The sequence below is a fragment of the Roseovarius indicus genome, assembly GCF_008728195.1.
Lineage (GTDB): Bacteria > Pseudomonadota > Alphaproteobacteria > Rhodobacterales > Rhodobacteraceae > Roseovarius > Roseovarius indicus.
Genome location: NZ_CP031599.1, coordinates 397,579 through 450,820, shown reverse-complemented (window position 1 = coordinate 450,820; position 53,242 = coordinate 397,579). Strand labels below are relative to the sequence as shown.

The 53,242-nt window shown below is 59.6% G+C and carries 66 protein-coding genes (1 of these 66 cut by a window edge); 41 read left to right on the top strand and 25 right to left on the bottom strand.

Annotation, left to right across the window (positions count from 1 at the left end):
- Window positions 1-177: 177 nt before the first annotated feature.
- Window positions 178-1,194: a plasmid partitioning protein RepB gene (repB, locus tag RIdsm_RS28520; RefSeq protein WP_057821967.1), complete on the bottom strand. Its 1,017-nt coding sequence runs from the start codon at window positions 1,192-1,194 to the stop codon at window positions 178-180.
- Window positions 1,191-2,378 carry a plasmid partitioning protein RepA gene (gene repA / locus RIdsm_RS28515; RefSeq protein ID WP_027263652.1) on the bottom strand — a complete coding sequence of 396 codons (1,188 nt, stop codon included), beginning with the start codon at window positions 2,376-2,378 and terminating at the stop codon, window positions 1,191-1,193. Before repA ends, repB begins: the two co-directional genes overlap by 4 nt.
- Before the next feature lie 313 nt (window positions 2,379-2,691).
- On the opposite strand from repA, the gene RIdsm_RS28510 reads away from it, so the two are divergent.
- A complete protein-coding gene (locus RIdsm_RS28510; RefSeq protein WP_009815510.1) occupies window positions 2,692-2,919 on the top strand; it encodes an AbrB/MazE/SpoVT family DNA-binding domain-containing protein in 228 nt (75 codons plus the stop codon).
- Complete coding sequence (locus RIdsm_RS28505) at window positions 2,909-3,304, top strand: PIN domain-containing protein (RefSeq protein WP_057821969.1); 396 nt, start codon at window positions 2,909-2,911, stop codon at window positions 3,302-3,304. The genes RIdsm_RS28510 and RIdsm_RS28505 overlap by 11 nt, the downstream gene beginning before the upstream one ends.
- Here RIdsm_RS28505 and RIdsm_RS28500 read toward each other — a convergent pair.
- Entirely contained in the window at window positions 3,288-4,184 is an 897-nt protein-coding gene (locus RIdsm_RS28500) for a recombinase family protein (protein ID WP_057821971.1), read from the bottom strand. The genes RIdsm_RS28505 and RIdsm_RS28500 overlap by 17 nt on opposite strands.
- A 226-nt stretch (window positions 4,185-4,410) precedes the next feature.
- Between RIdsm_RS28500 and RIdsm_RS30835 the strand changes: the two genes are divergently transcribed.
- Window positions 4,411-4,533, top strand: coding sequence for a hypothetical protein (locus RIdsm_RS30835; RefSeq protein ID WP_276509281.1), 123 nt, complete (start codon window positions 4,411-4,413; stop codon window positions 4,531-4,533).
- Between the two features lie 71 nt (window positions 4,534-4,604).
- Here RIdsm_RS30835 and RIdsm_RS28495 read toward each other — a convergent pair whose 3' ends face one another.
- Window positions 4,605-5,744 (bottom strand): tyrosine-type recombinase/integrase, encoded by a 1,140-nt coding sequence (locus RIdsm_RS28495; RefSeq protein WP_231582182.1) that lies wholly within the window; start codon window positions 5,742-5,744, stop codon window positions 4,605-4,607.
- Between the two features lie 126 nt (window positions 5,745-5,870).
- Between RIdsm_RS28495 and RIdsm_RS28490 the strand changes: the two genes are divergently transcribed.
- Together RIdsm_RS28490 and scpB are read left to right on the top strand one after the other, a co-directional pair.
- Window positions 5,871-6,755 (top strand): DUF1403 family protein, encoded by an 885-nt coding sequence (locus RIdsm_RS28490; RefSeq protein WP_037239259.1) that lies wholly within the window; start codon window positions 5,871-5,873, stop codon window positions 6,753-6,755.
- A 47-nt stretch (window positions 6,756-6,802) separates the two neighbouring features.
- Window positions 6,803-7,414: an SMC-Scp complex subunit ScpB gene (gene scpB, locus RIdsm_RS28485; RefSeq protein WP_037240140.1), complete on the top strand. Its 612-nt coding sequence runs from the start codon at window positions 6,803-6,805 to the stop codon at window positions 7,412-7,414.
- A 16-nt stretch (window positions 7,415-7,430) separates the two neighbouring features.
- On the opposite strand, the gene RIdsm_RS28480 is transcribed toward scpB, so the two are convergent.
- From RIdsm_RS28480 to RIdsm_RS28470, 3 genes are all read right to left on the bottom strand, one after another.
- Window positions 7,431-8,357 carry a TniQ family protein gene (locus RIdsm_RS28480; RefSeq protein ID WP_074940673.1) on the bottom strand — a complete coding sequence of 309 codons (927 nt, stop codon included), beginning with the start codon at window positions 8,355-8,357 and terminating at the stop codon, window positions 7,431-7,433.
- Between the two features lie 80 nt (window positions 8,358-8,437).
- Window positions 8,438-9,304 carry a TniB family NTP-binding protein gene (locus RIdsm_RS28475; RefSeq protein ID WP_051922089.1) on the bottom strand — a complete coding sequence of 289 codons (867 nt, stop codon included), beginning with the start codon at window positions 9,302-9,304 and terminating at the stop codon, window positions 8,438-8,440.
- A gap of 16 nt (window positions 9,305-9,320) precedes the next feature.
- On the bottom strand, window positions 9,321-10,955 hold the full coding sequence (locus RIdsm_RS28470) for a Mu transposase C-terminal domain-containing protein (RefSeq protein ID WP_057822062.1): 1,635 nt from the start codon (window positions 10,953-10,955) through the stop codon (window positions 9,321-9,323).
- Window positions 10,956-11,103: 148 nt separating this feature from the next.
- On the opposite strand from RIdsm_RS28470, the gene RIdsm_RS28465 reads away from it, so the two are divergent.
- Entirely contained in the window at window positions 11,104-12,102 is a 999-nt protein-coding gene (locus tag RIdsm_RS28465; protein WP_074940676.1) for a hypothetical protein, read from the top strand.
- 328 nt (window positions 12,103-12,430) lie between these two features.
- Here the strand turns inward: RIdsm_RS28465 and RIdsm_RS28460 are convergent, their stop codons facing one another.
- Window positions 12,431-12,832, bottom strand: a complete 402-nt coding sequence (locus RIdsm_RS28460) for a MerR family transcriptional regulator (RefSeq protein ID WP_057821674.1) — start codon at window positions 12,830-12,832, stop codon at window positions 12,431-12,433.
- 96 nt (window positions 12,833-12,928) lie between these two features.
- Between RIdsm_RS28460 and RIdsm_RS28455 the strand changes: the two genes are divergently transcribed.
- From RIdsm_RS28455 to RIdsm_RS28425, 7 genes are all read left to right on the top strand, one after another.
- Window positions 12,929-13,336: a mercuric transporter MerT family protein gene (locus RIdsm_RS28455; protein ID WP_177228456.1), complete on the top strand. Its 408-nt coding sequence runs from the start codon at window positions 12,929-12,931 to the stop codon at window positions 13,334-13,336.
- Between the two features lie 12 nt (window positions 13,337-13,348).
- Window positions 13,349-13,654 (top strand): heavy-metal-associated domain-containing protein, encoded by a 306-nt coding sequence (locus RIdsm_RS28450; protein ID WP_057821678.1) that lies wholly within the window; start codon window positions 13,349-13,351, stop codon window positions 13,652-13,654.
- Between the two features lie 22 nt (window positions 13,655-13,676).
- Window positions 13,677-13,973: a hypothetical protein gene (locus RIdsm_RS28445; protein WP_057821679.1), complete on the top strand. Its 297-nt coding sequence runs from the start codon at window positions 13,677-13,679 to the stop codon at window positions 13,971-13,973.
- A 97-nt stretch (window positions 13,974-14,070) separates the two neighbouring features.
- Window positions 14,071-14,301: a mercury resistance system transport protein MerF gene (merF, locus tag RIdsm_RS28440; protein ID WP_057821731.1), complete on the top strand. Its 231-nt coding sequence runs from the start codon at window positions 14,071-14,073 to the stop codon at window positions 14,299-14,301.
- A 63-nt stretch (window positions 14,302-14,364) separates the two neighbouring features.
- On the top strand, window positions 14,365-15,714 hold the full coding sequence (locus RIdsm_RS28435) for a dihydrolipoyl dehydrogenase family protein (RefSeq protein ID WP_057821681.1): 1,350 nt from the start codon (window positions 14,365-14,367) through the stop codon (window positions 15,712-15,714).
- A gap of 58 nt (window positions 15,715-15,772) precedes the next feature.
- Window positions 15,773-17,224, top strand: coding sequence for a mercury(II) reductase (merA, locus tag RIdsm_RS28430; protein WP_057821683.1), 1,452 nt, complete (start codon window positions 15,773-15,775; stop codon window positions 17,222-17,224).
- Window positions 17,225-17,228: 4 nt separating this feature from the next.
- Window positions 17,229-17,588 (top strand): hypothetical protein, encoded by a 360-nt coding sequence (locus RIdsm_RS28425; RefSeq protein WP_057821685.1) that lies wholly within the window; start codon window positions 17,229-17,231, stop codon window positions 17,586-17,588.
- A 132-nt stretch (window positions 17,589-17,720) separates the two neighbouring features.
- On the opposite strand, the gene RIdsm_RS28420 is transcribed toward RIdsm_RS28425, so the two are convergent.
- Window positions 17,721-20,036, bottom strand: coding sequence for a heavy metal translocating P-type ATPase (locus RIdsm_RS28420; protein ID WP_074940679.1), 2,316 nt, complete (start codon window positions 20,034-20,036; stop codon window positions 17,721-17,723).
- A gap of 562 nt (window positions 20,037-20,598) precedes the next feature.
- On the opposite strand from RIdsm_RS28420, the gene cueR (RIdsm_RS28415) reads away from it, so the two are divergent.
- The 22 genes from cueR (RIdsm_RS28415) (at window position 20,599) to RIdsm_RS28310 (ending at window position 35,786) form a co-directional block, all read left to right on the top strand.
- Window positions 20,599-21,027 carry a Cu(I)-responsive transcriptional regulator gene (gene cueR, locus RIdsm_RS28415; RefSeq protein WP_057821735.1) on the top strand — a complete coding sequence of 143 codons (429 nt, stop codon included), beginning with the start codon at window positions 20,599-20,601 and terminating at the stop codon, window positions 21,025-21,027.
- Window positions 21,028-21,046: 19 nt separating this feature from the next.
- Window positions 21,047-21,385, top strand: coding sequence for a hypothetical protein (locus RIdsm_RS28410; RefSeq protein WP_074940682.1), 339 nt, complete (start codon window positions 21,047-21,049; stop codon window positions 21,383-21,385).
- A gap of 140 nt (window positions 21,386-21,525) precedes the next feature.
- On the top strand, window positions 21,526-22,977 hold the full coding sequence (locus RIdsm_RS28405) for a multicopper oxidase family protein (RefSeq protein ID WP_057821687.1): 1,452 nt from the start codon (window positions 21,526-21,528) through the stop codon (window positions 22,975-22,977).
- Between the two features lie 20 nt (window positions 22,978-22,997).
- Window positions 22,998-23,930: a beta propeller repeat protein gene (locus RIdsm_RS28400; RefSeq protein WP_236553415.1), complete on the top strand. Its 933-nt coding sequence runs from the start codon at window positions 22,998-23,000 to the stop codon at window positions 23,928-23,930.
- 11 nt (window positions 23,931-23,941) lie between these two features.
- Complete coding sequence (locus RIdsm_RS28395) at window positions 23,942-24,439, top strand: DUF411 domain-containing protein (RefSeq protein ID WP_143100548.1); 498 nt, start codon at window positions 23,942-23,944, stop codon at window positions 24,437-24,439.
- A gap of 4 nt (window positions 24,440-24,443) precedes the next feature.
- The gene (locus RIdsm_RS30830) at window positions 24,444-24,572 is read left to right on the top strand and encodes a hypothetical protein (RefSeq protein ID WP_268874619.1); all 129 of its coding nucleotides are present in this window, start codon (window positions 24,444-24,446) and stop codon (window positions 24,570-24,572) included.
- Entirely contained in the window at window positions 24,569-25,054 is a 486-nt protein-coding gene (locus tag RIdsm_RS28390; protein WP_057821691.1) for a c-type cytochrome, read from the top strand. Before RIdsm_RS30830 ends, RIdsm_RS28390 begins: the two co-directional genes overlap by 4 nt.
- Window positions 25,051-25,623 (top strand): DsbE family thiol:disulfide interchange protein, encoded by a 573-nt coding sequence (locus tag RIdsm_RS28385; protein WP_057821693.1) that lies wholly within the window; start codon window positions 25,051-25,053, stop codon window positions 25,621-25,623. Before RIdsm_RS28390 ends, RIdsm_RS28385 begins: the two co-directional genes overlap by 4 nt.
- A complete protein-coding gene (locus RIdsm_RS28380; protein WP_057821695.1) occupies window positions 25,620-26,144 on the top strand; it encodes a TlpA family protein disulfide reductase in 525 nt (174 codons plus the stop codon). Before RIdsm_RS28385 ends, RIdsm_RS28380 begins: the two co-directional genes overlap by 4 nt.
- Before the next feature lie 3 nt (window positions 26,145-26,147).
- Window positions 26,148-26,420 carry a hypothetical protein gene (locus RIdsm_RS28375; protein ID WP_057821696.1) on the top strand — a complete coding sequence of 91 codons (273 nt, stop codon included), beginning with the start codon at window positions 26,148-26,150 and terminating at the stop codon, window positions 26,418-26,420.
- 35 nt (window positions 26,421-26,455) lie between these two features.
- Window positions 26,456-26,737 carry a hypothetical protein gene (locus tag RIdsm_RS28370; protein WP_057821698.1) on the top strand — a complete coding sequence of 94 codons (282 nt, stop codon included), beginning with the start codon at window positions 26,456-26,458 and terminating at the stop codon, window positions 26,735-26,737.
- A 51-nt stretch (window positions 26,738-26,788) separates the two neighbouring features.
- Window positions 26,789-27,544, top strand: coding sequence for a DsbA family protein (locus RIdsm_RS28365; protein ID WP_057821700.1), 756 nt, complete (start codon window positions 26,789-26,791; stop codon window positions 27,542-27,544).
- A complete protein-coding gene (locus tag RIdsm_RS28360) occupies window positions 27,534-28,175 on the top strand; it encodes an SCO family protein (protein WP_057821739.1) in 642 nt (213 codons plus the stop codon). Before RIdsm_RS28365 ends, RIdsm_RS28360 begins: the two co-directional genes overlap by 11 nt.
- 17 nt (window positions 28,176-28,192) lie before the next feature.
- The gene (locus tag RIdsm_RS28355) at window positions 28,193-28,636 is read left to right on the top strand and encodes a copper chaperone PCu(A)C (protein ID WP_057821702.1); all 444 of its coding nucleotides are present in this window, start codon (window positions 28,193-28,195) and stop codon (window positions 28,634-28,636) included.
- Window positions 28,633-29,193: a hypothetical protein gene (locus RIdsm_RS28350; RefSeq protein ID WP_057821704.1), complete on the top strand. Its 561-nt coding sequence runs from the start codon at window positions 28,633-28,635 to the stop codon at window positions 29,191-29,193. Before RIdsm_RS28355 ends, RIdsm_RS28350 begins: the two co-directional genes overlap by 4 nt.
- A 20-nt stretch (window positions 29,194-29,213) precedes the next feature.
- Window positions 29,214-29,714 (top strand): hypothetical protein, encoded by a 501-nt coding sequence (locus RIdsm_RS28345; protein ID WP_057821707.1) that lies wholly within the window; start codon window positions 29,214-29,216, stop codon window positions 29,712-29,714.
- Complete coding sequence (locus tag RIdsm_RS28340) at window positions 29,708-30,442, top strand: cytochrome c biogenesis CcdA family protein (RefSeq protein WP_057821709.1); 735 nt, start codon at window positions 29,708-29,710, stop codon at window positions 30,440-30,442. Before RIdsm_RS28345 ends, RIdsm_RS28340 begins: the two co-directional genes overlap by 7 nt.
- 21 nt (window positions 30,443-30,463) lie before the next feature.
- Complete coding sequence (locus tag RIdsm_RS28335) at window positions 30,464-31,252, top strand: DsbA family protein (RefSeq protein WP_082647570.1); 789 nt, start codon at window positions 30,464-30,466, stop codon at window positions 31,250-31,252.
- A gap of 664 nt (window positions 31,253-31,916) precedes the next feature.
- Complete coding sequence (locus RIdsm_RS28325; RefSeq protein WP_057821713.1) at window positions 31,917-32,192, top strand: hypothetical protein; 276 nt, start codon at window positions 31,917-31,919, stop codon at window positions 32,190-32,192.
- Window positions 32,192-33,652: a TolC family protein gene (locus tag RIdsm_RS28320; protein WP_057821715.1), complete on the top strand. Its 1,461-nt coding sequence runs from the start codon at window positions 32,192-32,194 to the stop codon at window positions 33,650-33,652. Before RIdsm_RS28325 ends, RIdsm_RS28320 begins: the two co-directional genes overlap by 1 nt.
- Window positions 33,653-33,664: 12 nt before the next feature.
- On the top strand, window positions 33,665-35,023 hold the full coding sequence (locus RIdsm_RS28315; protein WP_143100549.1) for a multicopper oxidase family protein: 1,359 nt from the start codon (window positions 33,665-33,667) through the stop codon (window positions 35,021-35,023).
- A 46-nt stretch (window positions 35,024-35,069) separates the two neighbouring features.
- Window positions 35,070-35,786 carry a copper-binding protein gene (locus tag RIdsm_RS28310; protein WP_057821718.1) on the top strand — a complete coding sequence of 239 codons (717 nt, stop codon included), beginning with the start codon at window positions 35,070-35,072 and terminating at the stop codon, window positions 35,784-35,786.
- Between the two features lie 42 nt (window positions 35,787-35,828).
- On the opposite strand, the gene RIdsm_RS28305 is transcribed toward RIdsm_RS28310, so the two are convergent.
- The 5 genes from RIdsm_RS28305 to RIdsm_RS28285 form a co-directional block, all read right to left on the bottom strand.
- The gene (locus tag RIdsm_RS28305) at window positions 35,829-36,593 is read right to left on the bottom strand and encodes a MauE/DoxX family redox-associated membrane protein (RefSeq protein ID WP_057821720.1); all 765 of its coding nucleotides are present in this window, start codon (window positions 36,591-36,593) and stop codon (window positions 35,829-35,831) included.
- Between the two features lies 1 nt (window position 36,594).
- The gene (locus RIdsm_RS28300) at window positions 36,595-37,464 is read right to left on the bottom strand and encodes a DUF305 domain-containing protein (protein ID WP_057821722.1); all 870 of its coding nucleotides are present in this window, start codon (window positions 37,462-37,464) and stop codon (window positions 36,595-36,597) included.
- A gap of 106 nt (window positions 37,465-37,570) precedes the next feature.
- Complete coding sequence (locus tag RIdsm_RS28295; RefSeq protein ID WP_057821724.1) at window positions 37,571-37,987, bottom strand: ion channel; 417 nt, start codon at window positions 37,985-37,987, stop codon at window positions 37,571-37,573.
- A 14-nt stretch (window positions 37,988-38,001) separates the two neighbouring features.
- Window positions 38,002-38,421: a Cu(I)-responsive transcriptional regulator gene (gene cueR, locus RIdsm_RS28290; protein ID WP_057821725.1), complete on the bottom strand. Its 420-nt coding sequence runs from the start codon at window positions 38,419-38,421 to the stop codon at window positions 38,002-38,004.
- 13 nt (window positions 38,422-38,434) lie between these two features.
- Complete coding sequence (locus tag RIdsm_RS28285) at window positions 38,435-40,951, bottom strand: heavy metal translocating P-type ATPase (RefSeq protein WP_057821741.1); 2,517 nt, start codon at window positions 40,949-40,951, stop codon at window positions 38,435-38,437.
- A 137-nt stretch (window positions 40,952-41,088) separates the two neighbouring features.
- Between RIdsm_RS28285 and RIdsm_RS28280 the strand changes: the two genes are divergently transcribed.
- Complete coding sequence (locus RIdsm_RS28280; protein ID WP_074940687.1) at window positions 41,089-41,295, top strand: heavy-metal-associated domain-containing protein; 207 nt, start codon at window positions 41,089-41,091, stop codon at window positions 41,293-41,295.
- A 53-nt stretch (window positions 41,296-41,348) separates the two neighbouring features.
- Here the strand turns inward: RIdsm_RS28280 and RIdsm_RS28275 are convergent, their stop codons facing one another.
- The 5 genes from RIdsm_RS28275 to RIdsm_RS28255 all read right to left on the bottom strand — a co-directional run bounded on the left by RIdsm_RS28275 (window position 41,349) and on the right by RIdsm_RS28255 (window position 45,106).
- Complete coding sequence (locus tag RIdsm_RS28275; RefSeq protein ID WP_420854144.1) at window positions 41,349-42,053, bottom strand: DsbA family protein; 705 nt, start codon at window positions 42,051-42,053, stop codon at window positions 41,349-41,351.
- 23 nt (window positions 42,054-42,076) lie between these two features.
- The gene (locus tag RIdsm_RS28270) at window positions 42,077-42,562 is read right to left on the bottom strand and encodes a c-type cytochrome (RefSeq protein WP_420854139.1); all 486 of its coding nucleotides are present in this window, start codon (window positions 42,560-42,562) and stop codon (window positions 42,077-42,079) included.
- Entirely contained in the window at window positions 42,562-43,935 is a 1,374-nt protein-coding gene (locus tag RIdsm_RS28265) for a multicopper oxidase family protein (protein WP_074940835.1), read from the bottom strand. The genes RIdsm_RS28270 and RIdsm_RS28265 overlap by 1 nt, the downstream gene beginning before the upstream one ends.
- 108 nt (window positions 43,936-44,043) lie before the next feature.
- Window positions 44,044-44,466: a c-type cytochrome gene (locus RIdsm_RS28260; protein WP_057821840.1), complete on the bottom strand. Its 423-nt coding sequence runs from the start codon at window positions 44,464-44,466 to the stop codon at window positions 44,044-44,046.
- A gap of 64 nt (window positions 44,467-44,530) precedes the next feature.
- On the bottom strand, window positions 44,531-45,106 hold the full coding sequence (locus RIdsm_RS28255) for a L,D-transpeptidase (protein WP_057821842.1): 576 nt from the start codon (window positions 45,104-45,106) through the stop codon (window positions 44,531-44,533).
- A gap of 172 nt (window positions 45,107-45,278) precedes the next feature.
- Between RIdsm_RS28255 and RIdsm_RS28250 the strand changes: the two genes are divergently transcribed.
- Entirely contained in the window at window positions 45,279-45,575 is a 297-nt protein-coding gene (locus tag RIdsm_RS28250; RefSeq protein WP_057821844.1) for a DUF2933 domain-containing protein, read from the top strand.
- Window positions 45,576-46,210: 635 nt separating this feature from the next.
- Here RIdsm_RS28250 and RIdsm_RS28245 read toward each other — a convergent pair.
- The 3 genes from RIdsm_RS28245 to RIdsm_RS28235 are packed head-to-tail and all read right to left on the bottom strand — an operon-like array spanning window position 46,211 to window position 48,659.
- Complete coding sequence (locus RIdsm_RS28245; RefSeq protein ID WP_236553424.1) at window positions 46,211-46,531, bottom strand: SHOCT domain-containing protein; 321 nt, start codon at window positions 46,529-46,531, stop codon at window positions 46,211-46,213.
- Window positions 46,528-47,940 carry an ATP-binding protein gene (locus tag RIdsm_RS28240; RefSeq protein WP_201455616.1) on the bottom strand — a complete coding sequence of 471 codons (1,413 nt, stop codon included), beginning with the start codon at window positions 47,938-47,940 and terminating at the stop codon, window positions 46,528-46,530. Before RIdsm_RS28240 ends, RIdsm_RS28245 begins: the two co-directional genes overlap by 4 nt.
- A complete protein-coding gene (locus tag RIdsm_RS28235; RefSeq protein WP_057821846.1) occupies window positions 47,937-48,659 on the bottom strand; it encodes a response regulator in 723 nt (240 codons plus the stop codon). Before RIdsm_RS28235 ends, RIdsm_RS28240 begins: the two co-directional genes overlap by 4 nt.
- Window positions 48,660-48,817: 158 nt before the next feature.
- On the opposite strand from RIdsm_RS28235, the gene RIdsm_RS28230 reads away from it, so the two are divergent.
- Window positions 48,818-49,093: a hypothetical protein gene (locus RIdsm_RS28230; protein ID WP_057821849.1), complete on the top strand. Its 276-nt coding sequence runs from the start codon at window positions 48,818-48,820 to the stop codon at window positions 49,091-49,093.
- Between the two features lie 117 nt (window positions 49,094-49,210).
- Entirely contained in the window at window positions 49,211-50,290 is a 1,080-nt protein-coding gene (locus tag RIdsm_RS28225) for a DMT family transporter (protein WP_217625299.1), read from the top strand.
- A 97-nt stretch (window positions 50,291-50,387) separates the two neighbouring features.
- Here the strand turns inward: RIdsm_RS28225 and RIdsm_RS30440 are convergent, their stop codons facing one another.
- From RIdsm_RS30440 to RIdsm_RS28215, 3 genes are all read right to left on the bottom strand, one after another.
- Window positions 50,388-50,525: a hypothetical protein gene (locus tag RIdsm_RS30440; protein WP_177228471.1), complete on the bottom strand. Its 138-nt coding sequence runs from the start codon at window positions 50,523-50,525 to the stop codon at window positions 50,388-50,390.
- Window positions 50,522-51,241 (bottom strand): YncE family protein, encoded by a 720-nt coding sequence (locus tag RIdsm_RS28220; protein ID WP_160325917.1) that lies wholly within the window; start codon window positions 51,239-51,241, stop codon window positions 50,522-50,524. The genes RIdsm_RS30440 and RIdsm_RS28220 overlap by 4 nt, the downstream gene beginning before the upstream one ends.
- Window positions 51,242-51,601: 360 nt before the next feature.
- Window positions 51,602-51,880 carry a hypothetical protein gene (locus RIdsm_RS28215; RefSeq protein ID WP_057821858.1) on the bottom strand — a complete coding sequence of 93 codons (279 nt, stop codon included), beginning with the start codon at window positions 51,878-51,880 and terminating at the stop codon, window positions 51,602-51,604.
- Between the two features lie 202 nt (window positions 51,881-52,082).
- On the opposite strand from RIdsm_RS28215, the gene RIdsm_RS28210 reads away from it, so the two are divergent.
- On the top strand, window positions 52,083-53,015 hold the full coding sequence (locus RIdsm_RS28210) for a DMT family transporter (protein ID WP_074940832.1): 933 nt from the start codon (window positions 52,083-52,085) through the stop codon (window positions 53,013-53,015).
- Window positions 53,012-53,242: the 5' portion of an RNA polymerase sigma factor gene (locus RIdsm_RS28205; protein ID WP_057821860.1), read on the top strand. 402 nt of this gene lie beyond the right edge of the window; 231 of the gene's 633 nt are visible here — the first part of the coding sequence; it begins with the start codon at window positions 53,012-53,014; the stop codon falls past the right edge of the window. The genes RIdsm_RS28210 and RIdsm_RS28205 overlap by 4 nt, the downstream gene beginning before the upstream one ends.

The window sequence follows — 53,242 nt, the reverse complement described above, 5'->3', positions numbered from 1 at the left end:
TTTGTCATTCACGAAGACAAAAATATCCCGGTCCGCGAATCACTTTGGACTTGCGGAAAATAGCTCCGGACACTACCTTGAAGGTGCTAGAAACAAGTTAGGGTCTCGTGGAGTGGTCGCTTTGCGGGACCTTTTCTTTTGCCTTTTCGTGCCTCCTTCTTTGATTTCTGCTCTTCCTCAGTCTTCCGACCGCTGCTTCCAGCGTTCGTGAAGGTCTTCAATCATGTCATGCACTTGCGTCTCGACCCAATCGGCGAAGTCTCCACCCGCCAACTCGATCGATAGGCCCTTGGCAGTGCGTTTGACCGTGCCGCCGCGTTTGCCGCCGATCTTCAGCGGGACACTGGAAGGTGGGGCAGGGGAGGGCGACTTGGCCGGTTTAATCGCCTTGGTCACAGCCTTTTCTACGGCCAGGAACGCTTGGATGGACGGGTCATTGGTAGAGGCAACGTCATCCACCACCATGGAGGTCTCGGCATTTTCACGTGCCTCTTTCGCGATCCCGATAAGGTCCTCGCGGTCCAGACCATTCTCGTCGATGGCCCGACCAAGGGATTCCCATCGGGGTCGGCCAATGCCATGGGCGGCGCCAATGGCGCGTACCAGATCCGGCCCGACCATGTCCGCGATCGCGATCGCCATAGATATGGACGACTTCGTGACGGTAAGAATTTCTGCAACCTGAGATTGATTTCCGAAGCCGGACGACACAAGGTCCTTTGCGAACAGGGCCTTTTCAATAAAAGACAAATCGCGCCGCCCCATGTTCTCCGAAATCTGAGCACGCAGAGCGCTGTCGTCATCCAGGTTGGTGACTAACGCGCGAACCTTGGTAACCTTATCGGACTGACGGATCGCCTCCAGCCTGCGTCGCCCATAGACCAAAAGGTAGCGATCATCTTCACCCGGCGCACGTCGCACGAGGATCGGAACAGTCTGACCGTTCGCCTCAATCGCATCGCGCAAATCCAGTACATCGGCCGGGTCAAGCCGGTCCGCCATACGCCCGTCTTCGATGCTCGCCGGGTCCAGTTCCCAAACATGATGGGAATCGACCGCGTCGCGGGCGGACCGAAGGGCGCGATTCGAGGTCATCATCGGTGTCACAGCACCTGTCTGAGGGGCAGGGGAGGGGGCCCCAGCTGCCGCGAGACTGTCCAGCATTGACATGCGCTTCTTCTTGCCACTGGTCATGTGCGCCCCCAGGTTTTCTGGATTAGGTCGGCGATCTCGTCATTCAGCGTATTCAGGCTCTCAATCGCGCGATCATAGGTGGAACGCGTGAACGCGCTGCGTTCCACTTCATAAAGTGTCTGCTTGGTCAGGCCCGCATCTGAGATGGCTGTGGACTTCAACATGGGCGAATTCAGCACGGCTTCGCCGTACATTGTTCGCAGGAAAGCCACGATGCGGTTCTGCGGCGCATCCTGCGGCTCGTAGCGGGTCAAAACATAGCGCATCCAGTCATGAGACATGTCAGCGCCGCTCTCGGCGATCACGTCCATGAGGTCGGCTGTCATGCGGAGGAATTGCGACATGGACATCACATCGAGCATCTCTGGATGGATGGTCACCAGAACGCCCGTGGCCGCGGACAGGGCGGACATGGTCAGAAAGCCAAGCTGCGGAGGGCAATCTATGACGACCACGTCGTAGTCCTCATCGACCTGGGCCAGCGCCTCCTTCACGCGGAAGAAGAAAAGTCCGGCATTGCCCTGCGCCAGCGCGCGCGGGGTGTCGTGCTCGAACTCCATCAGTTCGAGGTTGCCGGGGATCAAGTCCAAATTGGGGATATAGGTCTTGCGGATGACCGACCGGATCGGCTCCGGGTCCTCATAGCGGATCGCATCGTAGAGAGTGCCGCCATCTTCGAGGTCCAATTCCGGCTGAACGCCGTGCAGCGCGGTGAAGGAAGCTTGTGGGTCAAGATCAATGCCCAGCACACGATATCCGCGCAGGGCAAGCCGTTGGGCGAGATGGGCAGAGGTTGTTGTTTTTCCGGACCCGCCCTTGAAATTCATCACGCCGATGACCTGAAGATGATCACCTTCTCGTCGTCCGGGAACGTAATCGCCCGGCTTGCGAGCGGTTTTTTCAAGGAGCACACGCAGCGCCTGGATATCCTGCGCCGAGTAAAGACGACGGTTGCCGGCGGTAAGCTCGGGAGAAGGCCCTTTGCCATCCAAGTTGAGTTTGCGAAGATAGGAATCGTTTACGCCGAGCAGCGCCGCAGCCTCACCAGAGGTGAATTTGCGCATGGTCTTCTCGGCATCGGGTGGAAACAGGCTCTCACGTTGCGAATGCAACTGGTTCGCCAGCCATTCCGAATGCTGGCGGATCACCGCGTTGAGATCCTCATGCACAAAGGTATTATCCATCTGCCCTCTCGCTTCCGAGACATCGCGTCTTTGGCGTGTTCACGGAAATTGACGTTTTTTGCCTCGTTTCCGTGACTATTGGCGCAAGAGTCGGATTCGCGCAAGGTTTTTCCACATCTAGTGGGCGAGTCGTCACCGAACACAAGGCTGTTAGGCTTCCTGCTGCATGGTGTAACGCACCGCATCTCACGAAAAGGGACAGGGGAGAACTCTTGTCGGAGGGCTCCAGCATGGCTTTGAGCGCACCAAAGCTTGCCTTTTGGCAGTTCTGGATATACATTATTGGATGTTTATCCATGCCTGAGAGGACAAGATGCAAGTTGCCAAATGGGGAAACTCCCTTGCCGTCCGGCTACCCGCGGATCTTGTGAGGGAACTCGGCTTAAAGGAAGGCGATCAGGTCGATCTGGTAAAGGACGATGGAACCATTCTTGTGAGACGCCAACCTCGCGCCGATGAAGTTCTACAAGGGCTAAGGCGGTTTCGCGGAAAACTGCCCAAGGACGCGCGTCTAAGCCGCGACGCCGCGCATGAGCGCTGAATTCGCAGACACGAATGTTGTGCTCTACCTGCTCGACGATGGTCCAAAGGCTGAGAGGGCGGAGGAAATTCTGGGGCAGGGACCCCGGATCAGCGTTCAGGTCCTGAACGAAGCGATGGTCAATTGCCGACGGAAAGCTGGGCTCAGTTGGGAAGATACCGGAGCGTTTCTTGAGGGTATTAAGTCCTTATGCCCTGTCGAGGGCCTAACGGTTCAAACCCATCAAGTCGGTCGCGCGTTGGCAGAGAAGTACCAGTTATCGGTCTATGACGCGATGATCGTGTCTGCCGCGCTGATCGCTGGGTGCACGACGTTGTGGACTGAGGACATGCACGACGGATTGCTGGTCGAGGATCGGCTGCGCATCGTCAATCCATTTGCCTGACCAGCAACCCAAGTCGCTCCGCCCGTTCCAACAGCATCCTGACGGATGACGGTTGCCAGCTTGTACGTCCCCGTGGAGTCCGCTCACGCATGGCTTCCAACCGGTCGCAGATCGCCTGTAGCGTGATATCCGGGTCCGAACCTTTGATGGCCGCAACAATCGCAGGCAGGCGATCGTCGGTTTCGCGACGTCCAGCGCGTCCAAGCACTTCATCGGGCAGGAACCCGTCCCGCACATATGCTTTCACGGCGCGGAGCAGGCGGCTTTGCGTCCAATGGCGGCTGTGGGGTAGGGGGCCATTGATAATCCGCAGAACGTCTTCCCATGCCATATCGGGGCGCAAGCGGCGCACATGTGGCACCCAATCCTGCGCGGTTTCGTTCAGGCGCGCCATGTAGCCGTCCTGTCGTGCCAACCGCACCTTGCGCAGCGCGGCGGGGTCCTTGGTGCGAAGCCCGGGATTGCCACCAACGCGACCTTTGGCGCGTGCCGAGGCAAGGCCCGCCTTGGTACGCTCGCGGATCAGAGCGCGTTCGAACTCGGCCGCGGCGCCCAGAACCTGCAGCGTGAACTTTCCTTGAGGGGAGGCGGTGTCGATTGGATCCTGCAGCGAGCGGAAGAACGCCCCCTTGCCCTCCAGTCTTTCGATCACCTCAAGCAAGTGCGACAAAGACCGCGCAAGCCGGTCGATCCGCACGACGACCAGCGTGTCGCCCTTGCCAATCCGCTCCAGCACACGTGCAAGCACCGGTCGCGCCCGATTGCCACCTGAGGCGTGCTCTTCAAAGATCTCTATGCAACCCGCAGATTGAAGGGCCTCGGACTGGGGCAGGGGGGTCTGATCCTCTGTGGAGACGCGCGCATAGCCTATCAGGGGCATGGAAAAGAGCCGTTTGCAATTTTATATATTGCCAATAAACGACCGTTTGTAAATGAATGCAAGAGAGTGCTCTCTCGCCCGGCTGGTGCATAATCCCTTGGTTTCCTTGGCTCTGGCGCGATCTGAGGGGTTCCGCCGGCTGTCGCGCGCGCATACTATATAAAGAGCATGGGCAACGGCCAGAAAATCGCTTGGGTAATGTGCATAATATAGGTATTTTGCACATATGAAGCCGCAAGCATCTACTTTTCCTGATGATTTTGACGACCCTTTCATCGCCACCGAGGGGGATGAGGAGGCTCACGAGGACGACCTCTGGTTGTCGCGTTTAGTTCCCGATTTCAATTGAAGCAGTAAGCTGAAACTGAAGCGCTGGAATTTCACCTTAGCGCTTCACCAATGGGTCAAGAATCCTGAGCTTCACAGCCCTGCGGCTTTGGTCAGGTTCACCCGGAACCTGTCGCGCCTGCGCTGATAGCGCCGGGTCATCTCGGCCGACGCATGTCCGAGTTGCTTTTGAACATAGCGCTCATCAACCTCTGCCGACGAGGCGAGCCCGGCACGCAAGGAATGCCCCGAGAACATTGCCAACCGTTTGGCTTCCGGCAAATCGGATCTGATGCCACTCTTCATAACGGTTGCCTTGATCAGTCGCGCTATGTGCTTGTCGGAAAGGCGGGACTCGAGGGCACGCTTGCCGTCCCGCGAGGTGCGCACGAAGACCGGCCCAAAGTCGATCTTCGCAAAGTGTAGCCATTGCTCAAGCGCGTGGACGGGACAGGTCTGGCCGCTTGAGCCACGCCCGACCTCAACCTCGCGCCATCCGGTCTTGGCATTGAGGGTGAGCAGGGCGCCGCCGTCGAAGACTTCGACCCAGCCGCCGGAGTCCGGTGTATCGTCCTTATGCACATCGAGGCAGACCACCTCCGACCGGCGCAGGCCACCTGCATAGCCCAAAAGCAAGATCGCCCGGTCTCGGAGCCCGCGGAGATCGTAGGAAAGGGTGGCCACCATGGCCTGGATGTCCTCAGGCAGGATCGCTTCCTTCTGGACCGGCGGGCGCGCATGCTTGCGTTTGATCCCGGCCAGAACGGTGGCGATATGCCGGTCCTTGCGATCAAGAGTGAACCCGCGCTGTCTGTAGTTCCAGGCAAGCCCCGAGAGACGGCGCTCGATCGTGGAGACCGAAAGGGTAGGGGCCTTCCCGGTTGGTGCAGCCAGATCAGCCACATAAAGTCCAATCATCTCGGGCGCGGGGGGCAGAGGTTCCGTGCCTTTCAACCGGCACCAGCGGCTGAAGTGTTTCCAGTCGGCCGCATAGGCCTTGTTCGTGTTCCCGGCTGTCGAGGCCTCGGCGTAGCCACGGGCGGTATCGATCAGCCGGTCGAGTGCGCCGGAGCCGGCCACATTGGCGGGCAGGGCGATTGAGGCTCGGTCCCGAGAGGTTCTCTTGTCGTGTTCGTCACCGTTCAACGAGTCATAGGACGCTGAGCTCGAAATCTCTGCGCCAGACGCGTCGGAATCCTCGATTTTGGTGCTGTTATTCGTAGGACTGCTCATGTTTTCGAGCATATCATTTTTACGCCCGATAATGCAAGATTATCGGACATCATGGCAAAAGATAGAGCGAGGCGTTTTCTGTGCTATTTTCTGGAGCAAAGCGCCGCGATGGTTTAGGCTTCAGTCATGACATTTGCCCGACCGGAACACTCCATCGACACAGACACTCTACCCCGGATGCCCGCATGGGTCACCTCGGCACGTCCTGAAGCCTTTGAAGATGTGGCGTTTTTATCAGGCGCGGCGCTGAACCACCTGCATCTTGTGTTGGGACGCGAAGAGGTCCCCAAAGCCTTGTTGCGGGATCGGCTGGCGCTGCGAGCGGCCGAGGCATGTGCCGGGTTTTCTGGTCGTCCGGAAAGAGCCCCAGAGCTGCGCGACGCGATTCATCTTCTGCGCCCTGGCGATCTACCTGGTCCCGCGGGGGAAACTTACCTTGCCTGGCGTCGCGCGGTGGAGCGGCCGGTGTCGATCAAGGCTCTGGGCCGAGCCTTGCCGATCTTGGAGTTGGGCCAGATTGCTACATGGCTCGATACGGGGAAGGGAGCGCCGGTGACCCGTGCCGCGATGGCGCTGGATGCTGTCCTGACGGAGGCACCCCGTGCCGAAGTCCCGGCGTTGATCCTCGCGGACGCCGCCCTCGCCCAGGCGCTTGGTTGGGATCATGTCGTGCCGCTGCTGGCCGCGGGTTTGAAACGCACAGACCTGCGCAAGCGGGGTGACGATTTGCGCCTAGCCTGTCATCGCGCAGTGACCGCATCCGCGGTCGAGGCCGCGCGTCTGGCTGTCGATCTCGCGCGTCGGGCTTCGCTTTTGAAAGGAGTTGCACCAAAGCTTCGGGCCAAGGGGGCAGGGGCGGCGGTGAAAATATTCCTGACGCAGGACGCCGTGGCGCCCAGTGCCCTGCCTTTGCCGGACCGCGCGGCGCGGCGGCTCTGTGACCGGCTTGTCGATCTCGGCGCGGTCCGTGAGCTAACCGGGCGCGACACATTCCGGCTCTACGGGGTGTAGCCATGAGCATGGACAGCGAAAGTGGGAACCGGTTTCGCGGTTCGGACATGCGACCGGAAAGGAAGTCGAAGGATCGACCAGAAGCTGAGCTTGATCGCGAGTTGCTCGACCTGCCACCGGAGTTGCGCTGGCGGGAATGGATGCGCCGGATCGAGGCGGTGCTGTTTGCCTCTGCCTCGCCTGTACCGCGCGAGGATCTGGCGCGCATAGTGGGGCAGGGGACTTCGGTTGATCTGCTGTTGGAAGACCTTGCCGCTGATCTGGAAGGGCGGGCGTTCGAGATTGCCATGGTCGCAGGGGGGTGGATGTTCCGGACGCGGCCTGTTTACGCGCCTGCGATCCGCGCCGCAGCGGATGTCGGAGACCAGTTGCTGGACCTGAACGAGTTCGACGTCGCGATTTTGGCGGCCATCGCCTACCACCAGCCGATCACCCGCGATGGGCTCAAAGACATCTTTGGCAAAGAGATCAGCCGGGACCTGATCGGAAGGCTGCATGCGCAGGGTCTGATTGGAACTGGGCCGCGCGCGCCGCGTCGTGGTGCCCCCTATACCTTCGTGACCACAGACGCGTTCCTCGCAGCTTTCGGGCTGGAGAGCTTGCGCGACCTGCCAGATGCTGAACAGCTGAATGATGCCGGGCTGGCCGCGCGCGCCTGAAACTCACCGGGAATTTTTACAGCGCTTGCCGCTGCTGATCGAGCCGCGCGGCCGCCTGAACGAGATCCGCCAAATGCGGGCCAGCGGTGGTAGAGCAAGGCCCAGCTTTGGGCCGAGGCAGGACGGCATCGCTGAAAGATGTGACCAGTCCGCTCCAAGCTGGCGCAGCCTGAACGACGCGTTTCCAATAGATAATCGCGGAACTTCTTCTCTTTTCGAACGGCGTCGACCGCCCTTCCGCCAATTTCTGAAACAGCTGATAGCGATCCCGATGAGAGAGGCGCGCGATGGACATTGGCCGTCGACTAAATTGAAAGCAGGCTGATCCAAGAAGGTCCGGGAGTGATCGCCCCTCTGCCATTCGATGCCCTGATGCCTGCAGACGAAGCAGATCGTCGATCAGACGCTCAAGACGCCGAACCCCATTGGTGGCAGGACGGATGCGTTTGCAGAGGGCCGCGCCGCACCAGGCGCAGATCTGATGCGGCACAAGACGCTTCTGGCTGAACGGAGCCAATCCTTGTCCGCAGGATGGGCACCTGTCCCGAAGTCGGCAGCCGTGGCGAAAGCAAGAAACGCGTGTCGCGAGGCGCCAGTCTCGGCGAAAATAGGGCGTTTCGTCTTCCGTCAGACAAGCGGGACAGAACTGCAGCCAGGTAACCTGCCTCCTGGGTGCGCAACTCTGCTGAGGCGATGCCCGCAGGGGCAAACGCAGCACAGCCAAAGGGTCAGGGGCAATGGTCAGAGCCGCGATGTCTTCCACGGGTATGCCGGTATGCTCTCGCAGAAACTGCAGGATGCGATCGGGCAACGCCCGATCAAGCCGCGCCGACCAGTTCTCACCCGGCGCTCCGAGAAGCGTGCCAAAATAGTGCGGAGGTATGCCGTTCGCGTAGGCGAGGCGGTGCAGCCAACTCGACAGAAGTTCACCTGGTGCGGGCATAATGCTCACTGGCCAACGGCTTCCCGCCACACTTTCATACCGCTCTGCAGATGTGACGGATATCTCGGTCGGCCCAAACCTCATGTCATATCGTGACGCAAAGCGGAATTACGGCGCCTCGAGAGAGGCACATAGCCGAGGTCCCACAGGGTTGCGCCCGTGATCCGGCCCTCACCGCGCGAGATTGCCGCCACTGCGGCACGGGTGACGATCTCGACAACCTCGCCGATCAGCCCCTCTGACAGATCATGGATGATCTTCGCCAAGGGTTCGCGCGACAGATCGGAGGTGTCGGCGAGCGGCAGACTGGCTTCCAGGCTGTCGAGAAGCGTCGCGAATTCCTCGTCATACGGCCATCGTGGAATGGGGATCGTATCGAAACGTGAGCCCATTTCGTCGGTGTCATGCACCGCATCGTAGATCGCGATTTCGCCGACAAGGACTGGTGAGATGTCATGCACCCGTGCGATCCGCCGCAAGAACGAGAAGATGGCCTTCACATCCTGGCGCCGCCCGCGCAATGCGCTGTGGAACTCGTCGAAGATCAAAAGGCGCGGCTTCAGGCGCTCCAGAAGATGATCGACCTGATCGCCGGCGCGGGACAGGCTGCGCCAGCCCGCGGCTTGTGGCGCGCGCAATCCGGACAGGATGCTGGCATAGAAATGCGACAGGCCTGCACCTTCCCGGGTCTGGATCACCCACACCTTTTGCTGGTCGGCGGTACGCAGATGTTCGATGGCGAAGCGTTCGGCGATCATGGTCTTGCCGTTGTGGTAGGGACCGGCAAGCAGCAAACCGCGTGGGCGCAGCGATGGCGGTCGCTCGAGCAGCAGTCGCATCGCGTCATGCGCCGCGCCGGCGGCCGGATGGCTGATCCAGCGCGGCGCGCGAACATGGGCGATCCGCACTGCGTCATCGGCCTGCAAGAGCGGGATTATGGCGGGCATGAGGTGATCCGGCACCCTACCAATCCTCGACAGGGAAGACCCGCCGAGGGCGATCCGGATCGAGCTTTTCTTGGGTCGGGACGGAAGGCGCGGCGAAGTCGGCATAAGGCTTCTTTGCCTCGGTGGCATGCCGGGCGCGGGTCATCTCCTTCAACCGGCTTTTGGGGGTTTTGGCGGCGGCAGCAGTGGCTGCGATTTCGCGTCGGATGGCTGATGCCTCCTGCACAGGGCGCCGCTGGATTTCACGCCGCTGCTGTCGATCCGCCTGGTGCTGCCAAAGCGTGATCGGCTCGGCCAGTCCGTCCCGTCGCCTGACCGGCCGCCAGGCCTGCGTATCCGGATCCTTGACGTAGACATGGCTGATGTCGCGAGGATCATAGCACAGATCGAGCGGCTCCAGCCGGTCACGACGCGCAACCAGCGGGCCAAGCCAGGGCTCGAAATAGTCGATGGCGAAGAGACTGATGCCCTGAGGTGAAATTTTCCGCGTCTTGCGTGGCAGGAAATTCAGCAGCACATCGACAGGCGCATCGATAGGCCGGTCCTTCGGCTGGAACCGATCTTCCCACTCTTTCGCCGGAACGGTCAGCCTGCGCGCATTCTGGCTCAGGTTGTGGTCGATGATCGCGAGCGCGATGCAGCGTTCAAGATCCGCGAAGCTGAGCCGTGCCCGCGCTTCCGAGGCATAGTCGCCCCGATCCGCGATGGAACGCCCCGTCTTGCCGGGCAAGGCGCGTAGCGCGGTGTTCACTTTCCCAAGCAGGCGTTCCACGACTCCGCCCCGATGCACGGTGCCCTTGTTCCGCATGCGTATGGCGATGCCATAGTCCGCGCATCCTCTGCTGAAGGTGCTGCTCTGGAACTCCTTGGCGGAATCGACGACGATTTGCTTCGGGCGACCGTGCATCGGCCAGGCATGATCGATACCGCGTTCTGCCAGCCAGTCAATCTTGCAGCACATCGCGTGCGCCAGACAAAGCGCGACAGACAGTCGTGACGGCCGCTCGAGGGTCAGGCAGAAGCCGATGATCGCGCTCGTGGCCACATCTGCAGCGATGGTCAGATAGGGACGACCAACGAAGACACCGTGGTCATCAATCACCTCAACAAATTGGATGTCTGCCGGCGTGTGATCGATCTGGACAACGTCGAGCGCGTGGTTAGCCCGGATGTAGCCCGGTCGCGGCTTCAGCCGGTGCAGGTGTTTACCATCCGACAGGCGGCGGCGGGCAATTTCTTCCGGGGCGAACAGAATGGGGATCCGCCGGGCGACAGTGACATAGGCGGGTGGAGTGTGCCCTTCCTCTGCGCAGCGGGTGCGGATCTCTTCAACGATCGGTGTAAGGTCCGGCTGCTCCGGGCGCAACCACATCTCCCGCAGGGTCACCGCGATGATGTTCTCGACTGCGGGGTTGATCCTTGGTTGTCTTGTTCCACTCCTTCGCGGCAGAAGGGACGATACCCTGCGCTCTTCCCGATACCGCGCCAGATAGTTGTAGACTTGGCGTGTCGAGAGCCGCAGCTCGGATGCCGCGCGCATCACGGCCTCACGCACCGGCGCCGCTCCGTCAAGAATCCGGTCCAACTCGCGCGCGGTACGCGTCGCCTTGGCCCACGCTTCATCCGAGGCATGCGCTTCGCCGGACGTCATCGATATGAAACTTCCGAGACCGGCTGGGTCATGCGCCAACAGGGCGGCCACTTGCTGAAATACGTAGCCAAAATTGAAGCCTTAAGCTGAAAAATGATGTGTGCTTACCCCGTATCATCCAGAAATCACGTAATAATCATGTGCTGAAATGGTGAAGAAAATGCGACACTGGTTCCTGCCGGGGCCGCTCGAAGAAGAACCGGATGATTTGCCGCCCGGGCCACGGGCGGAACCGTCCGACATTGCTGTCATCGACGACTGGGCAAAGGCGGAAGCGGCTCAGGCTGCGCGGCTGGCAAAGGTGGCTGGACGCCTGGGTGCGCTGGATTACCGCTTGCTGCGTGGCCCGGATGGCTGGAGACATAGACTGGCACTGATCGAGGCGGCAGACCTCAGCTGGCTTGCGGGGGATCGGGTGAGTTCTGACCGCCTCGCTCTTTGGATATCAATGCGATTGTCTGGCGCACAGGATGACCCGAATGCCTTGGCAAGAGTTGGCTGGGCTGTTCGCCGCCTGATGGGTGGTCCGGGTCCGATGGTCGATCTGGCGGCCTTTCTGGACCGCCGCGATCCCGAGAACATCGAGGATGCCACCGAGCGGCTAGAGGAGCGCGCGGGCGGATGGCTGGAGGTGATGAAATCAGCTGTTCATCTACACCCGATCACGCGGGCTTGCATGGGGTTTCACCTCTGGGGCTTGGCGGGTCTCGGGCAACAAGGCGACCAGATCGAAGCAGCCGTTACCGCGGCAAGGATCACGGCCAGCGACGGAAAGGGAGCGAACTTTGCACCACTAGCTATGGGTGGGGCAGGGGGGCTGCGCGCGTCGGGCTTACCACCGGAGCGTCTTGCTCGCTGGCTGGATGGGATGGAGACTGCCTGCCTGACCGCGATGCGGCACTTAGACGATATCGAGACATGGTCAGCGAGAACAGAAGCAGAGATGATCTCGCTCTCAGGCAAAACTCCACCGGCTTTGCGCGCCGTGCTGACCGAATGGCCGCTCCTCTCCGCACCGATGGCCGAGACCCTGACCGGCACCAGCCGTGCGGCGGTCCAGCGGAACCTGACCTGGATGGAAGAAAGGGGATTGGTCCGTGAGGTAACAGGGCAGGGAAGGTTTCGAATGTGGCGGACAGCAAATTAGAATTTGCCTAAATGCGAAGAGGAACATGCCCAAGCGCGATTTCAGCCATTCAGTTTCCAGTAAAATACGCGACCTTCAGGAGAGGCGTGAGCACCTCGAAGCCGCGGCGCCGGATCGAGCGATGGATCTTGCGGTATCTCTCTGCCTGCACCTGTCCGAGTTGATCAGCTTGGCCAGCTACAGCCTGATTCGTGGAGGTGGTGTCAAATGGCTAGTTGCCGGTTTGAGCGGGGTTTCTTCGCTGCCCGCGATATTGGTCACGGTGTTCCTAGCGCGGAAGCCAAGGACTGTCCGGTTTGATTGCCGCGGATTTCCTCAAGCACACCTTTTAGGCCACCTCCGTCAGCGCATCGATGACGGGGCATTCGGGCACATCGTCTCCGCTGCATTGCGCCACGGTGGACGACAGGACGTGTTCGATGCGCTTGAGATCGGCGATCTTGGCGCGGACCGAGGCGAGATGCGCATTCGCAAGAACCTGCACTTCGCCGCAGGTCTGGGCCCCGCCATCGACCAATGCGAGCAGATCGCGAACTTCGTCGAGCGTGAACCCCAGCTCGCGCGCGCGCATGATGAAGCGCAGACGCGCGACATGCCTGTCATCGTAGACACGATAGTTTTTGCTGGAGCGCGGCGGCTCGGGCATCACGCCGATGTTCTCGTAGTATCGAATGGTCTCGAGGTTGCAGCCGGTCAGTTTGGCCAGATCTCCGCGCCTTAGGACCTTCACCGATCTGTGATGATTATTCACACCAAACCCCCTTGAGCCTGTACCAGCTACAGACCCTAGATTGAGATCATCACTGAGGCAAGGATGATTCGAACCATGACTGAAACCACCTCCGTAGGCCGCCAGACGGCAATGGACGAAACCCCGGCAGCCGACAAAAGGGCATGGGCGACAACCGGGCTTGGCGTGCTGGGCGCGCTGGCTATGACGTCGTGCTGCATCCTGCCGCTGGTGCTGGTGAGTTTCGGCGTCACCGGCGTGTTCATTGCCCAGTTGGGTGCGTTCTATCAATACAAGTGGATCACTTTTGCGCTGAGTGCCGCCTTCATCGGCTATGGCTTTTACATGGCGTATCGCCCGATCCCGGCTGAGGCCTGCGCCGACGGCACCTGTGCGCGTCCGATGAACCGAACACTCATGCGATCCATTCTCTGGGTTGCCACCGCGATCGTCGCCGTGGCGATGATCTTCCCTTACCTGACACCCTACATCCTGTCCTACTGAAAGGCTCGACCTATGAAAAATCTCTATCTCGCACTCGCGACCCTGGGAATTCTGGCCGCAATGCCCGCCAGTGCTGATGAACAGCGCATCAATGTCGGTGTCGGCGAACTTACCTGCCCAACCTGTTCGTTCACCGTCGCGGCGGCCATGCGCGGCGTGCCCACGGTCGAAATCATTGACTTCCAGGAAGGCGAGGAGTTTGGCACGGGCACTTACGTCGTGGCCTTCGACGATCAGGCAGCCAACCCCGACATGATCATCGAGGCGGTTCTGGCCAACGGCTATCCGGCCGAGGTGCTCCAGGCAGGGGACTCCTGAGCAGGGAAGGACGGGTAGGGCCATGGATGACAAGCACATGGGCGGGCTTCTGGCCTTCGTCATTGCCGCGCCGATCATGGTGATCTGCTGTGGCGGCGGGGGCCTCATCCTTGCCGCCATTCTCGGCGGGATTGGCGGGTGGTTGACGGGGCTCGGCGGAATTGCCGCGGTCGTCACGGCAATCGGCGCGGCGCTGGTTGTTCGCGAGATCAGGCGCAGCGGATCAGCAGGTGTCGGTGATGCGCCGGACGAGACCAGTACCAAAACCAAGGCCACCGCCCAGAATATCCACCGCCCGGCCGATGTCGCGGCCGAGTAGAGCAACGCACCGAGACAGGTCTTTTGGCTGTTCGGGACAATCCCGGCTCCGGTGGCACCACGCAAATCATCTACCCGACATAAGGAAACAAATTATGATGCCTTCAGACGACACATCTTCGAACGGCCTTTTGAAAGTGGGCATCATCGGCACCATCATTGTGGCGCTCTGCTGCTTTACACCCATTTTGGTGATCCTTTTCGGCGCGGTCGGCCTGGCCGCCGTCGTCGGATATCTGGACCTCGTGCTGTTTCCGGCACTGGGCGTCTTTATCCTGCTGACCATCTACGCGCTCTGGCGCAAGAACGCGCGCGGCTCGGCATCCTGAGGGAAACTGGGCTGACATCCATCAAAATGACGCCTGAGACGCAACATTGAAGAGAAAAACCTTATGACGAAGAGTTACGACCTTATCGTGATCGGCGGCGGAACCGGCGGCAATGGCGTCGCCCGGATGGCGGCGAATGCCGGCTGGAGCGTCGCCAGCATCGATAGCGAGCCCCATGGCGGCACCTGCGCATTGCGCGGTTGTGATCCCAAGAAGATGCTGATCGCCGTCACCGAGGGCGTCGATTGGGCGGAAAACATGAAAGGTAAGGGGCTGGAGGCGCAGCCTTCGGTCAACTGGTCCGACATGATCGCCTTCAAGCGCAGCTTCACCGACAACATGCCACCGCGCATCGAGGCCGGGCTGGAAAAGGCCGGGATCGACGTCTTGCACGGAGAGGCGCGGTTCACCGGCCCCGATACGATCGAGTTGAACGGCGAGACCCTTAGGGCGACGCATTTTCACATCGCCACTGATGCCCGGCCGATGACGCTGAACATCCCGGGCGAGGAGTATCTCGCCACCAGTACCGATTTCTTGGAACTGCCCGAACGTCCCGACCGCATCGCCTTTGTCGGCGGCGGGTTCATCGCGATGGAATTCTCCCATGTGGCAAAGCGCGCAGGCGCCAGCGAGGTGACAGTGCTGGAAATGATGGACCGCCCATTGGGCAACTTCGATCCCGATCTGGTCGCGATGCTGATCGAGGCGACCGAAGAGCTCGGCGTCGATCTCCGCACCAAGGCGAAGGTGGCAATGATCGAAAAGCAGAGCGACGAATTCGTGGTCACCGTGGAACATCCCGACGGCACCGAAACGATCACTTGCGACCTAGTGGTGCATGGCACCGGCCGCGTGCCAAACATAGACGGGCTGAACCTCGAGGCCGCTGGCGTCGAATACGCGCGCCGCGGCATCAAGGTGAGCAACGCGATGCGTACCACTAACCCGGCCATCTTCGCTGCCGGTGATTGCGCCGATAGCGGATTGAACCTGACCCCCGTCTCGGCGGCAAAGGGACGCGTCGCTGGTAAAAACCTTCTGGCCGGAGAGGACGCGCGGGAGATCAAGTATCCGCCGATCCCGTCAGTGGTCTTCACCCTGCCGATGGTGGCCACGGTAGGCTTGTCGGAAGCGGCGGCCAGAGAGCAGGGGCTGAAATTCGATGTGCATTTCGAGAAGACCGAGGGCTGGTATTCATCCATGCGCGTCGGCGCGAAACACACCGGATTCAAGGTTCTTGTCGAACAGGGCAGCGGGCAAGTTCTCGGCGCGCACCTGATCGGGCCAGGAGCCGAGGAGCAGATCAATCTTTTCGCCATGGCCATGGGTTCCGGGCAGACCGCAAATCAGATCAAGGCGATGATTTTCGCCTATCCGAGCTACGCCTCCGACATCGGGTCAATGGTGTGAAACGAGTTTTGACCAAGCCACGACGACGGCACCGGTTGCTAAAAAGAAGGAAATGACCATGGACCAGACCGTCAAGGCGCATGATTGCTGCTCGACCAACGGAACCAACAGCGGCAGCTATGACCTGATCGTGGTTGGCGCCGGCTCGGCCGGATTCTCCGCTTCGATCACCGCTGCCGAGGCTGGCAAACGGGTGGCACTTGTCGGGCATGGCACGATCGGCGGCACCTGCGTGAACGTCGGCTGTGTGCCGTCCAAGGCAATGATCCGCGCCGCCGAGGCGGTCCATGGCGGCGCGTCCGCTGCCCGGTTTCCGGGCATCTCGCCTTGTGCCCATGCCGTGGACTGGGGTGGCGTGGTGAAAGGCACCGCCGATCTGGTCGAGGAGATGCGGCAGAAGAAATACATCGACCTGCTGCCCGCCTATGAGAACGTCACCTATATCGAGGAAGGCCCGGCGCGACTGGTCGAGGGTGGCGTCGCTGTCGGAGGCCGGGTGATATCCGCGTCGCGCGTCCTGATTGCCACCGGGTCTCGCCCGCATATACCTGTAATTGACGGGATCGAGGCCGTAGAGGCGTTGGATTCCTGGGGACTGCTGACTCTACCCGACCGGCCCGAAAGCATCCTCGTTCTGGGCGGCGGCTATATCGGCTGCGAGCTGGCGCAAATGGCCTCGAGACTGGGGGTGAAGGTCACGCTAGTGACCCGCTCACGCCTTCTGCCAGGCGCCGAGCCGGAGGTGACCGAGGCGCTGACGGAGGCGCTGAAGGTCGAGGGCATCACGGTCGAGACCGGTCTTGCTTACGTCTCGGTCGCGAAAGCTGCGGGCGGCGTCAGTCTGACTGTCGAACGGGGTGGCAAGACCGAGGATCTGACCGCCGAACGGCTGGTTGTGACCACCGGCCGGATCGCCAATTCCGAGAACCTTGGATTGGAAGAGCTTGGCATCGAGACCGATGCGCGCGGCTCGGTCATGGTCGGCCCCGACATGGCGACCACGCGTGCCGGCGTCTGGGCCGCGGGCGATGTCAGTGACCGTGACCAGTTCGTCTACATGGCGGCCTATGGTGCCAAGGTGGCGATCAATAATGCCCTTGGATTGGAGCAGATGCGCTATGACAACGCGGCGATGCCGTGGGTCGTGTTTACCGACCCGCAAGTGGCCGGCGTCGGCCTTTCGGAGGCCGAGGCCAAGACGGCGGGGTACGACGTCAAGACCAGCGTGATCACGCTCGACAACGTCCCGCGCGCCGCCGCTGCACGCGATACCCGCGGCGTGATCAAGCTGGTGGCCGACGTCAAGACCGACCGTCTGCTGGGCGGCCAGATCGCGGCACCGGAGGGATCGGACACGATTCAGACACTGGCCATGGCGCTCAAGTTCGGCATGACCTCCAAGGCCCTCGGCGAGACCATCTTTCCATATCTGACCACGGTAGAGGGACTGAAACTGGCGGCCCAGACTTTTGACAAGGACGTGGCCAAACTCAGTTGCTGCGCGGGGTGACACCATGGGGCCGACCGAGAAATCCGACTTTCTCTCAACCCTTCCCGGGGTGCTGATCGGCTGGGGCTTGCCAATCGCCGCGATGCTCCTGGCGATCGGCGTACCGCATCCGGTCAAGACATGGGTCTGGGTCGGCGCGCTGATCTGGATGGGAGCAGCTTGTCTTTGGAATGCGCGCCGGTGCAAGCGGCGGCATTGTTTCTGGACCGGACCGTTTTTTCTGGTGATGGCGCTGGCCGTATTGGCATACGGGTTCGGCTTCGTGGATCTTGGCGACCAAGGCTGGAAGTGGCTGGGTGCGCTGATCGGGATTGGCGCGTGGGCTATCGCGGCCATCACGGAGCGCGAGGGCAGGTATCGTTGATGGGCCGTGCGGAACGACGACTTTTGACCGTCCCTGTTGGCGTCGCCTGCGATTTTGCAGAACACTTGGTCAATCGACAGGAGAGTGCTGTATCCGCGCGATGGATTATTGGACCACGGAGCTTGATGCAAGTCATAACCGGACCGTCCGTAGCCTGAGGGCATTTCCGATTACCGAAACCGAAGAAAGACTCATCGCAGTGGCTGCAAACATTGGAGAGATCAACAGCCCGAAGAATGGATACAGGATCCCCGCTGCGATCGGTACGCCAGCCGTGTTGTAGATCATCGCGAAGAAGAGGTTCTGCCGGATGTTCCGCATCGTCGCCAGCGAAAGACGCCGCGCGCGGACAAGTCCGTTCAAATCGCCCTTCAACAGCGTGAAGCCGGCACTCTCAATGGCCACATCTGCACCGGTTCCCATTGCGATCCCGACGTCCGCCTGTGCCAGGGCAGGCGCGTCATTCACGCCGTCGCCAGCCATCCCGACCTTGCGACCCTCGGCCTGAAGCTCGCGGATGATGCGCGCCTTGTCTTCGGGCAAGACATCGGCCCGGACATCATCGATCCCAAGCCGTGACGCGACGGCACGCGCCGTGCGTTCGTTGTCACCTGTCGCCATGACAATCCGGAAGCCCAGTTCATGCAGCGCCTTCAATGCGGCGGGCGTCGTTTCCTTGACCGGATCGGCGACACTGACAAGGCCCGCCACGGCGCCGTCGATGATGACGAACATCACCGTTTCTCCTTCGTCGCGACGTGCGTTAGCAACTTGGGTCGCGGCAGGCGCGTCGATTCCAAGCTCACCAAGCATTCGCGCGTTCCCGAGAGCGACGGACTTACCGTCCACGCTTCCCTTGACCCCCATGCCGGTGACCGCCTCGAAGTCTTGCGCGCTGGCAAGGTCTATCCCGCGCGCCTCGGCCCTGCGAACAATGGCCTCGGCCAGTGGGTGCTCCGACCCGCGTTCAAGGCTGGCGGCCAGCCGCAGGACCTCTTCCTCGTCATGGCCGTCCTCGGGAAGGACGGCGGCAAGCTCCGGCTTGCCCATGGTCAATGTGCCGGTCTTGTCGACGATCAGGGTGTCGACCTTCTCGAACGCTTCCAGGGCTTCGGCATTCTTGATGAGAACGCCCGCCTGGGCCCCACGTCCGGTTGCCGTCATGATCGACATCGGTGTCGCGAGCCCCAGCGCACAGGGACAGGCGATGATGAGCACCGCAATCGCGGAGACGAGACCATAGGCGAGGGCAGGGGTGGGCCCCCAGATCGACCAGGCAATGAACGACACGATGGCCACGGCGATCACGGCCGGGACAAAATACCCGGCCACCGCGTCGGCGAGCTTCTGGATCGGCGCACGCGATCTTTGTGCGGCTGCCACCATCTCGACGATCTGCGCAAGCATCGTGTCCTCGCCGACGCGTTTCGCTTCGATGATAATACTGCCAGTGCCGTTGATCGTGGCACCGGTAACGGCATCACCTGTCACCTTTTCGACCGGCACGGGTTCGCCGGTGAGCATCGACTCGTCGACAGAGGACCGCCCGTCGATCACCTCGCCATCCACCGGCACTTTCTCGCCCGGTCGTACCCGGATGTGTTCGCCGATCTGTACATCCTCAAGCGCCACTTCCTCCTCACTTCCATCGGCACGGATAATGCGGGCGCTCTTGGCGGCAAGGTCGAGCAGAGCCCGGATGGCGGAGCCGGTTCGCTCACGTGCGCGCAGCTCTAGTATCTGACCGAGCAGAACCAGCACGACAATCACTGCCCCTGCCTCGAAATAGATGCCAACGTTGCCCTGGTCGTCGCGGAAGCCTGCGGGGAAAAGGCCTGGTGCGATCACCGCGACGGTGCTGAAGGTCCAGGCCGCGAAGACGCCCATCGCGATCAGGCTGAACATGTTGAGGTTCATGGTGCGGAAGCTCTTCCAACCTCGCACCAGAAACGGCCAACCGGACCAGAGGATGACCGGGGTCGCCAGGACCAGTTCAAGCCAATGCGCCACGCCTTCGCCAATCCAGGACCGTACTGGCAGGCCGACAAAGCCTCCCATGGCCAGGATAAGAACCGGAGCCGTCAAGACTGCACCGATCCAGAATCTGCGGGTGAAATCGACGAGTTCAGGATTTGGGCCTTCGTCACCTGTGGGCACGCCCTTGGGTTCCAAAGCCATCCCGCAGATCGGGCAATCACCCGGTCCGACCTGCTCGATCTCGGGATGCATCGGGCAGGTGAAAATCGTGCCCTCAGGCATCGGCTCCGGGGCCTTCCCTGCGCCCAGATATGTCTCTGGCTCGGCGTCGAACTTGCCCTTGCATCGTGACGAGCAGAACAGAAACTCTTCGCCCGCGTGAGTTGATCGGTGTTTGGCCGTCGCGTGATCGACCTTCATCCCGCAGAAGGGATCTATCTCTTCGCGCGTCTCTGTATTTGCAGTGTCCATGTCAGGTCCCTTCGCAAGGTTGCCGACATTCCACGTAATGCTTCTAGTGACTGGAAGGTCAATAGATGACCCGCAAATTTCCAAACAGATCTACTGCCGACGGAAACTTCCAACCTTCCAGCGCTGGAAATTGAATTTCGATGACAATGCTTTAGCTAAAATCTTAACAGAACCAAATGGAAGGAATTGAGTCATGATGGATGGTGGAATGATGGGTGGCGGAATGATGCTTGGAATGGGGGTCGTGTGGCTTCTTGTCGTTGTGGTGCTGATTCTCGCGATCGTGGCGTTGGTGAAATACCTGCGCACATAATGTCGTCGGTAGCATTGTCAGGTTCGCTCTCACCACCTTCAATCTGTCAGGCAAGAACGGCAGCATTGCACTCGTTGAAGGTTTTGGGACAGGCCATCGTCCGACTCGCAGTTATTAAAGGGTGTAGAAGCGACGTATTCTGCGCGCCAGACATGCGTGAGCCGACGATCCAAGGAAAATGATCAACCTCCCTTGACCTTCCAGTAAGTGGAAGCCCTATATCTGGTCCTGATAAGAGGATTGTCAGCCATGAATATCGGAAATGTCTCGGAGATGAGCGGTTTGCCCGCAAAAACAATCCGGTATTACGAGGATATCGGACTCGTGCAACCGTCGCGGCGTGAAAACGGGTACCGCGATTTCGCTGTTCAGGATCTGCACAAGCTGGCGTTTCTTGGCCGGGCGCGGTCGTTGGGTTTCAGCATCGAGGAATGTCGCACGCTGTTGTCATTATACGAGGATCGCGAACGGTCCAGCGCCGACGTCAAGGCGATCGCCCAAAGTCACCTCGCGCGGGTGGACCAAAAAATCGAGGAGTTGCAGGCGCTGAGCGCGACGCTTCGCAATCTTGTCGTTCGCTGCCATGGCGATGATCGTCCTGACTGCCCGATAATGGATGACCTGACGGGTTCCGACCTCGCGGAGACGCAAAAATATCCCGCTGGAACAACCTACTGAACACTGGTAAATTAGTCATATGCACTTCGTCGCCCGCCTCATCATTATAGCCGTCCTTGCCGCCTTCGCGGCAAGTTCGGTTGCGCATGCGGCCGGTTCGGCCAAGATGGCATCGGAAATGATCACAGCCGGAGCTGAAATGCCAGGTGCTGACTGTGAGGCGTGCGATGGTTCGGCGGGACCCTCAGGCATCGCTTGCGATTTCGTATGCAACTCGGCGACCGCCGCCGCGCTGTTGGAAACGTCGGCGGAATTTGGTCTTCATGCAATTTCGAGCGCGCATGGAATGCCGATCGCGCGTGATTTTCGCGGTCTGACCAGCCCCCCTGCCAAACAGCCTCCAAGATTCCTTCTCTGATCTGACACGCGCCGCGGTTTCGCGGCCGCAGTGTCATGCCGTGACGCCGGAGCAATGCCGCTCCGCGTTGCGGGTATTTCCAACCGCAGTTGCCGCTTTGGCTCCAGCGGAGAACCGAATTATCAGAGAGCCCCAGTCCGATGTCTTTGAAATACAAACCTACCGTCACGCGCCGCGCCTTTGTCGCGTCGTCGCTCGCGGGTGTCATTTCCACCACTCTGTCTTTTCCGGGGGCGGCGGAAGCCGCCACCCAGAAATTCTCGCTCCGGGCCGCACAGGGAAGAACAAGGATTGTTCCTGAGCCACATTCCGACACCGCGGCCTGGTGCTACAACGGCAAAGTACCGGGCCCGGAGATCCGCATCCGGCAAGGCGAACGCCTGCAGGTCGAGGTTACCAACGACCTTGCAGAGGAAACCACCGTGCATTGGCATGGTATCCGGCTTCCGAACGCAATGGACGGGGTGCCGCACCTTACACAGGTGCCGATCGCCCCGGGCGACAAGTTCGTCTATGAATTCGATGCAGTCGATGCCGGCACCTTCTGGTATCACCCACATCAGCGCAGCTTCGAGCAAGTCGGGCGCGGTCTCTACGGTCCCCTTATCGTCGAGGAGGCCAATCCCCCTCGTGTCGACCGCGAAGTTATCTGGGTGCTGGACGACTGGCGACTGACCGACGACGCATCGATTTCTGACGATTTCGGCAATGCCCATGACGTGAGTCACGCGGGCCGCCTCGGCAACACCGTGACGATCAACGGTCTTGTGCCGGAGACATTCGCCGTGGCATCAGGGGAGCGGATCCGCCTCCGCCTGATCAACGCCGCGAATGCCCGGATCTTCGCGCTCGATTTCGGGGACCATACACCGCGCATCATCGCGCTCGACGGCCAACCCGTCACGCCACATGACCCGCCGGGCGGTCTTGTCGTTCTTGGACCCGCAATGCGCGCCGACGTAATCCTGGATTGCATCGGTGAGCCCGGCGCGCAATCCCAGCTTGTCGACCGTGCCTATCGCGGGAACGATTTTCGAGTCCTCGATTTCACCTACGCTGATACCGCCCTGCGCGAGGCTACACCGGACTGGCCGATCACACTGCCAGTCAACCCTATTCCCGAACCAGACCTGAGTTCCGCGCAGCGTCATGAGGTGACGTTCACCGGCGGGATGATGGGCATGATGGTGGAGCGGGAGATGGGCCTGGAGCCGCGTGGAGGCATGATGGGCGGCGGGATGATGGGCATGATGCATGACGGGCGCGGCATCTGGTTCGTCAACGGAAAAGGCGCCGAGGGGCATGTGCTCGACCCGTTCCTGACGCTTAAACGCGACGCAAGTCACATTCTGGAAATGACCAACGCGACCGCTTTTGATCACCCGATTCATCTGCACGGCCACTCATTCCGCGTGATCAGCCGAAACGGTGCGCCGACGCCGCATCGGGAATGGCAGGACACGGTGCTCATGGCGCCCCGCGAACGGGTCGAGATCGCCTTCGTCGCCGACAACCTCGGCGACTGGATGTTCCACTGCCACATTCTCGAACACCAAGCTGCGGGAATGATGGGCGTGATCCGCGTCGCATGAGCTCCGGAGGAGGACAAGATATGACAAACAGTACCTTGAATTTTGAGCCGGACAGACGCCACTTCCTGGCACTGGGTATGGGTGCAGCCGCAGTGCTCGTATTGCCCGGCGCGGTGCGCGCGGCCGACCGGGCGGCCGATATTCGAACGCTCGCCTTCGACGGCGACACGCTGCTGATCGCAGGCGCAACACTGAGGGCGAGCCCCGATGACGGTGGCAGCTGGGAAGAGAGGCCAACACCCGCGCCGATCGCCTCGATCGCCACGCATCCTGCGCGTCCCGGACGTCTCCTTGCCGGACTGGCGCATGGAGGGGTGGCCGTGTCCAACGATGGCGGAGCGACATGGACTGCCCGAAGCGAGGGGCTAGCCTCCGGCGAGGTCACCGCGCTGGCTGTGGCCGCTGGAAATCCCGATATGTTCTATGCCGCGATCCGCGGCGATGGCCTTTGGAAGAGCGAAGATGCAGGCGCAACGTGGGCCCTGGCGATGGACCGGCCCTGGCTTGACGAGGCCGAGCGTGACCCTCTGACGCTGGCGTCGGTCGATCTCGAAACCGGGATGGGCGGCATATGGATTTATGCCGGAACCGAGAAAGGCCTGACCCGCGTGCCGGACTGTTTCTGCCGCTGGCAGGACGTTCAGCCGGGCAATGCGATGGACGCTCTTGTGACGGGTGATGCACCGCCTGCCGAGGCACCACTGCCGGCGAACGAGCCGGTCCTGTCGCTGGCCAGCGCCCTTACGACCCCTTCGACACTTTACGCGGCACTGCCGTCGGGGGTGTGGGCGTCGCAGGACGGCGGCGTGATCTGGTCGCACAAGGCAAAAGGGCAGGGGAGGGCCGTCGCGGTCCACCCTCGGGACGAAAATCACGTGTCCGCCCTCCTAGACGGCACTCTGAAACTTAGCCGCGACGCCGGCGCAACCTGGACCGCGATCACGGTCGCATGATGGAGAACCCCATGAACAGAAGAATTTTCCTGGCTTCGCTCGCTGCACTTGGTACCGGCGGCGTCTTCGCATTCACGACGCTGACCTCGGCGCAAAACACTGGAGACGTGACCAGTTCAACAACCTCTGGTTCGGCAAGCGGGCCGAAGCAAATCACAATCTGGCGCGATCCAGGCTGTGGTTGCTGCGACACCTACGCCGATTATCTGGAAGAGAACGGCTATCAGGTGACACGCATCGACGATCGGGATTTTGATAAGCGCTCGATCGAAGTCGGCGTTCCCGAGCAGGGGCTCGGCTGTCATCTGGCCGAGATCGAAGGCTATTATGTCAGTGGACTGGTGCCCTCGGAGATCCTGGAAAGGCTGGTCACGGAGAAACCCGACATCACCGGCATTACATTGCCGGGCATGCCTTCGAACGCGCCAGGCATGGCACGAGTAAAGACCGGTACGCTCAAGACCTATGCGTTCGGCGAGGGCGGGATCACCGTTTATTCCGATGAGTAACTGCATGGACATGATGACCGGCCCGATGATGGGGGTGATGATGTTCGGTGGAGGGCTTTTGCTCCTGCTCGTCGCCGCGGTTCTGGTGCTCAGCCTCGTCGCACTCGTGAAATACCTCAGGAGTTCGACGTGAGACGGGCCGCAACAATCGGTGCCGCTGTTGCCGCATTTACCGCGATCGGCTTTGCCGTCCTCGCGCAATCGGAAAGTGACGAGGATCTGGTGGACGGGCTGTCCTTCCTCGGCGACCCTGTGACCGCTGCGGACATCGCAGCAGGCGAAACTCTCTATGCGGAGAATTGCGCATCCTGTCACGGTGCCGAACTGGAGGGACAGCCCGATTGGCGGCGGCGTCTAGACAATGGGCGCATGCCCGCGCCGCCACATGACGAAACCGGCCATACCTGGCACCATTCGGACCGAAATCTCTTCATCGTGACCAAAGGTGGAGTCGGTGCCGTCGTGCCTGGCTACGAAAGCGATATGCCGGCGTACGAAGGCATCCTGACCGACGACGAGATTGCCGATGTTCTCTCTTACATCAAGAGCACCTGGCCGGATCGACAGCGCGAATTTCAGGCAGAAGTATCTGCCAACGACAAGGGTGATTTATGAGCGTGGCCGAGGAACCCCGCCGCCGGACGAGTCGGCTTGTCACCGTGCTGCCAGTTGCGATCTTCGCCCTCATCGGCGCGGGTTTTTATTGGGGGCTGTTCAAGGGTGACGACACTCTACCCTCGCCGCTTATTGGCAAGTCGGTGCCTGAGTTCGACTTGCCGCCGATAGAGGGGCGCGCCGACGGCCTGTCGACCGCCAACCTGAAAGGGCAGGTGTCCATTGTCAACGTCTGGGCGTCCTGGTGCGTCCCTTGCCGGGTCGAGATGCCCTTGCTGAATGAGTTGGCCGCCCGGAACGAAGTCGCGATTTTCGCCATCAACCACAAGGATCGGCCCGAGGATGCCTTGGGCTTTCTCACCGAACTTGGTGACCCATACACTCGCATCGGCGCCGACCGGAACGGGCGCGTGTCCATCGATTGGGGCGTCTACGGCCTGCCGGAGACCTTCGTGATCGATGCCGAAGGGCGGATTGCCTACAAGCATATCGGCCCGTTCAACCGCCGTTCTCTGGAGGAAGACATCCTTCCCGTTGTGCGGCGCCTTCAGGAAGGAGCCGGATCATGAAACGACGCGAATTGTTGGCTGGCATGGCGGCGCTTGGCGTCGCTGGATCGGTTCAGGCACGACCCCTGATGCCGCTTCACGACAAGCCGCGAGAAATGCTGTCGCCGCCTTTCGTCGATGGACAGGGCCGCGATCTGACGCTGGCGGATTTCCGGGGCAGGGTGGTTCTGCTGAATCTCTGGGCGACTTGGTGCGTCCCTTGTCGCGAAGAGATGCCGACGCTCGACGGCTTGCAGGAAAAGCTGGGCGGTGACGATTTTCATGTCCTGCCACTGTCCATCGACCGCGCGGGAATGAAAGTGGTGCGCCGCTTCTACGAGGAAATCGGTATTCGCCATCTTGGAATGTACCTCGCCGACAGCACACGGGCGATGCTGGCCTTCGGCGCTCTGGGCCTTCCCACCACGATCCTGATCGACCGCGACGGTTTCGAGCGCGGCAGGCTTGTCGGGCCGGCTGAATGGGACAGTCCCGAGGTCATGGCCCAAATCCAGACCATCATCAACGAAAGGAGTGAATAACCAATGTCTGAAACTTCATCTCACAGTGAAAATCCGGAGGCACGCCCGTGGCGGCCGCAATTGGGACAGCGTGGCCTAATTCTTGCGTCAATGGCGATCATCGGTGCCGGGCTTTACCTGAACTGGGGCTGGGTGACGGCCATTGGGGCCGCCCCACTGATCTTGGCCGTGGCACCCTGCGCCGTGATGTGCGGGCTTGGCGTCTGCGTGATGTGCAAATCAAAATCATGTGACATCAAGAGCACGGCCGCAGAGCCGAGCCTGCCGAGGGACTGAACCCGAAAACCTCAAGAAACCTTAAGGAGAAACTGATGACACTTTTCAAGAAACTGAGCATGGCGACTGCCGTATCCACGCTTTTGGCCACCGGTGTATTCGCCCAGGACAACACCGGTTCGTCCGGCCAGATGATGGACGGTGAGAACGGAAGGGCCGGCAATATGATGGACGGCGACATGTCCGGCATGGACGGCATGATGCCCATGATGAAGATGATGCAGAAAATGGGCCCGATGATGGAGGCCTGCACCGAGATGATGGAGGCCATGAACAACTCCGAGGGTGAAACCACTCCTTCGACCGACAAGGGCTGATCAATCATCGCCGGGGGCCAAGGCCCCCGGCGATTTGACAGGGAAAAATAGATGATACTCAAAACTGCCCTTCGCATGCTTGCGGTCTTTCTCTGGCCCCTAATTTCTTTGCCCACGACTTCGCTGGCGCAGCAATCGACGCCGCTCGATCAGGTCGGGCAAGAGGGCATCAAAGCCTTGATCCTGCAAACCATCCGCGAGAACCCGGAAGTTCTGGTGGATACGCTCCTGGCCTTCCAGGAAGAGGCTCAGGCACAAGCCCAGGCCGAACAACGGGCTGCGACTCAGCGCGTGGGTGACCTTCTGCGGGCGGACCCGAACACCGGTGTGATGGGCAATCCTGAGGGCGAGATCGTGCTCGTCGAATTCTTCGACTACAACTGCCCCTACTGTCGACGCGCGGCCCCGGTCCTTTTCGAACTGAGCGAGGAGAATCCCGACCTGCGCATCATCATGCGGGAGTGGCCAATTATCGGACCCGACTCCGAGCTGGCGGCTCGAGCGTCGCTGGCGGCGACACAACAGGACAAGTTTGAGGCCTTCCACGAGGCGCTGATGGCGCAGCCGCGGGCCAATGCCGTCATGATCAGGCGGGCCGCTGAGCAGGCGGGGCTGGATTATGACCAGTTGCAGGCGGACATGGGCGCGCCTGAAGTCGATGCCCATATCGCAACGTCTCACGATCTTGCGCGGCAGCTTGGAATATCCGGCACGCCGACGTTTCTGATCGGGGAAACGCTCGTTCCCGGATTGTTGGAAAAGGCCGATCTTCAGGCTTTGATTGCGGAGGCCGGAGATGTCAATTGAACCCGGTGAAACCCCTCCGGAAGCGCGGCTCCTGAGATCCATATTGTGGGGCGCGGTATTTGTGGCCATTGCCGGGGTCGCAATATTCTCTGCCTTGGAAATGTATCTCGGCAATGGATCGAAGACTGTCCGCTATTCGGGCGAGGCGGATATTCGATCCGAATTTTCACTCACGGATCATACCGGACAGGAGGTGACCCAAGCTGATTATTCTGATCGCTGGCAACTTGTTTTTTTTGGTTTCACCAACTGCCCCGACATTTGCCCCACCACACTCGCCTACATGTCGAGCGTTCTGGACTTGCTTGGTGATGATGCGGATCAGGTGGCGCCGATCTTTATCACTGTCGATCCTGCGCGAGACACCGTGCCAGTTATGGCCGAATATGTATCAGTCTTTCATCCAAGACTGATTGGCTTGACCGGAACTGAAGCGCAGGTTGCCGAGGCCACCAGAAATTTCCGCGCATGGTACAAGCGGACCGAGGATGACAGCGCGCCGGACGGTTATTTCATGGCGCATGCCGGGCACATATACCTCATGCGGCCCAGTGGCGAATTTGAGGCGGTCTATCAGGAAGGCGGCCAACCGCCCGAGGCGCTGGCGCTGGAAATCCGCAAAAAGTTATGAGTGAAGGAACTTGCCAAATGAAGATCACTATACTCGCAACCGCGCTAACCCTCTGGCCGTTCTTCGCATCGGCCGATGTAACGATATCGGACGGTTGGGCCCGCGCGAGCATCCTCGCCTCCCGTCCGGCTGCGGCCTATCTCACGCTCACGAGCAATCAGAGTGATCAACTGGTCGCAATCACGACGCCGATCGCTGGGAACGTCACCATTCACGCCGTCGAGACCGACAACGATGGTGTTAGCAGAATGGTTGAGGTCGACGGCTTGGACCTGCCCTCCGGAGAACCAGTAACCCTCGCGCCCGGCAGCATGCATCTGATGCTGATGGGCCTGTCGGAAAAACTCGAAGAAGGCACATATTTGCCGTTGACCATGACTTTCGCATCGGGTGCCCGAATGGAAGTCAGCCTCCCGGTTCTAGGGCCGGGCGCAATGGGGCCGCAGGAGGAACAGCCATGAAAAACATACTCCTGCTGATAGCCCTCGTCGCGGGCCACCCGGCCTACGCAGATCATCCTGGCGACCGTCTAGACGAGGTGATGGCACAGAAAGAACCTGCTTTCGCTCCCGTTGACCTCAACGAACTTCCTGCGTTGGATCTGCTCGGCCCTGACGGAGAACCGTTGGACTTGGAAAGCCTCTCCGATCAGGTCGTCGTTCTCAGTTTTGTACCTTCCAACTGCGGGTTGCCTTGTGCTGATCAGCAGTCACTTCTTGAAAAGGTGAGGGGCGGAGTGAATGCATCTCCCATGCTGGACATGGTGACCTTCCTTGTGGTGACCGACATCGGTGATCCAGTTCCTGGACCGATTGCCGAGAACGTGGTCATCGCCCAACCACAAGAACCGATCGAAGATCTGATCGAGCAGTATCGCGCGGTTGCGCCAGACGATCCCGAGGCTCCGCTTGTGCATGTAATAGCGCGCGGCAACCGCCACGCCGGGGTCTTTGCGGGTTCCGCTTTCCGGCACATCAACATGATCCTGTACGTCAACGGCCTGACAAACGCGCATTAATCGAAGAACGGACCCCCGGCATGACAGCGAATACCGAAACCACCGAGATGAACGACACCGGGTGGCTCTCCGTCATCCGCCGATACATTGTCTATACCGCTGTCGGTCATCTGATCTGGGAAATGGCGCATATCCCGCTCTACACAATCTGGGTCGAAGGAACCTGGAGCGAAATTGTGTTCGCGGTCGTGCACTGCACCGGCGGAGATCTGTTGATCGCCATGAGCACGCTCTTGCTCGCCCTGTTTCTTGTTGGGGGGCACGCATGGCCGTCGGAACGCGCAGGGCGCGTCCTGGTTCTGGCGGTGGCCATGGGCGTCTCCTACACGATCTTCAGCGAGTGGCTGAACATCGTGATCCGGGGGGCCTGGGCATATCGCGACATCATGCCGGTGGTGCCCGTCATCGACGCCGGTCTCACGCCCCTGCTGCAATGGATCATCGTCCCGACTCTGGCGTACTGGGCCGCTGCCAAAATTCCCCTGCGCAAGCTTTTCAGGGGTGAAGGTGATTCATGGTAGATATCTCGCTTCTGGGCCTCACCGCCGCCCTTCTGGCCGGTACAATATCGTTTCTGTCACCCTGCGTGCTGCCTCTTGTGCCAGGTTATGTCTCCTACGTGGCCGGGCGCACAGCTGCTGAAGGCGGGGCGGCTGCAGCTTCGCCGTCGCGCGCGGTTTGGCTGAGCCTCTGCTTCGTTCTCGGTTTCTCCACCATCTTCATGGGGCTTGGCGCATCCGCGACAGCATTGGGTCAGGCCCTTCTACGGTGGCGGTACGAACTCAACCTCGTTGGAGGCGGCATCATCATTGTCTTCGGGCTTTTCATGATCGGAGCCGCGCGGCTCTCAGTCATGGAGCGTGATTTCCGTTTCAATGTGAACATTCCCGGGGGCCAACCCGCCGCGTCCTACGTTCTCGGACTTGCCTTCGGTTTCGGATGGACGCCTTGTATCGGCCCGATCCTCGGCGCGATCCTGACAGCCAGTGCGGCGAGTGCCACGATGGGCGAAGGTATCATGCTGCTTGCCGTCTATTCCGCGGGCCTTGGAATACCGTTTCTGATCGTGGCCGGATTCACCGACCAGATTGCGGGACGGTTGCGGGCCATCGGCCGGGTCGGGCGCCGCCTTCACCAGGCGGCCGGGGTTGTGATGATACTGATGGGACTGGCAATGATGACAGGACAGTTGAGCGCGCTGTCATACTGGATGCTCGATGCATTTCCCTTGCTAGGGCGGATCGGATGACGGATAGTCGGGTGCTCAACAATGGCGGAAACTAAACTTCCACGTAGCGCTGCCCGTCGTCGCGACTTGCTAGTTTTAGCATCGGTGGGGGTTGCTGCAATCTTGCTCGCTCGCGGCGGGTCTTCGGTGTTGGATCAGGTGGCGCGCGATCTCAACTTCATTGAAGTAGACGATCCACGTGGATTTCGTCGCCTTGGCCTGATTGGAACGACGTCCGCCGCATTTGATCCATTCGTCGGCATGGAAACGACCGATGAAAATCCGGTGAACAACCGAACGGTTTCCAGCGAAAACTTATGCGAGTCGCTGTTTGGCCGAAAGAGCTTCCAAGCCGGCGTCGTGCCAGTGGCATTCTTCTCCGATTACAACTGCCCCAATTGCGAACTAATCTCAGGAGACCTGCTAGAAATTGAGGCCGAGGGAATGGTACATCTCAAGTATCACGAGTGGCCGATTTTCGGGGCGCCGTCTGAAACATCTGCACGTGCTGCGATCGCGGCACATCAGCAGGGTGCGCGGCGCATGTTCAACAGACGGTTGCAGCGGACCAGTCTCGTGCCGACGGATGCATACCTTCGAGAATTGGCGGAAGCTGCCGGTATCAATTCCGAACAATTGTTTGCGGACATGGCGAGCGAGGCCACGACTCAGGAGCTCCGAACGAGTGCTTTGCTTGTCCAACGCTTCGCGTTTCCCGGAACGCCGGCTTTGGTCGTGGGTCGCACAATCGTCATTGGCACGATCCGAAAGGCCACATTGAATTCTTTGATAGCCGCGGAGAGCGACGAAGGCCCACCTCCAGGATGCTAGTCGGCGACTAGTTTGGCAGGTTCGCCGCGCCAATGGTTATCGTTATCTAAGTTGCGAACAAACAAGGCCGTGTGGCATCAATTTTTCTCTTAAACCTCTAGTAACTTAAAGAATCACATCGCCGACACAGAACGGCACCATGGGGCAAGTTGCCAGTAACACCTCACTCCTTCCGGTGCAGGGAGGATTGACAGAGTTGCTTCGGTATCCGATAGTCGGACGGTGAATGTTCAAGTTGTTATATCATGCTGGCTTAAAGCGCTTACGTGCATTGCGTTTGCGTTATCTCTGGTGTTTTCGCCACCTTCTGCTGCTCACGCGGCGTCTGGCATGCATGATACGCATCAAGCCAAGTCGGTCAGTCCTTCTGATACTGCCGCGTCGCATGATGAGGGGTACGATGCGCACGACGCACATATCGTGCGTAAGATTGTGAGCGACATCAGCACCGCAATGTCCGATAAGGGTGACAGAAAGCAACAATTCGATGAGTGTTGCAACGGTATCTGCATTTCTGTCGTTTTACTGGAAGATTCCAAAGTTTGCCCAGAGCGGGTTGGTGCAAAGGTATATGTCATTTTGGACGGCTTCACACATTCTGTCGAAACGTCCGAATTTCTACGGCCTCCTCGATTCCTGATCTGAACCGGCACCCATATAGGGTGTGAACCTTGCGCACGAAGTGCGTGAGACAACGTTCATCAATCAGGTTACGTTCATGAAAATTTATCTACTCATGGGGGCTTCGGCCCTCGGGCTTGGCGCATGCGCCTATGAACCCACTCCGTTGCCGTCCGTTGCGGCTCAAAAGGCCGTTGTCAACGCGACAGTTTCGTCGCCGATCAGCTATCAAAACCCCTTGGCTGGCTACACCTATCGCGGCCCGACAGGGCCCCGCGACTGGCGCAAGGTCAACGAAGAGCAATCGGAGGCAAACTGATGGTTATGTCGAAACTTTCACTCGCGCTCGGCCTCCCGCTGACGCTGGCGGCCTGCGCCACGGCTGTTCCAGAGTCCTACAGAGATCAGAAGGCCGGGTTTGCGAACGTATCAAACCAGACCGCGGCAACGATCGGCAAGAGAACAGCCTTTGCTCAGACCCAAGCCGAGAACGCGGAGCTGAAAAAGCAAGTTCACGCAATGGTCCACCAACGGACGATTTCTGCAGACACCGCCGTCCAAGTCGCGCTCTTGAACAACAAGGGGTTGCAAGCCTCTTACGCTAATGTCGGGCTTTCTGCGGCAGACGCGTGGCAAGAAGCTACGCCTGAAAACCCGATCGTGTCGATCGGGGTGCTGGGTATAGGCGCTGCGGAGTTGGGTGCCTACCGGGCAATCGAGGGGTTGTTTCGTGCGAATATCCTCGATGCACAAACGCGCCAGCAACGTGTTGCGCTTGCCGACGTCAACTTCCGTGCAGCACAGATGAACGCTGTTAACGATACTCTTTCGCTTGCCAACCAAACCCGAACAGCGTGGATCAACGCCGTGGCCGCGTTTGAGACCGTTACGTATCTTAAACGTGCCAAAGCCACATCCGATGCCGGGTCAGAACTTGCGGCCCGGCTGGGCGAGACCGGCGCGCTGAACAAGGCCGGGCAGGCGCGGGAACAAGCGTTCAATGCCGAACTGGCTGGTCAGCTGGCACAGGCGCGCCTCAACGCAGCCGTAGCCAAGGAAGAGTTGACCCGGCTGATGGGGCTGTGGGGCACCGAAGTGAATTATTACGTGCCCGATGTCCTGCCGACCCTGCCACGGTCGGTTGGACCGATCACGAACCTGGAGGGCAAAGCCCTTCGAAACCGGTTCGACTTGCGGGTCGCTAAACTGGGGCTTGAAGCGCAGGCGGCGGCATTCGGGCTGACCGATCAAACGCGGCTTGTGACCGATCTCGAGCTCATCGGAGGCTTCGAAGCTGAACGGGAGAGAGAAGATGGAAACCTTGAAACTGAGACAACCCCGCAGATTGAGCTCGAGTTCGCAATACCGATCTATGACACCGGTAAAGCGAGGATGCGCAAGGCCGAACTGATGTATCTTCAGGCGGCAAATGTCTTGGCCGAACGTGCGGTCAACGTACGGTCTGAGGCACGTGCTGCAGAGACCGCCTATCACGCATCCTACAAGATTGCGCGTCACTATCGCGACGTGCTGGTACCGCTGCGCAAGACCGTCGAGGAAGAGGGTCTGCTGTCCTATAACGGCATGATTACCAACACTTTCGAATTGCTCACGGATGTGCGCGAAAAACTTGGCGCGTCGCTGGAAGCTGCCAATGCAAAGCGCGACTTCTACCTGGCTCAGGCGAACCTGACAACCGCCATCTATGGCGGTGGCGCAGGCGGAATGGGCGATGGAGAGGGCGTATCACTTGCCGCCGGTGGCGGCGCAGGACACTGAAAGGAATATGACATGATCAATCGACGTCAGTTACTCGGGGCCGGCGCCGCAGGAGCGGCGCTCGTCTCCTCTCAAGCTTGGGGCAAGACCACCAACATGGGTCTGCCAGAAGCGGCCCAGATGGATAGTGCCAAGACAGCGATCACTCCGCGGCCCTCGTCCGGACCGGAATACAATCCCGTCGTGACGCTCAACGGCTGGACGCTCCCGCACCGCATGAATGGCGGGGTCAAGGAGTTCCATCTCGTTGCCGAGCCTGTCGAGCGTGAATTGGCCGATGGCATGGTCGCGCATCTGTGGGGTTACAACGGCCAATCCACCGGTCCGACCATCGAGGCGGTCGAAGGCGACCGAGTACGCATTTACGTGACCAACAAGCTGCCGGAAGCGACGACGATCCACTGGCACGGTATGATCCTGCCTTCCGGCATGGACGGCGTGAGCGGTCTGAGTCACCCCGGTATCCCACCAGGAAAGACCTTCATCTACGAGTTCGACTTGGTGAAGTCCGGCACCTTCATGTACCATCCTCACGGCGATGAAATGGTCCAGATGGCCATGGGCATGATGGGGATGTTTGTTGTTCATCCAAAGGATCCTTCGTTCATGCCGGTTGACCGTGATTTCCTGATCATGCTCAACGCCTTTGACATAGATCCGGGCACCTATGTGCCACGGATCATGACGATGACAGATTTCAATCTATGGACCTGGAACAGCCGCATCTTCCCCGACATTGACCCGCTGGTTGTCAACAAAGGGGACCGGGTGCGGGTGCGCGTCGGCAACTTGACGATGACCAATCACCCTATTCACATGCACGGCTATGACTTCAAGGTCACCTGCACAGATGGTGGCTGGGTGCCGCCCGAAGCCCAATGGCCGGAGGTCAGCATCGACATACCCGTTGGCGCCATGCGCGCATACGAGTTCACAGCCGATCATCTGGGCGACTGGGCGATCCATTGTCACAAGTCTCATCATACCATGAACGCAATGGGCCACGATGTGCCGACCTTCATCGGTGTGAACAAGAAACCACTGACCCAGAAAATCCGTCAGTTTCAGCCGGAGTACATGCCGATGGGAACGAACGGCATGGGGGACATGGCAAAAATGGAAATGCCGCTACCTGACAATACCATCCCGATGATGACGGGTTGGGGGCCGTATGGACCCATCGAGATGGGCGGCATGTTTTCGGTCGTAAAGGTGCGGGACGGCATCGACGCGGACGATTACTCCGATCCCGGCTGGTACGAGAACCCCCCGGGCGAGATGGCCTATGAATGGACCGGCGAGTTGCCTGAATTCGCCTCCAACAACAGCCCCAAGACCATTCTCACACCGAAACCAACCTCGAAGGGCTGAGCAGCCCTTCGTCATCTCCAACCAAACCAACCTACAGGAAAACGAAATGAGAAATCTTCTTCTGACGACAAGCTTCGCAATCGCGCTTTCCGCACCGGTCTATGCTACAGGTACACATGACGGCGGACATGGGGAGACCAAGCCAGCCGCAATGATGGTCGGCATGCCGGGTGACGCCGCCAAGGTGGACCGCACAATCGACGTCACTTTGCTCGAAAACGATGAGGGCCAGATGCTGATCGAGAGCGAGCCGATGGATATCAAGGAGGGCGAAACCATTCGCTTCAACATCACCAACAAGGGTGAGTTGGAGCATGAGTTTGTCCTCGACACGGTCGAGCGCAATGCCGAGCACAAGATCGAAATGGCCAAGATGGACATGGAACACGACGATCCGAACCGTATCCGTCTCGATGCGGGCGCGTCGGGTGAGGTTGTCTGGACTTTCGCGAATTCTGGTACGTTCGAAGCGGCGTGCCTGATCCCGGGCCACTACGAATCCGGCATGCACCGTGAGGTCGCAGTCGGTGACCAGATGGCTCAGGCTGACGTGGAATACACGAGCGGGACCATTAAGAAAATCGACGCCAAAGCCGGCAAGGTCACAATTATCCACGGCCCTCTCGTCAACCTTGATATGCCCGCAATGACCATGGTGTTCCGCGCCGATGAGGCGATGGTGGCCAAGATGGCGGAAGGTCAGGACATCGAATTCGTCGCTGACCGGGTCAAGGGTAAACTGACTGTCACGCAGATGAAATAGAGCATCAAAATTTCCGGGTGGCGTGCCGCCGCCCGGAAGCCGTTACCACCCGAGCGCAAAAATCTTTATCGGCATCCAGATGCCCATGAACATCATCATGAGGTTCTCGGTCAGCGAGATAAAGCCAAGCGGCACGTTGCTGTCGCCACCGACACAGGCGCATTTCAACTCGCGTTTGTCGACATAGACCGCCTTGAAGACGCTAGCCGCGCCCACAGTCCCGATGAACAATGCGACCGGCGCGGAAAGCCAAGTCAGAGCCCCCGCGATCATCAAGATGCCCGCGAAAGCTTCGCCGAAGGGATAGAGATATCCATAGCGAACCCAACGGCGGGCCAGAAGGTCGTAATTCAGGAACATCGTTGAGAAGCTTTCGACATCCTGCAGTTTCTGGACTGCCAGAAAACACATCGAGATTGCGATAAACCACTCCGTCGCGCGCATTGTCAGTATCGAGCCGAACGTTGCCCAACTCAAGCCAAGGGCCATGAAGAATGCGACTGCGAAGATCGCAATCACGGGCTGGTAGCTGGTTTTGTCCGCGTCCTGCACCTCCTTACCAAAATGCTCTCGCAAGTCTTCGTACCCTCCGACGCGCTCGCCCCCAATCCAAGTCTGGGGCGTGGTTTTGACGCCGTGCTTATCTAGGAAGGCGTCGGTTTCCTCGCGGGTGGTTAGGGAGTGATCCTCGACCTCGTAGCCTTTCCTTTCCAGCAAGTCTTTTGACTTCAGGCCATAGGGGCAAAGGTGGCTCGGCATGACCATGCGATAGAGCCTGGCAATGTTTCTGCTTGCCTGTTGATCCATGTCAGACCCCGCAACTGTAGTAGCCGCGGTAACCGGCGGAAAGGCCGGGATTGAGCTCTAGCGTCATGGTCGCCTCCGCTGGATCGACCCCGACGGTCTCAAGTGTGTTACCCTCCTCGGCGGCGCCAAGACTGATCGACAGACCTTCGGTACCCAGTTCGCCGGATGCCTCCTGATCGACGCGGACAAGGTCACCACTCAGCTTGAGCAGCCCGACGGGCTCGCCATCCACTTCGCCCAGTGCTAGCGAAGCCGGGCTGCCAGTGGTGTAGTTGAAAGTGCAGGCCGCGCCGTTGGGCAGAAGCTGAGCGATCTCTTGCTCGGTCAGGAACCCGGCATCGAGCACGGCGATGTTCGCGGTCGAGAGAGCCTCGTCGAGGCTCACGATGCGGGGGCTCGCGGGCGTCTCGGGCTCGGACGTGTCACCCGATGCCTCGATCTCATTGACGAGATAGCGCATTTCGGCAATTTCCTTGTCCTGCGCATAGATGATCTCGTCCGCCAGCTTACGTACACGGGGGTCGGATATGTTGGCCCTGCTCGACGTCATGATCGCGATCGAATGGTGCGGGATCATCGCGCGCATGAAACTGGTATCGCCAACCGTCGCCTGGCTGCGCACGAGCCAGAGCGACCCGGCGAAGGCGATGGCAGCGCCAGCGAAAATCGCGGCGTTGATCGCCTTGCTGGAATACATCGACAGCATGAAACCCAGCATGATGATGGCCATCGTCGCACCCATCAGCAGCGCCATGTAAGCCCGGGTTTCTGACCAGAAAAAGTGGGAAATGAGGTAAGTATTCAGATACATAAGCCCGAACATCACGACCGTGGAAGTCGCGATCATAGCTGCAAATCTCCAATATGACATTTCATACTCCTTTTGCTCTGGCTGGCGATGCATATAACGCACTAACAACCTTCCAGCGCTGGAGTGTTCCACCACGTTTAGCTAAGTATAGGATTGTTTGATGTTTCTATTTCTTGTCCCTCGTCACCACGAGAAAGATGGTGGAGGCCGAGCAACTGATCAGCAGAAAGCCGTTCAGGGCCTCGACACCGGCCAGAAAACGCAAATGGCCCGTGGGATAGATATCGCCAAGGCCGAGGGACGAATAGTTGACCAAGGAAAAATAGAAGACATCCATGAACGTGTCGACGTCTTCCTGTTCGAAGCCGCCGATACCCATCAATTCACCGACACTGAAACCGAGGGCGTAAAGGCCGGCTTCGACTATGTGGGCGGTCGACAGGGAATAGAGGGCAAATAGAAGACGTCCGGGCTGCATGAACGGCGCGCGCTTTGTGCGAGTCTTCACGAACATCATCGCGCGGACATGCACAAGCCCACTCAATCCGAAAAGAGTGATTGCCAAGAGAATGACCCAGGCCAAGGGTGCGGATCCGGCTACGCCGATTTCCGGCGCGTTTCTTCCTCGCGACGTTTCGCAGCCAGATCGGCCAGGATTGGACAGTCCGGCCGATGATCTCCGGCACATTCCTCGACAAGATGGGCGAGCGTTGCCCGCATTTCCTTCAACTCGGTGATCTTGCCGTCGATCCGCTCGAGATGTTGCTTGGCGATCTCCTTGACTTCGGCGCTGGCGCGCGCTTCGTCCTCGTAGAGCGCAAGAAGATTGCGGCAATCCTCGATGGTGAACCCAAGCGCGCGCGCGCGGCCTAGGAACGCCAGCTTGTGCGCGTCGCTTTCGCGGAAGGAGCGGTAGCCATTCGCGCTGCGTAGCGGTTTGACCAGACCGATATCCTCGTAATAGCGGATCGTCTTGGCGGGTAGCCCGGAAAGGCTGGCGACATCTCCGATATTCATTTCATGATCCTCCTTATTGAGCGGCGACAGGGGCAGGGGACAGAGAACCCGCCCCTTCAGATTTCAAGCTGCTGGCTTCATCCATGGCCGGGCGGATCCGGCGCAGGCGCAATGCGTTGGTCAGCACGAAGACCGAGCTGAGCGCCATCGCCCCGGCGGCCAGCACCGGTGACAGCAGCAGGCCGAAGGCCGGGTAGAGCACGCCTGCCGCGACCGGGATCAGCGCCACGTTGTAGCCGAAGGCCCAGAACAGGTTCTGCCGGATGTTGCGCATGGTGCGGGCCGAAACCTCGAAGGCGTTGACGACGCCGCGCAGGTCACCCGACATCAGCACGACATCGGCGGATTCGATGGCCACGTCCGTCCCGGTGCCGATGGCGATGCCGACATCGGAATGGGCGAGCGCCGGGGCGTCGTTGATGCCGTCGCCGACGAAGGCGACCTGCTGGCCACGCTGGCGCAGTTCGTCGAGCGCAGCAACCTTGCCATCGGGCAGGACCCCGGCGATCACGTGGTCGATGCCGGTCTCGCGTGCGATGGCCTCGGCCGTCTCGCGCTTGTCGCCGGTGATCATCGCGACCGTCAGCCCGAGGCCGTGCAGCGCGCCGATGGCCGCGGCACTGGCGGGCTTCACCGGATCGGCCACGCCGATGAGCGCCGCGACCTTGCCATCCACCGCTGCGAAGAGCGCCGTGCGGCCCTGCTCGGCTAGGCGGCGCTCGATCTCGGCCAACGCCTCGATGCTCAGCCCCTCGCGGGTCATCAGGCGGTCCGCGCCGACCAGCACCTCACGACCGGCGACCGTGGCCCGCACGCCGAAGCCGGTGATCGAGTCGAACCCCTCGACCTCGTGACGCGCCACGCCCTCGGCCTGCGCCGCGCGCACGATCGCCTCGGCGATGGGATGCTCGGACTGCGCCTCGACCGCCGCGACGAGGGCCAGAACCTCGGAGCGCTCGAACCCATCGGCCAGCACGAGGTCGGTCAGTTCGGGGCGGCCCTCGGTCACGGTGCCGGTCTTGTCGAGCGCGACCACGTCTACGCCGGTCAGTTGCTGCAGCGCATCGCCCTTGCGGAAGAGCACGCCCATCTCTGCCGCACGCCCGGTGCCGACCATGATCGAGGTGGGCGTCGCCAGCCCCATCGCGCAGGGACAGGCAATGATCAGCACCGACACGCCTGCCACCAGCGCGTAGGACAGCACTGGCGCCGGTCCGATCAGCAGCCAGACCAGAACCGTCAGCGCGGCGAAGGCCATCACCGCCGGCACGAACCAGAGCGTGATTTTGTCCACGAGCCCCTGGATCGGCAGCTTGGCACCCTGGGCCTCTTCGACCATGCGGATGATCTGCGCCAGTGTGGTATCCGCCCCCACGCGGGTCGCGCGGAAGCGGAAGCTGCCGGTGCCGTTCACCGTGCCGCCGGTGACGGGGTCGCCCTCGGCCTTGGCAACCGGAACCGGCTCGCCGGTGATCATGCTCTCGTCGACATGGGCGCGGCCTTGCGTCACCTCGCCGTCCACCGCGATGCGCTCGCCCGGCCGGACGACGAGGATGTCCCCCACGCGGATGCGCTCGATCGCCACGTCCTGCGCCTCGCCCTCCACCAGAACCCGCGCCGTGCGGGCCTGCAGGCCCAGAAGTTTCTGGATCGCGGCCCCGGTGCGGCCCTTGGCGCGCGCCTCCATCCAGCGGCCCAGAAGGATGAGAACGACGATCACCGCCGCGGCCTCGAAATAGACGGCGCGGGCCGCCTCGGGCAGCAACTTGGTCGCGAAAAGCGCGACAACAGAATAGAGATAAGCTGCCCCCGTGCCCACCGCGACAAGACTGTTCATGTCAGGCGCGCCTTTGAACAGGGACGGGAACCCCTTGGTGTAGAAATGGCGCCCAGGCCAGAACAGCACCACGGTCGTCAGCACGAACTGGATCATCCAGCTGGTTTGATGCCCGATCGTGCGGCCTATCATCTCGTGCATACCCGGCACGATATGCGCCCCCATCTCGAGCAGGAAGACAGGCAGGGCCAGTGCCGCCGCGAAAGCGGTCCTGCGGGCGAGCGCATGGGCCTCAGCGTCCTTGCGCGCGCCGCGATCCTCTGCAGCATCTTCGGTCAACTCGGCCGGGTAGCCCGCCGCCTCGGCGGCTTGCAACAGGTCGGCCGGATCGACCGCACCCTCGGCATAGGTGATCGTCGCCGTTTCCGACGCGAGGTTCACGTCCACGTCGAGCACGCCCGGCACCGCCGCCAACGCCTTGTCGACGCGGCCGACGCAGGACGCGCATGACATGGACGAGACGTTCAGGCGCACGGTCTGAGTGCGGGCGGGATAGCCGGCATTGTCCAGCGCCCCGATCACTTCGGGGATCCGGGCATCCGAGTCGATCCGGGCCTGCGCCGTTTCGGCGGCGAGGTTCACGTTCACCTCGTCGACCCCGGGTAATGCTAAAAGCGCACGCTCGACCCGGCCGACGCAGGACGCGCAAGACATGTTCTGAACAGAAAAACGCAAATCTCTTGATCCCGGCATGAACGTCTCCTTCATCTCCTGAACGATATCTAAGGGTTCCCCCCGCTGGAAGGTCAACAATGTCGGGACATTTTTTCACCCTCGACCTTCCCATGCAGGACGCAGGCATCTAATGCCGAGAACTGGAGGAAACAGAAATGCGCAGCTTCAAGGTTCCGGATATGAGTTGCGGCCATTGCACCGCAACGATCGAAAAGGCGATCACGGCGATAGACCCAACAGCGTCCGTGACCTGCGATACGGGTACGCGGCAAGTCGAGGTTGATAGCGTGCTGAACGAGCACGCCCTGACGGAGGCGATCCGAAATGCCGGTTACGGTGTCACGGCTGCTTCGACGACCTGAAGATCACCGGTGCCGGGCAATTCCGGCGCCAGTTTTCCATCGTCGCATGAGGTTCATTCCCTTTCGCGGGCCTCATCGACCAAGGCTTCCAGTTGGTCTTGTTCGACCAAACCGGGAACCAGGTTGTCGCCGATCACGAATGACGGTGTGCCGTAGAAACCCAACGCCTGCGCCAGCCGCATCGATTCGTCGATGTGCGCCTGGATTTCCGGCGCCTCCATGTCCGAACGCAGCTGGTCCACGTCAAGGCCGATTTCTTCGGCGATCCGCAGGACAGACGCCTCTTGCGCACGTTCCTCCATGCCCATCAACGCCCAGTGGAATTCCTCATACTTGTCCTGATTGCGTGCCGCCAAGGCAGCCTTCGCCGCAAAGACCGACCCGTCGCCGAGTATCGGCCATTCGCGAAAGACGAGCCGCACATTCGGATCCGCCTCGATCAAACCTTCAACCTCCGACATGGCCCTGCGGCAATAGGGACAGTTGTAGTCGAAAAACTCCACAACAGTGACGTCCCCATCAGGATTGCCCAGCACCGGCGCGTTCGGATCCTGTTCCAAGAGTTGGCGTTGTTCCTTGAGCACGTCGGCCGTGGCCTCTGCCTGCGCGGTCGGTTCCTGCTGTTCGAGAAGCTTCACCGCTTCCATGATGATCTGGGGGTTCTCCAGAATCGCTTCCAAGGCCAGTTCCTTGACGCGTTCCTCGCTCAGCTCCTGTGCGAACGCGGTAAGCGGCAACAGGATGCTCACGGCGAGCACTGCCAATCGAAGCGATTACATTTTCAGTCTCCTCTTTTCTGCTGTTCCGCTTCGCTGCGGGCGGCCTGGACCTCCAGCTGACGGTCGGGCCATGTGGATTTGATGAAGGCGAGGATGTTCCATATCTGCGCATCGGTCAGCTCATCGCCAAAACCGGGCATGCCGCTTTGGAAATCCACACCCTGCTTCGCGAGGGTCTTCTTTCCGCCGAGCTTGGTATAGTCGAACAGAACACTATCAGGATGATGCCAGGTGTGACCGGTTTCGTCATGCGCGGGTGGGGGCAGGATGCCATCCTCTCCGGCCGAGCGCCATCCGGCCTGTCCCTCGAGATCGGACCCGTGGCAAGAGGCGCAATACTCCTGATAGAGTTCTTCGCCCTCGGCGAGATCGATAGACTGCGGCGGTTCCGGCGTGGCGGATGTGCCGGATGTCCCTCCCGCCAGCATCCAGGCGCCGACGCCAGCCGCGCCGGCCATGAGCAGAAAGAGGATCAGCCAGCGTCGCATTATGTCACCTTCATCCAGGTCATCATGCCCGAGGCCGCGTGGCTGAGCATGTGGCAGTGAAACAGCCAGTCGCCGGAATTGTCGGCCACAAAACCGATCGTGCGGGTCTGGCCGCCGAACATCAGGATCGTGTCGCGCAAGGGACCGAGCCCGCCATCTTCGCCGATCTCGCGGAAATGCAGCCCGTGCAAGTGCATCGCGTGGGGAAAGGCGGTGTCGTTGTGGATTTGCAGCTTGACCGTTTCCGCCTTCGCGACATCGACGAGCGGGGCATCGGTCATGCCGATCGTTCCATTGAACGACCAGAACTGGTTGGCGTCCACCAACTCGCGAAAGCTTTTCCTCTCGCCATTCAGAATCGCGCTGTCGAGCGTGCCCATTGCGCCGCCCTGCATGTCGAGCCGCACGGTCCTGGCGTCATCGAGGCCGGTCACCTCCATCCCCGGATTGGGCGGCAGCGCGTCCGGTGCATCCCGGCGTGTGGCCAAGGCCTTTCCAGTCACGGGGAAAGCCACCTGCGATGCCGCCTCCTGATCGTCGAGGCGAACGAGATGGGCGGTCACGTCGACGATCAAATCGGCCCGCTGGCCGGGGCCGAGGATCAGCGCCTCGGCCAGCGGCTCGGGCCGTGGCAGCGGCATGCCGTCCAGCGCAACCGTCCAGCCTTCCATGCCCTGAAGCGACAGCACGAAAATCCTCGCATTGGCCGCGTTCACGAGGCGCAGGCGCAGACGTTCGTGTTGGTGTACGTCCAGGGAAAGGTCGTACCGGCCGTTGGTGGCGATGAAATTGCCGCGCCGCCCGGCATGGCTGCGGTCATGGCGCGAGGTGAAGTCCGGTTCGATCTGCGCCGTTTCGGGGTCGAGCAGCCAGTCATCGAGGATCAGCGCCTCTTCCCGATCCAGGTCCGGCGGCTCGGACTCCTCGACGATCAACGCGCCATAGAGCCCGCGCGCCACCTGTTCGGTCGATCGGTTATGCGCGTGATACCAGTAGGTTCCGGCATCCGGCGCGATGAAATCATAGTCGAAGCTCTGCCCCGGCTCGACTGCGGGCTGGGTCAGCCCCGCAACGCCATCCATCGCATTGTCTATGCGAACCCCGTGCCAGTGCACCGTGCTTGCCTGGGGCAGTTCGTTCATGAAGCGGCGTTGCAGCCGCGCACCCTGCTGCAGACGCAATTGAGGGCCGGGCATCGCGCCGCCATAGCCCCAGATTTCGGTCTTGGGATAGCCTTCCGGCGCCAATTGAACGCTGGCCGTGCGGGCGTCGAGGGACTGGAACTCTGACGTCGCGGCATAAAGCCGCTTTGTAACGGTAAGGCCCGCGGTGGCAGCCGCCCCCTGCATGAGAAAATCGCGTCGCGTCGGCATGGAGAGTCCTGTGTTTCAATCGCGGCAATTATGGCGCCGGCAACCGGGTTCGAAGATCAGGAAATCAGGCCGGAAAGCGACAGTATGCGCCCGAAACCTGCCGAAGGCTCAGTTGATCCCGTTTTCCCTCTGCAATTCACGCACATAGTGGGCGATCAGCTTGACGTCGCCATCGGTCAAACCTTCAACCGGCGGCATGTTTCCGAAATTCCAATGATGCGCGCGCACACCGTTTTTCGCGGCCATCACGAACGCCATGTCGGAATGGTGGTTCGGTTCGTAGATCTTGTGCACGAGTGGTGGTGCGACCCCGTTCTGGCCTGCGGCGTTCTTGCCGTGACATTCCGCACATTTCGCCTCGTAGGCCCGCTTGCGCATCTGCGCCCGGTCCGAAAGCTCCGCCGGCAGCGAAACTTCGACGATGGGCGCGCCCGATTCCAGATCACTGGTGTCGGACGCGCCCATCGAATGGCCCATCCCCTGCTGGGGTTGCTGCGCGATGTTCCAGTAGACGACTGCGCCGCCCAACACGTGCGCCGCCCAACACGACGAAGGCCAGAATGGCCAGAACTGTCTTGTTCATTTGATCCTTACTTCAAATAAGTTTGACCTGGGTGCCGATTGGTGTCCTGTCGAACACTTCGATGATATCTTCGTTGTAGAGACCAATGCAGCCGCTGGAGGATTTGCGACCGATCTTGCGCGTGTCGCCGGTCCCATGGATGCGGTAGTACTGCCAGGTCAGATGCATGGCGCGCACGCCCAGCGGGTTCTCGGGGCCGGGGGCGACATATGCCGGCAAAGACGGATCGCGCTCGCGCATCGACGGGGTGGGCACCCAATCCGGCGCATCGTCCTTGTAGACGATCTCGCTGTAGCCGCGGCGCGTCAACTCGTCGCTCATAGGAACGGATGTGGGGTATACGCGCATTTCCCCGTCAGCCGTCCAATGCTGAAGAACCCGCGTCGTGGTATCCGACAGCAGAATGCCTTTGCCCAGAGAATCGAAATGGTCCTGCCAATCATGCAACCGGAAAGAAGAAATGTTCCGGCGCGCCGGCGCAGCCTCCTGAGCGCGCAGCACGGTTGGTGCTGCGAGCGACAACAGCCCGCTGGCCGAAGCAAACAGAAAGGCCCGCCGATTCAATGCCTTAAAAGTAATATCACCCATGGTCTGCCTCCGTGATTCTGGTCCTATAGCTGAGCGGCGTTAACCACCTTCCTCCATTGGAGGGTCAAGGATGGTTCGGATGACAAGAGCGTGAAGTTCGTATCGGTTTGTAACGTTGACCTTCCCGTTGAGGAAGCCTTTAGCAGGGACAAAACAACCGAGAGTCGGAACCATGAAGAACACTGAAAGGCCGGATTCGCACGAAACCACCGGCAGGTTGATGAAATACGGGATGTGGGCTTGCTGTGCGATCATGCTGGCACCCATCGTGCTCTATCTTGCGGCGGGTGGCCTTTCGAGCGACCTGACGAGCAACGCGATCTTGTTCGCGCCGCTGGTTGTCTGCCTCGGCGCCCATTTCGTGATGCATCGTGTCATGGGTAAATCCTGCCATGGTGACGAGAAGAAAAGCACCTCCGAGGCCGCAGAAAAACAGGCTGCGAGTGGAAGGACGGTTGCTTCCGAATAGGCGACTGCGGAAACTCTTTGCGCGAGCCGCTTTGGTCTTGGCTGTGTTCGCGCTCGGAGTCTGTTCGGTTTCGTTCGGCGCGTGCACAAAAGACGGAGAGGCTTTGCTGGCAGCCCAGAACTTTTAATCCCAAGTTCCAAAGGGGTGCAAACTGAACGAATAGCGTTCTAATGGTATTGCTGTGATCACCGGTTCCGATCGCCACGAAGAGTTCCTGATCTCGCCGCTCACGGAAACGTGACATCCTCGAGATGCGGCGCGATACAAGGAAGTTTTGGAACGGCGGGGCATAACATGAGAAAAGCAGTCCAGAGCGTGCGGCCACTCGGGTTCGGTTTGCTGGTTCTCGTGATCGCGATTTGTGACCGCAACAGGGGTTAGCGGCCAGTTCCGATGAATAATCCCGTACCTCCGCCTCCGCACGCCTGACGTCATTGCCATTCAGGCAGCCTGGATACGTCCCGATGACACCATTGCGCGGTATCCGGAAATCTTTGACCGCTACGGAATGCTTTTTCATTCAGTGTGCGAACCAAGCGCATCAGAAGGCAACAGTCTGCCAGAAAAAGAGCAACCACACCCCGCCTGTCTGGCTTCCGAGCGGACCAAGCGCCGCCGCGATGGGCCAGAATGGCTCAACCTTGGAGTTGCTGCTTGCGGCGCAGAAACTCTTCTTCGTCGATCTCACCGCGCGCATAGCGTTCCTTGAGGATCTTCATCGCATCGCGGGTCTCGCCAATGCGGTTGCTGGTGAGCATACGAAAAACGAAAACGGCAACGGCGATAATCAGCCCCCAGAAAAGGATCATTCCCAAGCCTCCCCACCAACCGTGGGCACCTCCCCACATCATGTGCCCGAAGGTGTCATTGCCATTGCTGCCCGGATCCGCGAGCGCCGGCACTGTGCCCGCCAACAGAGCGATCACGCTGGTTTTCACCCAAATATAGTCATTCATGATCTTGTCCTTTCTTGATGGTTGAAACTTTGTGAGAACGGCAAATCGAGTCGCACGAGAAGCCCACCGTCCGGGTGGTTCCGCAATGTGATGTCGCCACCATGCGATCGCAAGATGGTGCGTGCGATTGACAGGCCGAGACCGGTGCCGCCTGTCTCGCGAGAGCGTGACGTCTCGACTCGGAAAAAAGGTTCGAAAACCTCTTCAAGCTGAGTGTCAGGGATGCCGGGGCCATGATCGCGAACTAAGATCAGGGCTCTGTCATACTCCCGGGTATAGGTGACCTCGACACCTTCACCATAGCGCACTGCATTATCCACGATGTTCCGCAGAGCTCGGCGCATAGAATTAGGTCGAAGCCTTATCTGAAGCGGTGCGTCCGTTTCGAGTTGGAAGGCGTCCACCATGTCCCGTTTCAGCTCTGTGAGAAATTTTCCCAACTCCACCGTTTCCGGGGGTTCACTGATTGCCATGCCGCGCGCAAAAGCCAGCGTGCGCTCGACCATATCCTGCATCTCCTCGATGGATTTCACCAAGGCGTCGCGCGTCTCCTCCTCCTCCACCATCTCTGCGTGAACCCGCAAGGCGGTCAGTGGCGAGCGCAGATCATGACCCAGAGCGGCCATGATACGCGTCTTGTCCGCAACCGTGCGCATCAGTCGTTCCTGCATGCGATTGAAGGTATCCGTCAAATCTCTGACTTCGCTTGGACCAGCGACCGGAAGCGGTTCCCTTTCCTCACCACGACCCAGACTGTCGGCGGCTTGGGCTAAACGCCTGAGCGGCCACGTCAGGCGGGCAAGCAGGTACCAGCAAGCCACGCCAATTAGCAAGGCCGCCGTTAAGCCAAAGCTCACCGCGGAAAAGACCGGCCATTGCAGCGGCGGGCGCTGAAAGCGCGTATCGACATTCAGCCAAGTGCCACCTGCAAGCGCGATAGAGAGCGTTAGTTCAAGCCCTGATATCTTGTCATGCATCATCTGTTTGTGCTCGGCTACCATCTGCGGTGGCATCATCTTCATTGGCGGGAATGCGCGCTCGACTTCATGCAACTCCACGCGAATCTCGCGGCTGTCTTCGGCACCCAGCAACGACCTGATACGCGCTTCAACCGCTCCTTTTGCACGGTGATCAAGATGGTCCACAGCTGCCTGCGGGTCGATCCGAAACCTTGCAAGCGGGGAGTCAGCGGCCCGGAGGATAGAGGCATGCAGGTCCGGTGGCGCCCGTTCGAGGAGAAGCGCCACATTCGCTGCGCGTCCGGCCGCCTCTGCCCCGATCGCAGCGCGCACGGCGAGGCCGCGTTCGTCCACGAACAGCCAGAGGCTTATTGTCTGCGCCACAAGGAGGCTGCCTATAATGAGCAGCAGAAGCTGGACACGCAAGCTATCCAGACGCTTGCGGATCACTGCTGCACCTCGACATCCGTTGCAAGGCAGTAGCCCCCGTTTCGAACCGTGGTGATGATTTTTGGTCGTCCCGGGTTGTACTCAATCTTCCTCCTCAGTCGGCTGACCTGGTTGTCGATGGTCCGGTCAAAAGCGGGGGGAGTTCGTCCAACCGTCAGGTCAAAAAGCTGCTCACGGCTCATCACGATACGCGGGCGTTCCAGCAGGATTGTCAGCAGTTTGAACTCTGATGTTGTCAGCACATCCTCTCGGCCATCTGCCGCGACAAGACGGCGTGTGTCGGTTTCGAGCGTCCAATCCGCGAACTTTACGCGGCTTGCTGTAAGACTTCCGGCCAGCGGTTCCGGTCTTTGTGCACGGCGCAGTATTGCCCTTATCCGCGCCAGCAGTTCGCGAGGATTGAAGGGTTTGCACAAATAGTCATCCGCGCCAACCTCAAGGCCGACAATGCGGTCCATTTCCTCGCTAAGCGCGGTCAGCATAAGAATTGGGGCCACCGCCTCGGCGGAAAGGCGGCGACAGACCGATATTCCATCTTCGCCGGGCATCATAACGTCAAGCACAACGAGGTCATAGCGTCCAACCTTGAGCAGGTCATCCATCTGGGCTGCGTCGACGGCACTTGTGACGCGCATGTCATTCTTTTCCAGATATCGGGTAACGGCTTTGCGAATATCGGCGCTGTCATCGACCAGTAGTATATGGGGCGAGTTCTTCATGCTTGGTATTTAACTGGTCCAAAGATTGATGCCGAGGAAATTTGTCACCAAACGTAACAAAGCCGGGGTTTGCTACAGATTGATACATGTTCACCTTCGGCAAGTTCCCGACACTGGATTATGGTTGGTCACGATAAGAAAATAAAAGGAGTGAACCAATGGAGCACAATCTCACGTTGATTCTCACTGCAGCTGCCGCCCTCGCTGCTGGCAGCGCGGTCTTGGCAGAAAGCGGTTATGGCACCGGACATCACAAACTGCCCGAGCGTAGCGAATTTTCCCACTCGGGCGACACGATGAAAGCGCACTTCCGTCACATAGACCGCAACCAAGACGGGGTGGCATCACGCGAGGAGGTCGAGGTCCACGACGGCCGCGACAAATGGTTCAAGCGAAATGCATTGCTTGGCGAATTTGCTAATCCAGGCTTCTGATCGCAAACGATCTCTCGCCAGAGATCAGTGAGGCAAGTGCAACATCGGCATGCCTCAATCCGCGTAGCGCAGGCAGCCCATTTAATTTGAAAAAGTCGCACCCAAACGCGGCGGTCCGTGTTGGCGCTGCAATGTTCTTGTACTCAGTCTATAAGGTCGAATACCTTGGTTATGGTAAGGGACGCTGCCTTTAACAATTCGACCATGGCGAAGTGGGGTGTGTTGTCTTGTTGGCTGGCCGTCATCATCTACGCAGCATCCAACTCCGTCGTGACCATGTTGGTCAACATAGGAGATGCGAACCGCATCAACGGCCACAACGTGATCACTTTCGCAAACCTTCTGGTTTTAGGGTCTTTGATCTCGCTCATACCTATGTCGCTTGCCTTTGGAAGAGACTGGGAGCTTACAAAACTTCGTGGTCTTTCTTCGCGTGAATGGGTGCTTTTGACCGTATCTGCAGTGCTGTCTTCGGCCGTCACGCCTGGGCTGTATTTTTTTGCTCTGGAGAACACCAGCGTAACGAACGTTGTAATAGCTGGCCGGATTGACCCCCCAACTTTCCTCGTTCTTGCTGCTATCTTTCTGGGTGAACGATTTGATTTCAGAGCGATGGCGGGAAACCTAATCATTCTGGTGGGAGCAGTCGTCATTCTGGCATTCAAAGATGACGATATCGGGCACACCATTGGTCTTGGAGAGGTCGCAGCTCTCGTCGCCACATTGTCGTTTACTGTTTCAACAATCATCACCAGGACAAGTCTGCAAACGGTTCCATTTGGTGTCTTCCCGATATTCAGGACCGTGGTCGGTACCTTGATTTACGTCTGCTTCCAGATCGGTTTTTCTGGTCACCATCATTTCGGGGAGATGCTCCAGCCGATCCTGCTCAAATGGATCTGGGTATACGTAATTCTCATCATCATTATCGGGCAGCTTGCGTGGAACTTGGGGTTGAAACATGCGAAGGCAGGGGATGTTTCGCTGGCCACCTCCTTTTCACCACTGGCTGCTATCGCGATAGCGATGGTGATCTTAAACGAAGACCCTGGATCGGGCTTGATTCCAGGAGGGGTTTTGATGGTTTTTGGTATTTGGGTGGCCCGATCTGGACGAAAAAGCGCAGTTCGCAAAAGGGAAAGTGCCCGAAAGAAGTCCTTGGAACTCGAGAAAGATGTGAACTTTAAGGGCGTATAATTGTAGGCAAAAATGCGTTAACCGGATGAAGTTTGACCCATCGGCTGATCGTCGCGGTGGCGGGTACGTTTGCGCCCGCCACCTTGGTTCGCTTCGTCTATGGCATGGGGACGAATTGATGCCCGGTGCTGTCCGTCTCGACAATCACGAGCAGATCAAGCGTTTTCGGATCGAGAACCCATAGCTCGTTCTTGGCGGCGCTGCTCACCATAAGCGCGTCGCCCACGCGCGTCATATGATAGGGTTCAAGTCCGACTTTAACTTCAAGGCGTTCACCTGTGTCGCGATCAATGCGCACCACCCGGCCGCGACGCCATGAAGGTCGCCGCAAATTTCGAACGTATCAAGAGTTTCGCCATTGTCGGCATCGACTATGGAAACCCTGCCGGTATCAGACTCGCTGACAATCAATTGACGGGCTCTTGCAAGCAGCAGCATGTGCTTAGGTGGGCCTTGCAATTTGAAGCTCCGAGTTACGATCCCGTCGTCTGGATCGAGTTCGCTGATTGTGTTGTTTCCGGCATTCGAAACGAAGAATTTCCCAGTCTCCGGATCCGCAACCACATATTCGGGGATCGGTCCCGTAGCGATTGTGTCCGTTACCTCGCCGCTGTCGAGGTCTATCAACGATACGGCATCAAGGCAGGGATGCGTCACTGCCCCAAAGCGTTCATCTATAGAAATGCCAACATGGTGAACAATGCCGGGCACTTCGGTGCGGCTCAGTATTTTGTGACTGTCGGCATCGACCAAGGTGACCAGACTCGCCGCGGTTGGCTCAACCATTTCTCCGCCGCCGTGATGGGCTTCGTGATCCTCCTCGGAAACTTGGGAGGGCTTGGCCATCTTATCGCCTCGGTTTTCCGAGAGACTGCCGGCCACCAGAATGCCTCGTTTCGGTGCGCCTGCCAGCCCGTGAACATTGTCCAGCCCTTCTATGCGGCCCGCCACCTAGTAATTTTCGTCCAGATGAAGAACCGTTCCGAGCTCTCCCTCAGGAATGTAGACATCGGCTATTGCAGCGCTGCTAGCCACTAATGCAGCCCCAATTGTCATGAGCGGAGTTCTCATATGATCGTTTCCTCTTTCGGACTTAGCTTTTCTGTGTAGGCGTTGATCCCAGTATGCCGCCAAGATTGGCGCGCAGTGTTGATCGTGCGCCATTCGAACGGAGCCAATGCTTGGAAGACATTATGGTCATTATCCGCTCGATGTCGGCCCTGACTGCGACGCATATCAAGCGCCGCAGCCATTTCCCACTTGCAGACACGATGGCTCTCGTTTTTTAGCCAGAGCGGCTGTTCGATAGCCTCATTGGCCTCTCTGCGGATTACCAAACCGCTCTTCGACCATCCCCATGAACTCTGATGCGGCCTGCATGTGCGCCTCCGCTTCCTCACGGGTGACCTTGCCGTCGCCGTTCTGATCGGCGTGATCGAAATGTCCGCGCATCGTGTCATTCATGTGGACATTGTTGTCGCGGTCGGGCAGTTCATGATGCCCGGTTACATACCCCATGTCTGCGAGTGCGGCTCCGCCGAGAGCTGTGGAAAACAAGGTTGCGAGGATAAGTGTTGTGTTGCGTTTCATAGAATGCCTCCTTTTGGCTTATTGCCTGACAAACATGGCAAATCGGATGTGCTATGCAACGGGCTCATGGAGTGGTCGTGTAACGTTCTGTCGCAAAACCCCAACTGGTTACATTTGGTGACAGATTTCCGCGGCAAGCGGCGCTTTATCCTGTAAATGCAGCTGAGGACGAAGGTGTTTGTCTTTGACGTTAGGACTACCCATGACACCAGTTGCGACTTTGAAGATTGTCTTTGCCATGGTGCTTTGGGCGTTGTGTTTTCCCGTCATCGTGGCCGGACTTGAATACTCGCCCCACCTGACCTTCGCAGCTATGAGGGCGGCCCTGGCAGGCATTATTCTTACGCTTTTGGCGCTTGTCCTGGGTCGACCCTTTCCGCGTGGATGGCGGGTTTGGATGACGCTTTCAGGAGTTGGCCTAGGTGCGACAAGTCTCGGCTTTCTTGGGATGTTTCATGCGGCAGAGTTCGTTTCGCCCGGCCTTGCTACAGTGATAGCGAATACACAACCTCTCCTGGCAGCTGTTCTCGCGGCGCTTTGGCTGGGAGAAAAGTTGTCTATTCGAGGTGGCTCGGGTTTGTTCGCGGGCTTCGCGGGAATCGTGCTGATTGCGTTGCCAGATTTTCTTGCGGAACGAAACGAGAGTTATGCAATTGGCGTTCTCTACATCATTCTTGCAGCCGCGGGCGTTACGTTCAGCAACGTCATGATAAAATCTATTGCAGGAAAGGTTGATAGCCTTTCGGCGATGGGATTGCAGATGCTGTTGGGCAGCGTACCACTGGCCATTGCGGCTTTGGTCACGGAGGAGCCTACCACAATAAATTGGACGTTCACGTTTATAGCTTCACTTCTTGCCTTGGCCTTGGCAGGCTCCGCTCTTGTTTATTGGTTATGGTTTACGGCGCTTGAAACGGTTCCCTTGAACCGGGCCAACGCCTTCAGCTTTCTCATTCCAGTCTTCGGGTTGACCTTGGGTTTCGTGATCTATGGCGAGCGTCTATCGCTCTTGCAGATCATCGGGATCGTTATGATATTCTTGGGTATAGCGCTAGTTCACCGGCGGAAAGCGATGCTTGGAAATGAAGTTGATAGCGAGGCGCCTGCATCTCAATCAGGAGGCGGCGAAGTATGACGGGCACAGAAAATAAATCGTGCGGAGTCACGCATGATCACGACGCAGCCAGAATGGCGCTTTCAGAAGGCAGGCAGGCTTTTTGGGGCTTTCTGATGCGCCGTTTGGGCAACAAAGCGGATGCCGAGGATGTTTTGCAGGAATTCTGCATCCGCGTGCTTACGCGCAAAGAACAATTGCGCGATGTGGAACGGGTGGATTCTTGGCTCTACGCCATATTGCGTTCG

Excerpts from the sequence above, each read along its gene's own strand:
- RIdsm_RS30440 (WP_177228471.1), bottom strand. The coding sequence starts at position 50,525 with ATGACGCGCGTGGGCGACGCGCTTATGGTGAGCAGCGCCGCCAAGAAC.
- RIdsm_RS28375 (WP_057821696.1), top strand. The coding sequence starts at position 26,148 with ATGTCTGAAACTTCATCTCACAGTGAAAATCCGGAGGCACGCCCGTGG.
- RIdsm_RS28245 (WP_236553424.1), bottom strand. The coding sequence starts at position 46,531 with ATGAATGACTATATTTGGGTGAAAACCAGCGTGATCGCTCTGTTGGCG.
- RIdsm_RS28435 (WP_057821681.1), top strand. The coding sequence starts at position 14,365 with ATGACGAAGAGTTACGACCTTATCGTGATCGGCGGCGGAACCGGCGGC.
- cueR (WP_057821725.1), bottom strand. The coding sequence starts at position 38,421 with ATGAATATCGGAGATGTCGCCAGCCTTTCCGGGCTACCCGCCAAGACG.
- RIdsm_RS28505 (WP_057821969.1), top strand. The coding sequence starts at position 2,909 with ATGAGCGCTGAATTCGCAGACACGAATGTTGTGCTCTACCTGCTCGAC.
- RIdsm_RS28410 (WP_074940682.1), top strand. The coding sequence starts at position 21,047 with ATGCACTTCGTCGCCCGCCTCATCATTATAGCCGTCCTTGCCGCCTTC.
- RIdsm_RS28210 (WP_074940832.1), top strand. The coding sequence starts at position 52,083 with ATGACACCAGTTGCGACTTTGAAGATTGTCTTTGCCATGGTGCTTTGG.
- RIdsm_RS28340 (WP_057821709.1), top strand. The coding sequence starts at position 29,708 with ATGGTAGATATCTCGCTTCTGGGCCTCACCGCCGCCCTTCTGGCCGGT.
- repA (WP_027263652.1), bottom strand. The coding sequence starts at position 2,378 with ATGGATAATACCTTTGTGCATGAGGATCTCAACGCGGTGATCCGCCAG.
- scpB (WP_037240140.1), top strand. The coding sequence starts at position 6,803 with ATGCGACCGGAAAGGAAGTCGAAGGATCGACCAGAAGCTGAGCTTGAT.
- RIdsm_RS28300 (WP_057821722.1), bottom strand. The coding sequence starts at position 37,464 with ATGTCATATTGGAGATTTGCAGCTATGATCGCGACTTCCACGGTCGTG.
- RIdsm_RS28315 (WP_143100549.1), top strand. The coding sequence starts at position 33,665 with ATGATCAATCGACGTCAGTTACTCGGGGCCGGCGCCGCAGGAGCGGCG.
- RIdsm_RS28280 (WP_074940687.1), top strand. The coding sequence starts at position 41,089 with ATGCGCAGCTTCAAGGTTCCGGATATGAGTTGCGGCCATTGCACCGCA.
- RIdsm_RS30830 (WP_268874619.1), top strand. The coding sequence starts at position 24,444 with ATGGACATGATGACCGGCCCGATGATGGGGGTGATGATGTTCGGTGGA.
- RIdsm_RS28465 (WP_074940676.1), top strand. The coding sequence starts at position 11,104 with ATGGTGAAGAAAATGCGACACTGGTTCCTGCCGGGGCCGCTCGAAGAA.
- RIdsm_RS28305 (WP_057821720.1), bottom strand. The coding sequence starts at position 36,593 with ATGGATCAACAGGCAAGCAGAAACATTGCCAGGCTCTATCGCATGGTC.
- RIdsm_RS28360 (WP_057821739.1), top strand. The coding sequence starts at position 27,534 with ATGTCAATTGAACCCGGTGAAACCCCTCCGGAAGCGCGGCTCCTGAGA.
- RIdsm_RS28395 (WP_143100548.1), top strand. The coding sequence starts at position 23,942 with ATGAACAGAAGAATTTTCCTGGCTTCGCTCGCTGCACTTGGTACCGGC.
- RIdsm_RS28445 (WP_057821679.1), top strand. The coding sequence starts at position 13,677 with ATGGATGACAAGCACATGGGCGGGCTTCTGGCCTTCGTCATTGCCGCG.
- RIdsm_RS28335 (WP_082647570.1), top strand. The coding sequence starts at position 30,464 with ATGGCGGAAACTAAACTTCCACGTAGCGCTGCCCGTCGTCGCGACTTG.
- RIdsm_RS28250 (WP_057821844.1), top strand. The coding sequence starts at position 45,279 with ATGAAGAACACTGAAAGGCCGGATTCGCACGAAACCACCGGCAGGTTG.
- RIdsm_RS28355 (WP_057821702.1), top strand. The coding sequence starts at position 28,193 with ATGAAGATCACTATACTCGCAACCGCGCTAACCCTCTGGCCGTTCTTC.
- RIdsm_RS28450 (WP_057821678.1), top strand. The coding sequence starts at position 13,349 with ATGAAAAATCTCTATCTCGCACTCGCGACCCTGGGAATTCTGGCCGCA.
- RIdsm_RS28285 (WP_057821741.1), bottom strand. The coding sequence starts at position 40,951 with ATGCCGGGATCAAGAGATTTGCGTTTTTCTGTTCAGAACATGTCTTGC.
- RIdsm_RS28470 (WP_057822062.1), bottom strand. The coding sequence starts at position 10,955 with ATGACGTCCGGCGAAGCGCATGCCTCGGATGAAGCGTGGGCCAAGGCG.
- RIdsm_RS28480 (WP_074940673.1), bottom strand. The coding sequence starts at position 8,357 with ATGCCCGCACCAGGTGAACTTCTGTCGAGTTGGCTGCACCGCCTCGCC.
- RIdsm_RS28490 (WP_037239259.1), top strand. The coding sequence starts at position 5,871 with ATGACATTTGCCCGACCGGAACACTCCATCGACACAGACACTCTACCC.
- RIdsm_RS28455 (WP_177228456.1), top strand. The coding sequence starts at position 12,929 with ATGACTGAAACCACCTCCGTAGGCCGCCAGACGGCAATGGACGAAACC.
- RIdsm_RS28510 (WP_009815510.1), top strand. The coding sequence starts at position 2,692 with ATGCAAGTTGCCAAATGGGGAAACTCCCTTGCCGTCCGGCTACCCGCG.
- RIdsm_RS28370 (WP_057821698.1), top strand. The coding sequence starts at position 26,456 with ATGACACTTTTCAAGAAACTGAGCATGGCGACTGCCGTATCCACGCTT.
- RIdsm_RS28345 (WP_057821707.1), top strand. The coding sequence starts at position 29,214 with ATGACAGCGAATACCGAAACCACCGAGATGAACGACACCGGGTGGCTC.
- cueR (WP_057821735.1), top strand. The coding sequence starts at position 20,599 with ATGAATATCGGAAATGTCTCGGAGATGAGCGGTTTGCCCGCAAAAACA.
- RIdsm_RS28365 (WP_057821700.1), top strand. The coding sequence starts at position 26,789 with ATGATACTCAAAACTGCCCTTCGCATGCTTGCGGTCTTTCTCTGGCCC.
- RIdsm_RS28380 (WP_057821695.1), top strand. The coding sequence starts at position 25,620 with ATGAAACGACGCGAATTGTTGGCTGGCATGGCGGCGCTTGGCGTCGCT.
- RIdsm_RS28215 (WP_057821858.1), bottom strand. The coding sequence starts at position 51,880 with ATGAAACGCAACACAACACTTATCCTCGCAACCTTGTTTTCCACAGCT.
- RIdsm_RS30835 (WP_276509281.1), top strand. The coding sequence starts at position 4,411 with ATGAAGCCGCAAGCATCTACTTTTCCTGATGATTTTGACGACCCTTTC.
- RIdsm_RS28310 (WP_057821718.1), top strand. The coding sequence starts at position 35,070 with ATGAGAAATCTTCTTCTGACGACAAGCTTCGCAATCGCGCTTTCCGCA.
- RIdsm_RS28265 (WP_074940835.1), bottom strand. The coding sequence starts at position 43,935 with ATGCCGACGCGACGCGATTTTCTCATGCAGGGGGCGGCTGCCACCGCG.
- RIdsm_RS28425 (WP_057821685.1), top strand. The coding sequence starts at position 17,229 with ATGGGGCCGACCGAGAAATCCGACTTTCTCTCAACCCTTCCCGGGGTG.
- RIdsm_RS28255 (WP_057821842.1), bottom strand. The coding sequence starts at position 45,106 with ATGGGTGATATTACTTTTAAGGCATTGAATCGGCGGGCCTTTCTGTTT.
- RIdsm_RS28270 (WP_420854139.1), bottom strand. The coding sequence starts at position 42,562 with ATGCGACGCTGGCTGATCCTCTTTCTGCTCATGGCCGGCGCGGCTGGC.
- RIdsm_RS28235 (WP_057821846.1), bottom strand. The coding sequence starts at position 48,659 with ATGAAGAACTCGCCCCATATACTACTGGTCGATGACAGCGCCGATATT.
- RIdsm_RS28320 (WP_057821715.1), top strand. The coding sequence starts at position 32,192 with ATGGTTATGTCGAAACTTTCACTCGCGCTCGGCCTCCCGCTGACGCTG.
- RIdsm_RS28420 (WP_074940679.1), bottom strand. The coding sequence starts at position 20,036 with ATGGACACTGCAAATACAGAGACGCGCGAAGAGATAGATCCCTTCTGC.
- RIdsm_RS28230 (WP_057821849.1), top strand. The coding sequence starts at position 48,818 with ATGGAGCACAATCTCACGTTGATTCTCACTGCAGCTGCCGCCCTCGCT.
- RIdsm_RS28350 (WP_057821704.1), top strand. The coding sequence starts at position 28,633 with ATGAAAAACATACTCCTGCTGATAGCCCTCGTCGCGGGCCACCCGGCC.
- RIdsm_RS28385 (WP_057821693.1), top strand. The coding sequence starts at position 25,051 with ATGAGCGTGGCCGAGGAACCCCGCCGCCGGACGAGTCGGCTTGTCACC.
- merF (WP_057821731.1), top strand. The coding sequence starts at position 14,071 with ATGCCTTCAGACGACACATCTTCGAACGGCCTTTTGAAAGTGGGCATC.
- RIdsm_RS28475 (WP_051922089.1), bottom strand. The coding sequence starts at position 9,304 with ATGCCCGCCATAATCCCGCTCTTGCAGGCCGATGACGCAGTGCGGATC.
- repB (WP_057821967.1), bottom strand. The coding sequence starts at position 1,194 with ATGACCAGTGGCAAGAAGAAGCGCATGTCAATGCTGGACAGTCTCGCG.
- merA (WP_057821683.1), top strand. The coding sequence starts at position 15,773 with ATGGACCAGACCGTCAAGGCGCATGATTGCTGCTCGACCAACGGAACC.
- RIdsm_RS28405 (WP_057821687.1), top strand. The coding sequence starts at position 21,526 with ATGTCTTTGAAATACAAACCTACCGTCACGCGCCGCGCCTTTGTCGCG.
- RIdsm_RS28500 (WP_057821971.1), bottom strand. The coding sequence starts at position 4,184 with ATGCCCCTGATAGGCTATGCGCGCGTCTCCACAGAGGATCAGACCCCC.
- RIdsm_RS28495 (WP_231582182.1), bottom strand. The coding sequence starts at position 5,744 with ATGAGCAGTCCTACGAATAACAGCACCAAAATCGAGGATTCCGACGCG.
- RIdsm_RS28400 (WP_236553415.1), top strand. The coding sequence starts at position 22,998 with ATGACAAACAGTACCTTGAATTTTGAGCCGGACAGACGCCACTTCCTG.